The organism is Corynebacterium sp. HMSC078H07 (assembly GCF_001812805.1).
Lineage (GTDB): Bacteria > Actinomycetota > Actinomycetes > Mycobacteriales > Mycobacteriaceae > Corynebacterium.
Genome location: NZ_KV810454.1, coordinates 1 through 57,055, shown reverse-complemented (window position 1 = coordinate 57,055; position 57,055 = coordinate 1). Strand labels below are relative to the sequence as shown.

Sequence of the window (57,055 nt, the reverse complement as noted above, 5' to 3'; positions counted from 1 at the left end):
GCTCTTCAAGATCATGTGCAGCTTCGAAGGCGGCAATGGCCTTCTCCGCGGCTGCCTCGAGGGCCTCTTCGGTCAATTCGATCTGAGGTGTGTCGGACACGTGCCTAAATTACCTTCTTCTCGCACGAAAACTAACGGGAGCTATCTTACCGTGCAGCCTGTCACCTGTGCCCACCAGCCCTCGCGCGCCGACGGGGCTAGTTGGACTGCTGCTTAGCGGATTCGTAGAGGCAGATGCTGGCTGCCGTAGCGAGGTTCAAGGATTCAGCTCGGCCAAGGATGGGAATGCGCACGCGCATATCCGCCTCATCCTTAAGGTCGCCCAAGCCATGCGCTTCGTTGCCGAACAGCCACGCCGTAGGCTGTGACAGGTCTGCATCGGCTAGATCTAGCTCACCATCAGCAGCCGTAGCTAGCACCTGCATTCCTGAAGAACGCAACTTACCCAGCACGTCCTTGATGTTGGGGTCTCGTGCCACTGGAATGTGAAAGAGCGAACCTGCTGAAGCTCGCGCTACCTTGCAACCTAATGGATCTACGGTGTCACCGGCGAAGATAACTCCGTCAGCACCCATGGCATCGGACGTTCTAATCAGAGTTCCCGCGTTGCCGGGCTCAGAGGTCAGCACCGGAACAGACACGAGCTTTGGCTTTCCCGCCAAAATCTTGCCCGAAGTCCACAGTACTGGGCGGCATACAGCAAACAATCCAGTGCTCGTCGCCGTATCCGAGAGATGTTTCGCGGCCTTGTCAGTAATCGGGTGCACATACACGTCCATGTAGCTGCACGTGGTCACGATGTGTGCGAAGCGTTCTGCAGCCTTCTCCGTCACGAAGACATCCGTCGCCGCCCCTGTAGACACGGCTGCGTCCACAGCGTTTTCGCCTTCAATGATGAAGCGATCAGCCTTTCTCCGGTTGGCCGCGCGATGCAATTTGGCGGCGTTGACCACGCGTGGAGTGCGTTCAGTAAACGCCGACGAGAAATCTAGATCCATAGCTTTGACGGTACCCACCGACCTTGCCATTGAAAAGTTCTCCTCCACTCACGTTGACTGCGCGCTAGCTGCGGGTAACAGTGAGGGGGACGGCGCCAAGCACCGTCCCCCTCACTCACTCGTGTGTCTTAACGCAGTCCAACACGCTGTGCAAGGTCAGTCAATGCCTTCACGTTGACGTTAACCAGTCCTGCCTGCTGCGCAGACGCAGCGAGTACAGCTACAACAGCGGCAAGGATGCCCATACCCGTGGCAACACCGGCACCGAAGTTCTTGCTGCTTCCAGCGTCCTTCCCCGGCTTTGGTTCCTTGGAGGGCTCGGAGGGCTTGTCTTCTTCCGACGGTTTGTCTTCAGACGGCGCCGGCTGAGGAGAATTCTCAGTCGTAGAATCCTCGCTCGGTGAGGCGACGTCGTTGGTCCACCACTGATCAAAGACCAGATTGGCCACCGTGGTGTTGTCAATGAAGTCACCACGCACCGGGTCAGTTCCGGCCGCATGCGCCTTGATGTCCTCAGCACCCGCGCCCTTGAAGAAGAACGGGACGAGCTGGTTGGTGTGCTGACCGGAATACCAGCCGTGACGAGCGACTTCGTCTTTAGCACCCGCCATAGCATTGAACTTGTTTTCGGCCTCTGGATTGTTTTCCGTCGGCACCTCATTAGCACCAGAGAGGTAGCCGGTCTCATGGTCAGCGGTCACGATGAGCAAGGTGTCCTCCCAGGAGGAGTTCTTCTCTACCCACTCGATAGCGGCGTCGACAGCCTTGTTGAAGTCTTGCGTCTCTTCAATATCGCGGACCGGGTTGTTGCCGTGGCCGGCCCAGTCAATGGCGCCGCCCTCAATCATTACGGAGAAGCCATCCTCATCTTGGCCAAGGGCATTAAGGGCACCAGTGGTCATAGTTGGCAGATCAACGACATCGTTGAGCTCATCCGAATAGGGTGCCTCTGCCTCGCCAGTTCGGGAATTTTGGAGGGTGGAGCCTACCTGAGCGATGCCCCAGTACTTCTTATCTGGTTCGACGTTACCGTCAGCCATGCTCTTGAAGTCATCATTGGATTCGAAGTAATTCCAGCTCGTCTTGCCTTCGGAAAGCTTGGCGTAATCATCCTCGTAGATGAAGCTGTAGTCCGGAGTATCGACCTTCTCGTGATCGTTGTTGTAGAAAGGGTGGCCGGCCGCCATCACGAGGTCAAGGTCACTGTCCAGCATCTCCTTGGTGATGTCCTGCAACTTGTCGCGGTCCATGTTGTGTGCTGCCCATGCAGCGGGTGTCGCCTCAGAGTAGGCAACCGAGGAGACAACGCCAGCAGACTTCCCCTGCTTCTTAGCGCGCTCAGACATGTTTTCTTCCTTCATGCCGTAGTGCGACATACCAAGGATTCCATTGTTTGTCTTCACGCCAGTAGCCATCGCACTACCGGCCGCGGCTGAATCCGTAATCTTGCCTTCCATGACGTACTCGTGGGTCTTCCACGCCTGCTCCGGGTCATAGGAGCCACCCATCGGGAAGGTTGCCATAGACAAGCGGTTAAATTCCTCGTAGGACTGGACTGTGTCGCCATCCTTTTCCTTCAGATTCTTGTCACCAAAGGCGCCGTCAACGAGGTACTTGGATTGGCCAGTCTCATAGAGGTTGGTGAGTGCCAGGTGGCCGTAGCCCATACCATCACCAATCATGTAGATGATGTTCTTGGGGCCGTTGTGCGCACTTTCCGCAGCACAGGCAGGGCTAACGCCCAAGGAAACGACGGATGCCGTAGAAACAACAGCCACGGCGGTAGTGGCGAGACGCGAGAGTGTCATCAGTGAAAGATTCCTTGTGAAACATAGGAGGACAATGAACACACGACACAGTAGTTTTTATTCATGACCGCCCACCGTCGTGACTGTATATAAGAGATGAATAAATTGAAAACTGCAATCATTCCACAACGACCTTAAGCAGCCCTCTTCTCTTCATAAGACAAAAGCCCGCCGTCTCCCTTTATCTGGGAGACGGCGGGCTCGGTAACGCTTATTCGTCTGGTGCTTAGGCAGCCTTCGGAGCGTTGACGTCCTCCGGCAGTGCAGCCTTAGCAGCCTCACACAAAGCGGAGAATGCCTCGAAGTCGTTGACAGCAAGCTCAGCGAGGATCTTGCGGTCGACCTCGATCTCAGCCAGGCGCAGGCCGTGGATGAGACGGTTGTAGGTGATGTCGTTCATACGAGCAGCAGCATTGATGCGCTGGATCCACAGCTTGCGGAACTCGGACTTACGGGCGCGACGATCGCGGTAAGCGTAAGTCATGGAGTGCAGCCACTGCTCCTTAGCCTTGCGGTAGAGGCGGGAACGCTGGCCACGGTAGCCCTTGGCGGACTTCAGGATCGCGCGGCGCTTCTTCTTGGCGTTAACTGAGCGCTTTACTCGTGCCACAGTAATACTTCCTTATCTTGATTGTGAGTGTGTGGGGATGGGGAGTTCGGCGCTGACTTATGCGCGGCCGAGAAGGCGCTTGACGCGCTTGGTGTCTGCACGAGCGACGTCCTCGTCACCCTTCAGACGGCGGGTACGCTTGGACGGCTTGCCCTCGAGGAGGTGGCGGCGGTTTGCCTGCTCGCGGCGCAGCTTGCCGGAGCCGGTCACCTTGATGCGCTTGGCGGTGCCCTTGTGAGTCTTCTGCTTCATGAGAATTAAATCCTTAAATCCTAAGTGGAGCGTGGTCTACTTTTTGCCTTTGCGGACAGGTCCCAGGACCATGGTCATGTTGCGACCATCCTGCTTGGGGCGCGACTCCACGACGCCAACTTCAGCGACGTCGTCAGCCAAACGCTCCAACAGGCGGAAACCCAGTTCCGGACGCGATTGCTCACGACCGCGGAACATGATGGTCACCTTGACCTTGGAACCCTTCTCCAGGAAGCGCACCACGTTGCCCTTTTTGGTCTCGTAATCGTGATCATCAATCTTCGGACGGAACTTCTGTTCCTTCACCACAGTTTGCTGCTGGTTCTTACGGGACTCGCGGGCCTTCTGGGCCTGCTCGTACTTAAACTTGCCGTAATCCATAATTTTGGCTACGGGCGGCTTCGCATTCGGTGCAACCTCGACCAAGTCAAGGTCGGCTTCGTATGCGAGCTTGCGAGCATCGTCAGTGCGGACGATACCCACCTGTTCACCACCGGGGCCAACAAGACGGACCTCGGGTACTCGGATGCGCTCATTAATGCGAGCTTCAGCGCTGATTGTGGTTCTCCTCGATTGTGGGGGCTAGTAGTGCGCCTACCGTGACCACAAACGAATAAATCCCGGGTGCCACTGGCAACCGGGAGTCTCTAACAAGTACGCACCACTGACGTGGCGCCTACTCTTTTACCTTTATCCTGCGTTCGCGCTGAGCATAATCTCGTGAGCGACGCGGCTTCGGGTGGGAGAAACTCCGCTTGCGGCCCAAGTACCTCCTGGAGGAGGCGCTACGGGCGGTAGTGCCCACAACACTAACACCCACTGAGCTAGGAACCAAATCGCTGTGTCGAGGTGCGTGTCGCCGAGCTAGTAGCGGTGTCCCGTGTAGACGCCGAGCTGCTCACCGTCGCTGTGGCACTCGCCGTAGCGCTCGCGGAAGCCGTAGACTTCGGCTCACACTCCTTCACAGGCGTGAGCGCCCCGGCATCCAGGGCTTCTGTAACGGAACGATCCACCCCAGCAGCCAGCACGTTTAATGCAGGGATAGCCATTTCGGCGCTCTCACCGGGCATGGTGGCCTCGATGGCAAGGCCAATCGAGCCATCACTGCCGGCATCACGCACACCCACCTGGCGGTGTGTATAGCCGTTGTCCTCCTCAGACAGACCCCAACCACCTTTGGCACGAGTGTTGGGCAATTTATCTAAACCGTTGTCCTGCCACTCTACGATCTCATCCATGGCATCGTAGACGTACTCCGCTTCAGGTATGCACGGCAGGTGTGAGCCAAACACCGCTTGGTCCTTGAGCAACCAGCGCGAATACCCAAATGGTTCCTCCAGTTCACCAGTGGAGCCATAATCATCCAGAAGGTCTTTCAGTGCGCTGCTGGCATCGCCTTCGTTCCATTGCACATGGGACCACAAGGCGTAGGCGGCATCATTGTCTGACTCCTTGATGGCCAAGTCCACCAGGTCGGGACTTGCACCGTCGCGAAGCGCCGCGATGGCGATCGGAACCTTGACCGTGGACCACGTCGGCTCCTCTCCCGGCACACCCGCCTGCACGACTCCAGCGCTATCGGCCACAGCGATACCAGCCTTGATGTCGTACTCCTTGTACTCGCTCTCAACTTCGTTGATCACGTTGCGCAAAGCAACTTTCAGATCATAGTTGGAGGCTTGTTCAGATCCCTTAGCGTCTTGCTCGGAGGTCGCTTCAGCGCTTTGAGGGCCCTCGTCCGGCTTTGAGCAACCGCTGACAGTCGCACTAGTGGCAAGGCCCACAGCGAGCAGAACGGTGCCAAGGCGACCGCGTTCTTTTCTACTGAAGGTCACAAAACCTCCTTGAGGAAGCTGCCGGTGTAGGAACCTTCGACCTGGGCCACGTCTTCCGGGGTGCCTTGAGCCACGACGGTTCCGCCGCCGGAGCCACCCTCCGGCCCCATATCCACAATCCAGTCGGCAGCCTTGATGACATCGAGGTTGTGCTCGATGATGATGACCGAGTTGCCTTTATCCACGAGGCTCTGGATAACGAGCATGAGCTTGCGAATATCCTCAAAGTGCAGACCGGTGGTCGGCTCGTCGAGGATATAGACCGTGCGACCCTTCGTGCGCTTTTGCAGCTCGGAGGCCAGTTTCACGCGCTGGGCCTCGCCACCCGACAAGGTCGTAGCAGCCTGCCCCAAACGCACATAGCCCAATCCCACCTCGACCAAGGTATTGAGGTAGCGGTGGATAGATGTGATCGGTTCGAAGAACTCAGCTGCCTCTGTAATGGGCATGTCGAGGACCTCGGCGATGTTCTTGCCTTTATAGAGAACCTCGAGTGTCTCACGGTTGTAGCGCGCACCCTGGCATACCTCACACGGCACGTATACGTCCGGCAAGAAGTTCATCTCAATCTTGATGGTGCCGTCACCCTGGCACGCCTCGCAGCGCCCGCCCTTAACGTTGAAGGAGAAACGTCCCGGTTTATATCCGCGGACCTTCGCTTCTTGGGTCTCGGCGAAGAGGTTACGGATCTTGTCAAAGACACCCGTATACGTTGCCGGGTTGGAGCGCGGTGTGCGGCCAATGGGGCTCTGATCCACCTGCACCAGTTTGTCCAAGTGCTCAGTACCTTCCACGCGCTTGGCGCGGCCTGGTACCTGACGGGCACGGTTGAGCTTATTCGCCAGGGTCTTGGCCAGAATCTGGTTAACCACGGTGGACTTACCCGAACCGGACACACCCGTCACACACACGAGGACGCCCAGAGGGATCTCCACGTCAATCCCCTTCAGGTTATTCTCGCGCGCGCCGACCACCTTGAGCATACGGTCACGGTCAATCGCACGGCGCGAATCCGGCACGGCGAGTTCCTTGTGCCCAGAGAGATACTGTCCGGTGAGGGACTCCTCCACCTTCTCAATTCCGGCAGGTTCGCCTTGGTACACCACTTGGCCGCCGAATTCGCCAGCACGGGGTCCAACATCAACCAGCCAGTCAGCCTCCCGGATGGTGTCCTCATCGTGTTCAACCACGATGAGGGTGTTACCGATATCGCGCAGGCGTTTCAATGTTTTGATGAGACGCTGGTTATCGCGCTGGTGGAGGCCAATGGACGGCTCATCTAGCACATAGAGCACTCCCGCCAGGCCCGAGCCAATCTGAGTGGCGAGGCGAATACGCTGCGCCTCACCACCAGAAAGCGTCGAGGCACCTCGGTCCAAGGTGAGGTAGTTCAGGCCCACGTCGAGCAGGAATCGCAGACGTGCCTGAATCTCCTTGAGCACAGCACCGGCAATGATTTCTTCACGGTGGCCCAGAACCAACGAATCGAGGAACTCCGCGGCGTCCTCGATGGACAGCGAGCTCAAGCCAGCAATGGACTGCTCGCCATGCGCGGTCGAGGCCAAGCGCACGGCGAGAATCTCCGGCTTTAGGCGGGTACCACCACAGGTTGGGCACGGCACTCGGCGCGTGTATTGCAACAGGCGGTCCTTCTGCGATTCGGAATCCGTCTGTTCCAACTTGCGCTCAAGGAAGCCAATGGCACCTTCGAAAGGTGCGGACCAGTTGCGCTGGCGGCCGTAGCGGTTCTTGTAGCGCACCGTCACTTCGACGTCAGATCCGTAGATCAGTGCGTGGCGCTGTTCCTTAGTTAACTCTGAAACTGGAGTCTTCGGATCGAAACCTAGGGTCTTGCCCAGACCTTCCACCAGCTTGACAAAATAGCGTGAATTCGGGCTCGAGGTCCACGGTTGAATAGCCTCCACCGCTGGGGCATCCGGGTCCGGAATGAGCAGGTCCACGTCCACCTCAAGGCGCGTGCCTAGGCCATCACAGGCCGGGCAGGAACCGAAAGGTGCGTTAAAGGAAAAGGCACGCGGCTCGTATTCTTCCACTGTCAGCGTGTGGCCGTTCGGACAGGCGGCCTTCTCCGAGTAAGTGTGGGTCAGCTCTTCACGGTCAACGAAATCGAGGGTCACGAGGCCGTCGGCAAGCCGCAGCGCCGTCTCTACCGAGTCAGTAAGGCGCTGCTTCTGGGAAGCCTTGACTTGCAGACGGTCCACCACAACGTCGATATCGTGCTTGATTTGTTTCTTGAGCTGGGGCGGATCGCTGAGCTGATGCAGCTCACCATCGACGCGCACGCGGGAGTAGCCCTGCGCCGCCAAGTCCTTGAACAAATCCACAAACTCGCCCTTGCGACGCCGCACCACCGGTGCCAGAACCTGGAACTTTAGCTTTTCTTCTTGGCCCAGCACTTCGTCCACGATTTGTTGCGGAGTTTGGCGTTCAATAACCGCGTCACATTCCGGGCAGTGCGGGGTACCTGCACGAGAGAAGAGCAAGCGCAGGTAGTCGTAGATTTCCGTAATCGTACCGACGGTGGAGCGCGGGTTGTGATTGGTGGACTTCTGATCGATGGAGACAGCCGGGGACAGCCCGTCAATAAACTCCACGTCCGGTTTGTCCATCTGGCCCAAGAACATGCGCGCATAGGAGCTCAAGGACTCCACGTAGCGGCGCTGGCCTTCGGCAAAAATGGTGTCGAAGGCTAGGGAGGACTTGCCTGAGCCCGACAAGCCGGTAAACACCACGAGCTTGTCGCGCGGGATATCGATATCCACGCCTTTGAGGTTGTGCTCACGTGCGCCTCGTACGACCAAACGATCAGCCACTGATTGTTGCCTTCCTACGCAAGTAAATATTGGCTATGGGAGTTATGGATCAGAATCTACCCGTAAGGTGGGATACATGAACAACGCGGTTGAACTTCATAAAATTTCCGTTTCCGAGATGGACAACCAGTGTTACCTGCTCTGTGCAGGTAATGAGGCGTTGCTTGTCGACGCCTCAGCGGACGCCCCCGCTCTCCTCTCCCTCGCTGAAGACCATGGGGTCACCATCACCGCTGTGCTCACCACACACCGTCATTGGGACCACGTCCGCGCTCTCGAAGAGGTCTTGGACAAGACCGGGGCGACTCACTACGCATCCTTCCTCGACTCCCCCGCCCTCCCAGCGCCTGTCGACGTAGAACTGGAGCACGGAGATACTCTCCCCTTCGCCGGGCACGAGTTCCCCGTCCTTATCCTCAGGGGCCATACTCCCGGTGGCGCCGCAATAGCCGTCGAGATCGATGGTGTGACGAACCTATTCGTCGGCGATTCGCTCTTCCCTGGAGGCGTGGGAAAAACGACGTCGGAGGGAGACTTCATGCGCCTCTACAAGGATGTCACCCAAAAGATTTTTGATGTCTACCCGGACGAGGCAATCGTTCGCCCCGGACATGGAGACTCCACCACCGTGGGTGCTGAGCGCCCGCACTTGGAAGAGTGGTGGGAGCGCCGGTGGTAGCAGCGATTGTTGTTTAATCCGCGTACTATAGTGTGGCGAACGTCTTTATATATCTAATGAATGGAGCACGTCATGATTCGTAAGCTTGCCCGTCCTATGCTGGCCTCCGTGTTTGTCTGGGATGGTGTGGATACCCTCCGCAACACCTCGGAGCACGTCGCGGACACCGAGTCCGTGCTCAAGCGTCTTCGCAAGGTGCTGCCCCGAGAGTACGCAGGCTACATCCCCAATGATCCAGAGCTCGTTACCCGCGCGCTGGGCGGGGCTAAGACTGCTGCCGGCACCACCCTGGCTCTGGGTAAGGCTCCGCGCACATCGGCTGCTGTGCTGGCTTTGACCCACGTTCCGAACCTCGTGGGCAATGCATTTTGGTCCGCTGATTCCAAGGAGGAGAAGGAATCTCAGCGCACTAATTTCCTCACCAACACTGCTCTGCTGGGTGCCCTTGCCATCGTTACCCAGGACACCGAGGGCAAGCCTTCCTTGCGCTGGCGTACCGCTAAGGCTTCCGAGCGCGCCAATAAGAAGATTCAGGCTGCGCTGCCGGGTAAGTCTGAGCAGCAGAAGTTCGCGGAGGACGTGTCCAACCGCGCCAGCGACATCTCCTCTGAAGTCACTTCTAAGGCCAATGACTGGTTCGAGACCGCCAAGGATTACGTCGAGGACAACCGTGATGACTGGGAGTCCACCGGCCGTGACTTCCTCGATAGCGCCCGCTCCTTCGTCGAAGAAACTGCTGAGACCGCTCGCGAATTCTTCGACGACAACAAGGATGACTGGCTCAATGCTGCTCGTGACAACACCGAAACCGCTCGCAAGGGTCTGGTGAAGGCCGCTGGCAAGGCTCAGGATCGCGCTGATGCTGCCCTGGCGCAGGTCGACAACGTCGACAGCAAGCGTGCCCAGAAGAAGGCCCGCAAGCGTGCCGACAAGCTACAGAAGGAAGCCACCAAGAAGCTGGACAAGGCCTTCGAGAAGTTCGGTGACCGTTTCTAAACGCCACGCCTAAGCTGCGGATAGTCCCCCGCACAATCACTGCACTTCTCAGTGCGGTGGAGAGGACAACGGCTCAGCGAGTATGCTGGGCCGTTGTCTTTTTTCATGTCCCTCTCTGCGCCTCTGTTGCACGAGAAGCCGTCATACGCGTCCAAGGAGCCTTGTGTCTGAATCTTCAACTGCGACTCACACCGAGATTTCCGCCGAGCAGTCATACGTCGATGGCCTCTTTGCACGCCTCGACAACGAGGTGCAGACAGCGAATGAGCGCCTCAATGAGGTGCAGGCAGCCGTGGACCCGCATACGCCGGACGCGGATGCACTCGTGCGCCGTGAAACGGAGTACCACGGTTTGCAGGCGAAGCTTGACCGGCTCAATGTCGCCCAACTCGGCCTCGTCTTCGGCCGCATCGATATCGATGCCCCAGGTGATAACCCAACCCCAGAAGGTCTGGATCGCCGCTACATCGGCCGCATGGGCCTAGATGCCCGCGAAGAGGACTATCGCACGCTTCTTCTGGACTGGCGCGCACCAATGGCCCGCCCCTTCTACCTCGCTACCACCGCGCACCCGGAGGGCGTGCACGTGCGCCGCCATATCCGCACGACCGGCCGGACCGTCACCGGCATTAGTGATGAAGTTTTGGAAGGTGAAGCCAGCATTGAAAGCAGCGATGTGGCCAGCGAATCTGCCCTGCACCACGTCATGCACCGTGCCCGCACCGGGCACATGCCGTCCATCGTGGAGACCATCCAACGCGAACAGGATGAGATCATTCGCGATAGCACCCGTGGTGTCATGGTCGTCGAAGGCGGCCCTGGCACCGGCAAGACGGCGGTGGCGCTGCACCGAGTAGCGTACCTACTCTACGCCTACCGCGAACAGCTCTCCGCTACAGGTGTGCTCATCGTGGGGCCCAACTCCACATTTCTCGAGTACATCTCCCGAGTGCTGCCGGAGCTCGGTGAGACCGGTGTCGTCTTATCCACCATTGCCTCCCTTTTCCCTGGCATCGACGCTACCCACTCGGAGTCTTTACTGGCTCGCGAGATCAAGGGCTCTGACGCCATGGCGGAAATTCTGTCGAATGCTGTTAAGGACTACCAGCGTCTTCCGGACGAACCTCGCACCGTTGATATCGATGGCCTCGAGCTCATCGTCACCGCAGACATGGTCAAGGCGGCTCGTACCCGTGCCCGGCGCTCCCGCAAGCCCCATAACGATGCCCAGGCAGCGTTTGCTGAGCATCTCATCGAATCTTTAGCGCAACACATGGCGCAGCGCATCGGCGCGGATCCGCTGGGTGGGGAGAATCTGCTCTCCCGCGCGGACGTGGACCAGCTCCACGATGACTTGGCTGAAGAGCCACTCGTCACAGAACTCATCGAGGAGTTCTGGCCGCACCTGTCCCCCACGGAGGTGCTTGCGGAGCTGCTCAGCAGCACTGCACGTATCGACTCCGCTGCTAGCGCATATGATGATGAAACCCGTGAGGCCCTTTTCCGTGAGGACGGAACTGCGTGGACGCCGTCGGACGCAGCGCTTCTCGACGAACTCGCTGTACTCATCGGCATGCCGGATCCGGAGGCTGAGCGCGCCGCCGAGGATAAGCAGTGGCGTGAACAGGTGGCCGAGGCCGAGGATGCACTCGATATCTTGAGCTCCTCCGATTCGACAGATAACGATGACGACATGTTCGAGGCGGAAATTCTCTCCGCCCACGACGTTATCGATGCCGAGCATCTTGCGCGCCGTCAGGAGGTGCGTGATTCTCGTACGACTGCTCAGCGAGCCCGCGAGGACTACACGTGGGCCTATGGCCACGTCATTGTGGATGAAGCACAGGAGCTTACTCCGATGGAGTGGCGCATGATTTTCCGCCGCAGCCCATCGCGGTGGATGACGCTTGTGGGTGATACTTCTCAGACCGGCTCCCCAGCCGGCGTCGATGATTGGACAGAAACGCTTGAACCTTTTGTGGGCAATCGCTTCCGGCAGCACGGCCTCACGGTCAATTACCGCACGCCACGCCCCATCACGGAGCTGGCCAATCAACTTTTGGAAGAGATCAACCCGGGGGCCACGCCTAGTATTGCCGTACGCGATGGCGTCGACGTCATGTGGCGTAGCAGCCACATGAGCGAGGATACGGTACGGGACACACCAGGGACATTCACTGATTCTGAAGGCCGCCTACATGCGGTCATTACCGCGGACAATGTGGAGGAAATCAAAGGCCTCGAGTTTGACCACGTCGACGTAGTTCACCCCGATGACATCGTGGCAGCCTCGCCCCAAGGAATGCACAACCTTTATGTGGCCATTACCCGCGCGACGCAGTCATTGACCATCTCCGGCCGCTACTCGGAGGTTTTCCGATAATCTGGTGCGCATGGCACTTTCCGATATCGCCCGCAAGATAGAATTCTCCACCAATTCCTTCACGTTAAAGCGTTCGGCACGTCAAGGATGGCGGCCTTCCGTCACTGGCTATTCTGGGTACGGTAATGCCGACTTTGTGCACGTTTTGGGCCGCGTGCTGATGCACGATCCCGAATCGGAAAACTCTGGAACATGGGCGCAGCGCGGCTACCGCCAGTTCTTCACCATTCAGGTACCGCGCCATGAGGTGGAGGTCACCGTCGGTGGAAAGACAGTGACAGGTACGACCAACCATAACGGCTATATTGACGTCCTCGTCCACAATCACGGCCTCGTGCCCGGTTGGCACGAGGTCACCATCCGTGCGAAAGGCGCAGATGAAGTTACCGCGGATGTGCTCATCGTGGGGGAAGACACCGAGCTTGGTGTGGTGAGCGATATCGATGACACCATCATGGTGACGTGGCTACCGCGTGCCATGATCGCTGCGTGGAACTCGTGGGTCAAGCGCACCGATACGCGCACTCCCGTAGCGGGTATGGCCCGCTTTTATCGGAAGGTCGCTGAAGAGCACCCCGGAGTGCCGTTCATTTACCTCTCTACTGGTGCGTGGAACACGTATGACACCTTGGTGACCTTCATGGAGGAAAATGGCTTCCCGCGTGGCCCGCTCTTGCTTACGGACTGGGGCCCTACCCCTACAGGGCTCTTCCGCAACGGTCAGGAACACAAACGTGTGCAACTGCGCAATCTGTTCATTGCCTACCCGAAATTACGGTGGCTGCTCATTGGCGATGACGGCCAGCACGATCCCTTGACCTACGCCGATGCAGTAGCCGAACACCCAGACCGAGTGGCAGCAGTGGCGATTCGCAATCTTTCGCCGCAAGAGCAACTGCTCTCCCACGGCTCACTCGCACCGCTGGTCAAGGCAAACGAGACGGGGTCTTTTGACATCCCGCTCATTCAAGGTGCCGATGGTCATGTTCTCGCCCGTGCCTTCCGCACCCTCCGTCTGTAGGCTTGCCTTCCACAAAACAAAGTGCGCGGCTCCCCCCTAGCCGAAGGGAGGGGGAACCGCGCGCTCAACAATGCGTCTTAGCTGACGGTGTGGACGATCATCACGTCGCAGTCAGACTGGCGAGCCACATCAGCCGGAACGGAGCCCAGCAGGCGACCGGTCAGAGAGTTGATTCCGCGGTTACCCACGATGAGCAGGTCAGCCTTGTTGTCGTTGACGATGGACATCAGTGCCTGAACCGGGGTGCCCGGGCGAACAGCGGTCTCGACCTTTGTCGCACCGAACTGCTCCGCGTGCTCCTTGCCAGCGGTGAGGTTTGCCTGAGCCTTTTCATCACCAAGGATGGTTACGGAATCCTGACGCAGAGTCTTGGACGCCTGCTCCTGGTTCTCGTAGTATGCACAGCCGATGATGAGGGTGGCATCGAAGGCTGCAGCGATCTTGGCAGCGCGCTCCACTGCAAGCAGGGAGGACTTGGAACCGTCGGTACCGACCACGATCTTGTTGTAATCGCTCATGATGACCTTTCTTCGCGAGCCCTCACGCACACGGGGCTCGGTTGACAATCAAATAAAGTTTTCGCGCACCCGCTAGTCTAACAACGCGAGCGCCACGACGTCGATTAGATCCTAGTCCTCGGTGGTGTTAACCACAACGACGTCTGCATGCGCCTTGCGGGTCAATTCCGTCGCCACTGAACCGAAGACTCGGCCGCGCACCGAATGGATGCCTTTATTACCCACGACGAACAGGTCAACGTTGTAATCGCGGCCCACCTCGATGAGGGCGTTAACAGGGTCGCCCGACTTCGCGATGATGTCGATATGCTTCGCTCCCTCATTGTGCGCAATTTCAGCGGCGTTGTTGAGGTAGCTTTCGGACATCTCCTCGCTGACCACTGGCAAGCGAGCATCCTCCGAGTTCGGGGCGCCCAACATGGAACCGGAGTGGTTGTAGAACGCAGAAACGATGATCAGGGTGGCGTCGTAGGCACGGGCCATCGATGCGGCGGACTGTACCGCACGCAGGGACGTTTTCGAACCATCAGTGCCGACGGCGATAACGTTATAGCTCAGCATAATTCTCCTTATAAGTAGCGTTTAATCTGTTTCTAGTATGACACGCCAGCCCATAATGAGGGCGCTCATTTTCACCTAAATTCCCGCTTCCTTGAGGCCGCGCTGTTCCTTCTTCAAATCCGCGATCTCGTCGCGCAGTCGTCCCGCCAACTCGAACTTGAGCTCGCGTGCGGCGTCCCGCATTTGGGTCGTGAGGTCGTCGATAAGCGCCTGCACCTCATCGGCTGCCATAGTGGACACATCGCGCTTCTCGACGATTGCCGTCGGGTCCGCATCCGCACCATCCTCAGCACCGTCACCGTCCTCGTAGACTTGGTCGAGAATATCCGCGATCTTCTTGCGCAGTGGCTGAGGATCAATGCCGTGCTCGGTGTTATAGGCAATCTGCTTCTCGCGGCGTCGCTCGGTTTCCTCGATAGCCTCCTGCATCGAGTCCGTAATCTTGTCTGCATACATGATGACCTCACCGGAGACATTTCGGGCAGCGCGGCCGATGGTCTGAATGAGGGATGTTGTCGAGCGCAGGAATCCTTCCTTATCGGCATCGAGGATGGCCACGAGGGACACCTCAGGGAGGTCAAGGCCCTCACGCAGCAGGTTGATGCCGACGAGCACATCGAATTCTCCCAAGCGCAACTGCCGCAACAGCTCCACTCGCTGCAAGGTATCGATATCAGAGTGCAGGTAGCGGACCTTGATGCCGTGCTCCAGCAAATAGTCGGTCAAGTCCTCCGCCATGCGTTTGGTCAAGGTAGTAACAAGGACGCGCTCCTGCTTGGCGGTGCGGGCACGGACCTCGTCAATAAGATCGTCGATCTGCCCCTTTGTGGGTTTCACCGTCACCTTCGGATCCACCAGGCCGGTCGGGCGAATGACCTGCTCCACAAACTCGCCGCCGGAGGCCGTCATCTCAAAATCACCAGGCGTCGCCGACATGTAAACGGTTTGTCCCACGCGGTCCTCAAACTCATCGAAGGTCAACGGGCGGTTATCCACCGCCGAGGGCAGGCGGAAGCCAAACTCCACGAGGTTGCGCTTGCGGGCCATGTCGCCCTCAAACATGCCGCCAATCTGCGGCACGGTGACGTGGGACTCGTCGATGATGGTGAGGAAGTCTTCCGGGAAGTAATCCAACAGCGTCGCCGGTGCCGAGCCAGCTGGGCGGCCATCGACGTGGCGGGAGTAGTTCTCAATTCCGGAGCAGAAGCCAACTTGCTCGATCATTTCCAGGTCGTACTCGGTGCGCATGCGGAGGCGCTGTGCCTCAAGCAACTTGCCGCGGTTTTCCAAGTCCGCGAGTCTCTCCGCCAGCTCTTCCTTGATGTCCTCGATGGCGCGGGCCATGCGTTCTGGCCCGGCGACATAGTGCGTCGCTGGGAAGATACGGACTTCGTCGACGCGCTCAAGGACATCACCGGTCAACGGGTGAATGTAGTAGAGCTCATCCACGTCATCGCCGAAGAACTCGATACGCACCGCGCGTTCCTCGTAGGCGGGGATGATATCCACGGTGTCACCTTTGACGCGGAAGGTACCGCGGGTAAAGCCCACATCATTGCGCTCGTACTGAATATCAACGAGGAGGCGCAAGAAGCGGTCGCGGTCAATTTCCTCGCCTTCCTCAAGCACCACGGAACGGTCCAGGTAGGACTGCGGAGTACCGAGACCATAAATGCACGAGACGGAGGACACCACGACGACATCACGGCGCGAGAGCAGCGCCGAGGTGGCGGAGTGGCGCAGGCGCTCCACGTCCTCATTGATCGAGGAATCCTTCTCAATGTAGGTATCGGTTTGCGCGATGTAGGCCTCAGGTTGGTAGTAGTCGTAGTAGGACACGAAATACTCGACGGCATTGTGAGGCAGCAGCTGGCGCAGCTCGTTAGCCAGCTGCGCTGCCAGTGTCTTGTTCGGCGCCATGACCAAGGTGGGACGCTGCTGCTTCTCGATCAGCCACGCGGCAGTAGCGGACTTACCCGTGCCGGTAGCACCCATGAGGACAACGTCCCGCTCGCCGCGCGTGAGACGCTCATCTAGTTCTGCAATAGCTGCTGGCTGGTCACCAGCGGGTTGGTACTCTGATTCGACCTTGAACTCGCCGGAACGGCGCTCGACTTCACCGACGGGGCGGTGTTCAGAAACGGGCAGGATGGGATGTTCAGCAGCGAAAGCCATGCCGACCAGTCTAACGCGTCTTTAGGGCAAGGCGGCACGCGTCGAGCGCAGCCAGTCCTCCAGCTCACCCGTGGTCTCCCAGAGGGCATACACCGGAGAGGAATCAGGTTCCATCGCTCGATTCATTCGCTTGCGCAACCAAGCCTTCGTTTGCGGGGTACGCAGCTGGCGCACATCACCGAGGCACAAGCCGGCGGGAAGTTTATCGGGCGGCGTCGTGGCGAGCGCTCCGAGCGCAATGATGACTTCCGCATCATCAACATCGAGGGGTGTGTCTACACAGCTGCGTTTGAAGTTCTCGAGATCGAAGGAGCCATCACGAATGTCCGCGAGCACTGCGCACGCGGCGTGATTATCGAATGGTCCAACATCCCAGGTTCCCATGGAGGATGAGACTAAGCAGTGAATATGAACGACGCGGGAGCGAAAGGTAAATTTTGTCTACCAAGTCCTTTAAATGTTGCTGCGCTGCTTTAGAATCGGCAGGCATGAAGTTTCGTTCCCTTGCTAGTGCGGTAACCGTCACCGCTCTCCTCCCCGTTGCCCTCATTGCCCAAGCCCCACACGCCCTGGCTGCTCCCTGCACGCCATACTCCAAGTCCGGCAGTTTCACTTCGAAGCCGGCTGGCCCCGCGGGTGGTTCCTCATTGGGCGGACTAAGTGCGCTGTTCAATGGCTCGTCCAAGCCGTCGCAGTCCGAGCGCTCCACTAGTGGCCAGCGCAGCAACTATAACCAGCGTCAAATCACCGGCGGCCCTACCCAAATCATGCAGCTCATCACCGGCGCAGGCTCGCCCAACCGTACCGACCTGGACTTCGACGTCTCCGGTACGGACCTCGGCATTGCCTACGCTGATGGTGATGGGCGTTCCTACTATGTCTTTGGAGACACCATGGATTGTGTCAGCGAAGGCGATGGCTGGCGTTCCAATGTCATTCTGCGGACCACCGACCAGGATTACGGCGACGGGCTGCGTCTCGATGAAGCACTGACCAACAGCGGCTGGTCAGGCTCTGGACGCGCCAAGGAATTCATTCCCTCCCAAAAAGTCGGTGATGCTGACATGAACGGTGAGCGCACGACCATCCCAACTGCTGGCATTGCAGTCGACGGTGTGCACTACATCGACTACATGTCGGTGCGCTCCTGGCATGACCCGAAGACCGGCTGGTCCACCAACTATGCCGCAACGGTGAAGTCCACCGATGGCGGCGTTACCTGGCACGCAGTTCCGGAGGCTACCCGCACCAATGCCAGCCACGGCGCGAACGCGCCTATCCCCGGCGGGGCAAACTACCAGGACGGCTTTGAGAAACTCCAGCAGTCGGCCTACGTCGAACACGGCGACTACGTCTACCGCTTCACCACCGGGCAAGGCCGCCGCGGGCCGGCGTACCTCTCCCGCGCGCTTAAGTCTGAGTTCCCCAACGAAGATGCCTTCGCTTACTACGCTGACGGTTCCTGGGTGGAGGATCCATCCCAGGCGAGCGTCGTGCTGGACGGCAAGGTCTCTGAGCTCTCCGTAGCCTACAACGACTACCTAGGAAAGTTCGTCACGATGTACGGCGTCGAGGGCGAAGGAATTGTGATGCGCACAGCAGATTCCCCTGAGGGCCCGTGGTCCGCACGCCGCAAGCTTGTCGACGAATCCACGGCCAAGGTCATCAGTGGCGAGCCACTGAATGACACGTACGCGCCCTACGTTCTGCCTAACCAAGATGACCAGCACCTCTACTACACGCTGACCTCATGGCGTGATTACAACACCATGCTCATGCGCACCGACCTCGATTTCGTGGGCGAGGACATGGAGAACAACGACCACATTGCCGTCTCTGACGTCGTAGAAACGCGCTAGCTAAAGCGACGCTTCAGCTCCTCAACGGCCTCCGCAACCTGCGCATCCAGCGCTTCGCGGGGGCCGTTGTTGTCGATAAGCAGGTCGGCCGCAGCACGACGAACATCATCGGGAATCTGAGCCGCAATGCGGCGGCGTGCATCTTCCTCCTCAAGCCCCCGAAACTCCACGAGGCGGCGCACGCGTTCTTCCACGTCGACATCCACGACGATGGTGGCGTCCATGTCCTTATGCAATCCGTTGTCCACCAACAGAGGCATGTCGTAGACGACAAACTCCTCACCTGCGCGGCGGGCAGCGTCGAAACGAGCTTGAGTTTCCTCGTGGATACGTGGATGGGTAATGGAATTGAGGAGGTCGGTCTTCTCCCGGCTTGCAAAGGCACGGGAAGCGAGCAGGCCCCTATCGAGCGTGCCGTCTGCACGCAAAATGTCCTCCCCAAAAGCCTCCGCCAGCTCCGCTAGGGCGGGCTGACCAGGTTCGACGATGTCGCGGGCGATCCGGTCGGCGTCGACAAGCACCCAGCCCTGCTCCTCCAACAACTGTGCCACTGTGGATTTGCCGCTTCCGATTCCACCGGTGAGTCCAATGAGTTTCATACCGGCCCACGATACGCCAGTAGATGCACCAAGGCCGCCTCTCCCGCAGTGCGGGGAGAGACGGCCTTGTGAACTCAGACGCTCACGCGCACGAAACGTGGAGCGTCGACGAGTTGGGTTTAGTTGCCTGCGAGCTTGTCGCGCAGAGCAGCGAGCTGCTCGTCGGATGCGAGGGAACCGCCAACCTCTGCCTCAGTCTCGGATGCCGGAGCTGCATCCTGGGACTCGGAGGAGTAGTTGGAGTTGTCCGCAGCGGACTCAGCGGCCTCAGCAGCTGCGGCACGATTGCGCTCGATCTGAGCGGTGTGCAGGTTGAAGCGACGCTCGGACTCGGCGTAGCGAGCCTCCCAAGCCTGGCGCTGCTCGTCGAAGCCTTCCTTCCACTCGTTGGTCTCCGGATCGAAGCCCTCGGGGAAGACGTAGTTGCCCTGCTCATCGTAGGAGTCAGCCATGCCGTACTTGGACGGATCGAACTCGTCGGTGTAGTCCTCATCTGCCTGCTTAACGGACAGGGAGATACGACGACGCTCGAGGTCGATGTCGATGACCTTGACCATGACTTCCTGGCCAACGGTGACAACCTGGTCCGGAACCTCCACGTGGCGCTGAGCCAGCTCGGAGATGTGGACGAGGCCCTCGATGCCCTCCTCGACGCGTACGAAGGCGCCGAACGGTACGAGCTTGGTGACCTTGCCCGGGACGATCTGGCCCACAGCGTGGGTGCGGGCGAAGACGCGCCACGGATCTTCCTGGGTGGCCTTAAGGGACAGGGACACGCGCTCGCGGTCCAGGTCGACGTCGAGAACCTCGACGGTGACCTCGTCGCCCACGGTGACAACCTCGGACGGGTGGTCGATGTGCTTCCAGGACAGCTCGGAAACGTGAACCAGGCCGTCGACACCGCCGAGATCGACGAAGGCGCCGAAGTTGACGATGGAGGAAACAACGCCCTTGCGGACCTGGCCCTTCTGCAGCTGGTGCAGGAACTCGGAGCGGACCTCAGACTGGGTCTGCTCGAGGTAAGCACGGCGGGACAGAACGACGTTATTGCGCTGCTTGTCCAGCTCGATGATCTTGGCCTCGAGCTCCTGGCCGATGTACGGCTCCAGGTCGCGAACGCGGCGCATCTCAACGAGGGAAGCCGGAAGGAAGCCACGGAGGCCGATGTCGAGGATGAGACCACCCTTGACAACCTCGATGACGGTACCGGTAACCGGCTCTTCCTTGGCGTGCAGCTCTTCGACGGCGCCCCAAGCACGCTCGTACTGTGCGCGCTTCTTGGACAGGATCAGACGGCCTTCCTTGTCCTCCTTGGTGAGAACAAGTGCGTCGATCTCGTCGCCGACCTCGACAACCTCATCCGGGTTGACGTCGTGCTTGATGGAAAGCTCGCGGGACGGGATGACGCCCTCGGTCTTGTAACCGATGTCGAGCAGGACCTCGTCGTGGTCAACCTTGACCACGGTGCCCTCGACGATGTCACCATCGTTGAAGTACTTGATGGTGGCGTCGACAGCTGCGAGGAAGTCCTCTGCGGTTCCGATGTCGTTGATCGCAACCTGAGGGGTGTTAGAAGTTGGCATGTAGTTATGCTCCGAAGTGACGTAGGAGATCGTGATTGGACAGTTACGCGTCTCTTGAAAAGCGTCATTAAGCAGCGAAAATACGCAAGGCTTAAGATGGATTTCAATCCCGACTCGCGGTCCGGCTGAACTCTCCTACAGTAGCCCAGTTCGTCCCGAGTCATAGACACGCCCGTCCAACACTACATCCATGCAGCTACAAGGGCAAATGTGCCACGCGAAAGGACCTATGTTTTCTGCCTCAGCGGCCAACCGCGCCTTTTGGGACTCCGATGCTGACTCGTATCACGCTACCCACCCGGAGTATCTTTCATCCTTTTATTGGTGCCCGGAGATGCTGCATGAGGCTGAGGCGCAGTTGCTTGGCGACGTCTCCTCGGCCACCGTCCTCGAACTCGGATGCGGCTCCGCGCCCTGCACGCAGTGGCTGCAAGGACGTGCAGGTTTTGCGACGGGATTCGACCTCTCCGCCGGAATGCTCTCCCATGCCGAACCCGGGCTGCCACTTGTTCAAGCTGATGCCTTGGCACTTCCTTACCGCGAGGAGGCCTTTGACGTCGTCTTTTCGGCTTTCGGGGCGCTACCCTTCATTGCGGATCTGGATGCGGCGCTTGCTGAGGTACACCGCGTCCTTCGTGTCGGCGGCCGTTTCGTCTTCTCCGTGCCACACCCGATGCGCTGGGTCTTCCCCGACGACCCGTCTAGTCTGACGGCAGAGCTGTCCTATTTCGACCGTGCCTACCTCGAACAGAACTCTGACGGGGAGCTCACCTACGCCGAGTTTCACCGCACATTGGGTGATTGGCTGCGCGCTCTCCAGGTCCGTGGAGGCTTTCAGATTCTTAACCTGATAGAACCAGAGTGGCCAGAGGGCCTCGACATCACGTGGGGACAGTGGTCGCCGGAACGCGGCGCACTCTTTCCCGGAACCGCGATTTTCGTCTGCCAGGCCCTCGAAGCCCATCCATAACCCCCGCAGCAAAAGCCCAAGGACTAGGGAACGTAAGCTGGCAGCCATGCTTCTAGAACGACTCGGGATAGTGTTGCGCCGCGTGGTGGCCTGGTGGATCGATGCTTTCCTCGCCGCCGCAATCATCCTCGTCATCAAGTGGCTCACCAACCTCGCCACCGATGGCATACTGACTGGTCGCGCCGGCGAAATCTACGACATCGCGGCCCTTGCTGGAGTTTTCTATATCTACCGCGTGTGGGTCGAAACCACGAAGCAGACTTCGCTGGGCAAGTGGTCCCTCAAACTGGAGGTTATTGCGCAACGTCCCGGCATTGCCAGCGCCGCTATCCGCAACAGCTGGCTGTTGCTCACGCTGCTAGCGCTCACCGGGCTGCCCATGGTCGAGGGCATCATTCTCGCCATTTTGGGCCTTAGCGTGGTGCTGATCGGCCAAACGCCCTTTGATCTGTTGGCGGGCTGCCTCGTGGAGCGCCGCACGCCCACTGAGGATGAACGTGCGGTGGGATTGACCTAAATCCTAGTGTGCAAACCCTAGTGTGCGGCCGCATCCCAGTTCTTGCCCTGGCCAACGGAAACCTCCAACGGCACCGTCAACTCGATAGCCTTGTCCATCTCGCGTTCCAAGATGGTGTGCACCTTTTCTGCCTCATCGGCTGCGACCTCCACGACCAGTTCATCGTGGACCTGGAGCAATACGCGTGACTCCATGCCCTCAAGCGCCTTGTCCACCCGGATCATGGCCACCTTGATGATGTCAGCCGCCGTGCCCTGAATCGGGGCATTGAGTGCAGCGCGCTCGGCATTCTCGCGAGCCACACGGTTGTCGGAGTTGAGCTCCGGCAGGTAGCGACGGCGACCAAAGACTGTTGAGGTATAGCCGTCCTTGCGGGCTTGGACCACCACCTCGTCGAGGTAGCGTTTCACGCCACCAAAGCGCTCGAAGTAGCTCTCCATAATCTGCTTGGCCTCACCAGCCGGAATTCCCAGCTGCTGCGATAGGCCATAGGCCGACAGACCATATACCAAGCCATAGGACATGGCCTTGACGCGGCGGCGCAGCTCTGGCGTGACCTCATCGACTGGCACGTCGAAGACCCTCGAACCTACAAAGTTGTGAAGGTCCTCTCCCTTTCGATAGGCCTCAATGAGCCCCGGATCCGCTGAGAGGTGCGCCATCACACGCATCTCAATTTGGGAATAGTCAGCGGTAATTAGCGTGTCAAAGCCCTCGCCCACCACAAAGGCAGAACGAATCTGGCGGCCAGCTTCCGTACGGACCGGGATGTTCTGCAGATTGGGCTCCGTCGAGGACAAACGGCCGGTGGAAGCCACCGTCTGGTTAAAGGTGGTGTGAATGCGGCCATCCGGCTGAATCGTCTTGATGAGGCCTTCCAGCGTGGTCTTCATCTTCTGGTACTCGCGGTGCGCCAGGAGATGATCCAGGAAAGGATGCGGGTGGCTAGCAGCCAGCTGCTCAATTTCCTTGGCGGCGGTGGAATAGCCGGTCTTGGTCTTCTTCGTCTTCGGCATATCGAAAGTCTCGAAAAGCACTGCCTGCAGCTGCTTCGGCGAGTTCAGGTTGAGGGAGTCATCCCCCGCCAGCTCACGTGCAGCGCGCTCCTGTTCGTTGACCTGCTCAATGAAAGCATCACGCTGGGTTTCCAGGATGTCCTTGTCCACGGCGATGCCGGCAGCCTCCATACGGGCCAGGATGGGCACCAGCGGTAGCTCGAGGTCGGTATACAGCTCGAAGGAATCGATCTCTTGCAGTTGGGTCGTGAGCTCCGCGGCGAGCTCCATAATCGCCCCTGCTTGGTCTACCAGTGGATTGTCATCAAGGATAGAGAGCTGCTCACTCGCCTGCCCCAAAGACTTCTTCAGGTGACGTTGGTAGACGTCACTCAGCTCGTACGTGCGCTGGCCTGGCCGCAAGAGGTATGCAGCGAGGGCAGTGTCATGTGCGATGCCGCGCAGCTCGATGCCACGTCCGGCCAACATGTGGAAGGCTGCCTTGGCCTCATGGAAGTACTTCGGCGCATCCGAGGACAGCCACTCGGCAAGCGCTGCGTCGTCCTCCGCGCTGAGATCAGCAAGTTCGAGCTGGAGGCCTTCAAAGGATTCGTCGACAAGCGCTAGCGCTGCCGCATCACCAGCGCCCGGAGTTCCATCGCCCTGCACAAAGACCGCGACGTGCTTGCGCAAACTGTCGCCGTCCTTGAGCCATTCTGCGAGAGGCTGGTCAGTAATGGACACTGCAACCTCGGGCGATTCTTCTGCCGCTGCGGCCTCAGCATCAGCGTCGTGCGGAATGGCACTCAACACACGCTCGCGCAGATTAGTGCCGAACTCCAACTCATCAAAACGCGCGGCGACTTCACTAGCTACTGCCCCTTTGAAAGCCAGGTCTGCTGGCCCCACCTCAAGGTCCATGTCCGTCACCATCTGTGTGAGCTGTCGGTTGAGCTTGACTTGCTCGATGCGGTCACGGAAGTTCTGTCCGGCCACGCCTTTGATGTCCTCTGCATGGGCAATGAGTTCGTCGAGGGACCCATACTGCGTAATCCACTTCGTAGCGGTCTTCTCCCCCACCTTCGGCACACTAGGCAGGTTGTCAGACGGGTCTCCACGCAGGGCCGCAAAATCCGGGTATTGCTGCGGGGTCAAGCCGTATTTTTCTTCCACCGCTGCCGGAGTAAAGCGATGCAGGGTAGATACGCCGCGCATCGGGTACAGAACCGTCGTGGACTCATCAACCAACTGCAAGTAATCGCGGTCACCCGTCACCAGCAGGGTCGCATAGTCAGATCCTGCCTGCGTAGACAACGTGGCCACGATATCGTCAGCCTCAAAGTTCTCACGCGACAACGTCGTGATGCCTAGCGTGCCCAAGACCTCGCGGATGAGCTCGACTTGGCCGCGAAACTCCTCAGGAGCTGCTTCTCGTTGAGCCTTGTAGTCCGGGAACATCTCGGTGCGGAATGTCTTGCGGCCGACATCAAAAGCCACTGCAACGAAATCGGGCTTCTCCTCGTTGAGAATATTGGCCAGCATGGACAAGAAGCCATACACCGCGTTGGTGTGCTGACCTCCCGAGGTGGAGAAATTCTCCGCTGGTAGTGCATAAAATGCGCGGAAGGCCATGGAGTGGCCGTCGATAAGCAAAAGTCGGGGCTGAGAAGTAGTCACCCAGCCCATCCTAACGTGTTGCGTGGCGCGCCACCGCTCGCCCTCATTCGGCACTCCAAGGCCTACTCATACCGCCCTCAAACCGCGTGCGGGCAGGCAATTAGGTCTGTGTTAGTCGGCTGCGCTAATATCTTTGCCAGTGCGCCCCTGTAGCCCAATTGGCAGAGGCAACGGATTCAAAACCCGTGTAGTGTGAGTTCGAGTCTCACCAGGGGCACCACTCCACCCCACGACAGAGTATGTTGTGGGGTGTTAGCGTTTTCCCTATCGAAAGGTCTCCCTCCCTATGCGTCGCACTATCATCGCTCTCAGCACCGCAGTTGCACTTACCTTTTCTGGCACCGCCGCAGCCACTGCTGCGGAGTCGAGCGTGAAGTCCACTATCTCTTCCAAGGCTGAGGACTCTTCCTACTACCAGAAGCTTCGTGAAACAGCAGCGTCCTCCAACGACCCAGATCTCAACCGCTTCTACGTTGTCCTGTTGGACGGCCTCATCGGCCTTGCCGCCTTCGCTGTCATTGGATCCCTGTACGGCGAGCTGGCCAAGCGCCTGCCCTTCTAAGCCGGGAGCGCATATCCTTCCTTTGAGTGAATAATTTGCATAAGCCTGGCGTTCAGTGAAAGAATAGGGCGTCATCTGCTCACCTCCTCTCCCCACGGCACGGCATTCCCACCGCGGGGGTGGTCAACGATAATTTCGGTTTATGCACTTTATTCTCAACGCCATTCGCGGCGCCCTCATTGGCATGGCCGAGCTGGTTCCCGGGATCTCCGGTGGAACCGTCGCGCTCATCGTCGGTATTTATGAACGCGCCCTGCACAACGCCAATGACCTCATTTCCGGCCGTTTCAAAAAGGTCGAGTGGGGATTCCTTCTGTCCGTCGCCGTCGGCATGTTCGCCGCTGTCTTCGGTTTCTCCACACTGCTCCACAACTTCGTAGAGGGCCAAGTGTCCCTCTCCCACGCTCTGTTTCTCGGCATGGTTGCCGTATCCATCATCGTGCCGCTGAGCATGATGTCGCGCTTTTCGCCGGGATCCATCGTCGCGTTTGTCATCGCCACCGTCGCGATCTTTTTTGTCACAGGTTTTACCTCCACCCCCGTGGAGGATCCCAACCTCATCGTGGTCTTTTTCGCCGCAATGATTGCTGTCTGCGCACTCGTTCTGCCTGGCGTGTCGGGTTCCCTCATCCTTTTAACCATGGGCCTTTACGAGCCGGTCATCGGTGCAGTGTCGGACCGTGACATGGTCACCGTCGGTGTCTTCGCGCTGGGTGCGGTGTGCGGCCTTGCGGCATTTGTCAAGGTTCTCAACTACCTTCTGGATAATCACCGTAATCCCACCCTCGCAGCCATGGCAGGTTTCATGCTTGGCTCCTTGCGCGCGCTGTGGCCGTGGGGTGCTGAGCAAGACGCATCCACGCCAATGATTCTGCTCATGCTCGTCATCGGCGCTGTTATCGTGTCCATTTTCATCGTTGTGGATAGGCGCAAGGCCGCAACTTATCAAGAGAGTTAAACCATGAAGAAGACCGCAGCCATCGTGGGCGCTGCCGGGCTGGCGGTGACAGCCATGCTCTCCGGCTGCGTCACCAATGAGGAACCCGCACTTCCGGAGGGGTGGTCCGCGCCCAACGTCGACGAAGTACCTGAAATCGCTGCCATGTATGAAGACGCCGACGGTGTCCTCACCGTAGGAACAAACCCACCCTTCGCACCTTTTGAGTTCAAAGACTCGGATGGCTCTATCATCGGGCTCGAAATGGATCTGGCGCATGCAGTAGCTCAGGTATTGGGCTTGGAGTTTCAGCCGGTCGAGCAAGACTTTTCCATGATTCTGCCGGCCGTCCAGGCAGGTCAGGTCGACCTCGGTGGCTCTGGTTTTACAGACACTGCCGAGCGCCGAGAAAACTTCGACTTCGTCGATATTCTCTACGCAGGTATCCAGTGGGCCGCCCTCACCGATGGGCCCCGCGATGTCGACCCCTCCAACCCTTGCGGACTCACGGTCGCGGTACAGCGCACCACTGTGTCGGAGACAGATGACCTTCGACCTAAGCAGGAAGCGTGCGACGGTGACCTCACCATTTTGCCGTATGACACGAGCGATAACGCCGCCCTCGCCGTGCTTATGGGCCGCGCCGATGCACTTTCCGCCGACTCCCCTGTTTCTGCATGGTCGGTGAACCGCTCGGATGGCCGCATGGAGATGGTCGGCGAGATGTTTGATGCCGCCCCTTACGGCTTTGCCGTGCCTAAAGACTCCGACTTAGGTCCAGCTGTGGCCGCGGCATTCCAGCACCTCATCGATACCGGCGTTTATGCAGAGATACTTCAACAATGGGGCGTCGACGACGGCCTCGTCGAGCACGCCATGATTAATGAAAGGCCGATCAATGACTAATTCTTCCTCTCCGGCATCCCCTACACCCCCACCTAAAATCGAGGCCCGCCCGCTCCGCCACCCATGGCGCTGGGTTTTCGCTGGTGTTCTTATCCTCTTGGCCGTCTGGTTCATCATTGCCTCGGCCCGCAATGAGGCCTTTGGATGGGGCACGTATGCGCAGTATCTCTTCGATACCCGCATCGCCACTGCGGCCCTGCACACCATCGCCATTACTATCTTGGCCATGATCATTGGCGTTGTGGGTGGCGCCGCCCTCGCCGTTATGCGCATGTCCCCTAACCCGGTGCTGAGGGGCGTGTCCTGGGTCTTCCTGTGGCTCTTCCGTGGCACTCCTATTTATGTCCAGCTGGTGTTCTGGGGCTTGCTGTCTGCCCTTTACCAATCCATCAACTTGGGCTTTACGGAGATTTCTCTTACCGCCGTGCTCACCAACGCTTTCCTGCTCGCGGTGCTGGGTTTAGGCCTCAATGAGGCTGCCTACATGGCTGAGATTGTGCGCTCCGGTATTTCCTCGGTTCCGGAGGGCCAGAAGGAGGCATCCAAGGCGCTGGGAATGGGCTGGTGGATGACCATGCGCCGCACGGTTTTGCCGCAGGCCATGCGCATCATTATTCCGCCGACCGGCAATGAGTTCATTTCCTTGCTCAAGACCTCCTCTTTGGTTGTGGCCATTCCCTACACGGCAGAAATCTTTGGCCGTGCCACGGATATCTCGGCCGCTCTCTTCGAGCCCATTCCGCTCCTCATGGTCGCTGCCACGTGGTACCTCGTCATCACTTCCCTGCTCATGGTGGGCCAATACTTCCTCGAGCACCGCTTTGAGCGCGGAGCCACGCGCGAACTTACTGGCCGCCAGCTCGCCGCGCTTGCCGACGCCGAAGGTACCATCCCCCGCAACGTGTCCGTCATCCCGGAGGTTAAGAAGTAATGACGACTCCCATGATTTCTGCGCAAAACGTATGCAAGTCCTTCGGCCAGCTGGAGGTGCTCAAAGGAATTGACATCACCGTCATGCCCGGTGAGGTTGCCTGTCTGCTGGGCCCGTCTGGTTCGGGTAAGTCCACCTTTTTGCGCTGCTGCAACCACTTGGAAAAGGTGACGGCTGGACGTCTCTACATTGACGGAGAAATTATCGGCTACCGCGAGCGCGATGGCGTGCTTTATGAGATCTCCGAAAAGGAAGCTGCCGCTCAGCGTCAAGACATCGGGATGGTCTTCCAGCAGTTCAACCTGTTTAGTCACCGCACGGTACTGGAAAACATCATTGAAGCGCCCGTCCAGGTCAAGAAGCAGAATCCCCAGCAGGCCAAGGAACGTGCCATGGAGCTGCTGGACAAGGTCGGACTTGCTCACAAGGCAGACGCCTACCCGGTACAGCTGTCCGGTGGCCAGCAACAGCGCGTCGCCATCGCCCGTGCTGTGGCCATGGAGCCCAAGCTCATGCTTTTCGACGAGCCAACCTCCGCCCTTGACCCCGAGCTCGTGGGCGAGGTTCTGCGCGTCATGAAGGAGCTTGCCGCCGATGGCATGACCATGCTCGTGGTTACCCACGAGATGGGCTTCGCACGTGAGGTTGCCGACAAGATCTTCTTCATGGACGGCGGCACCGTCGTCGAGTCTGGCACTCCAGAGCAGGTCTTGGACAACCCGCAACACCAGCGCACTAAGGATTTCCTGTCCTCGCTGCTCTAAGTGGCATACAACGACTAAAGTCCGGCTAGATCCTCATGATCTGGCCGGACTTTTGCTTTTAAGAATCGGAAGAATCTGACGACTCTTCGGCAAGGTCTTCTGTCGGGTCCGCAGGTTCTTCTGCGTCCTCATCCTCGACTTGTTCAGTGTGGGACGTCATCGGGTTATCAGCAGACTGTGCTTGGATAACATCATCCAACACCGCGTGGATATAAGGCGCGGCCTGATTGTTGGAGTACTCCGAAGCAAGCTCCACGCCTTCGACGAGTGCCGTGGCGTTCGGTACGTCCTCGTTGAAGAGGATCTCCCACACGGCTACGCGCATAATCGCACGGTCGACTGCGGGAATACGCTCCAGTGACCACTCATCGGAGAGGTAACGGGCGATGGCCTCGTCGATGGCGTCGAGCTCCTCAGCAGCACCCGTCACAATGATGCGAGTGTAATCAGCGATGGGAGCAACACCGTTTTCTGGGTCGCGGGCTAGGACCACGCGGTCATCGACGATGGCCACTGGGTCAACGTCACGCGACTCGGCTTCGAAGAGGATGTCGGCAGCACGACGGCGCGCACGGTAGCGCGCCGTGTGGCGCTTATAGTTCGGCTCAGGCTGGGTCATCTTAGTTGTTGACGCGGGAGAGGTACTCGCCAGTACGGGTATCGATCTTCAGGATGTTGCCGATTTCAATGAACAACGGAACCTGGATCTCAGCACCAGTCTCCAGAGTGGCCGGCTTGGTGCCGCCGTTGGAACGGTCGCCCTGCAGGCCGGGCTCGGTGTGCTCAACCTTGAGATCAACGGAAATCGGCAGCTCGCCGAAAAGTGCCTCGCCGTCGTGGAAGGACACCTGGACGCGCATGTTCTCCAGCAGGAACTTGCCAGCGTCACCGAACTTGTCAAACGGCAGTTCAAACTGCTCGTAGGTCTTGTCATCCATGACCACGTAGTTCTGGCCATCGTTGTACAGGTAGGTCATGTCGCGGCGGTCGACGTTAGCGGTCTCCACCTTGACACCAGCGTTAAAGGTCTTATCCGTTACCTTGCCGGAGACCACATCCTTGAGCTTGGTACGCACGAAGGCAGGGCCCTTGCCCGGCTTCACGTGCTGGAACTCAACGATCTGCTGCAGCTTGTTGTCGATCTTCAGAACGAGGCCGTTCTTGAAGTCAGTGGTATCTGCCATGAAATGACTCTCCTGAATACATTGAAGTAGAAACTATGAAAACAGTGTCTAAGCATACCGTACGGCATATGAACACTGTAGGTAGGGCCGCTGGAATGTCCCTGCCGCCCCATTGCGGCTGGGACTAGAGGACCTGCAGGTCCTTCGGGTAGGCGGTAATAATCTTCGGCGCACCGGAGGTGATGATGAGGCTGTCTTCGATGCGTACTCCACCTTTACCTGGGACATAGATGCCCGGCTCGATGGTCAGCGTCATCCCCTCGGCCAGTTCGCCCTTACCAGTTTTCGCGGCCGATGGCCCCTCGTGTACATCGAGGCCAATACCGTGGCCAGTAGAGTGAACGAAATACTCGCCATAGCCTGCCTCAGTGATGATGTCGCGGCATGCCGCGTCGACGTCGACAAGCGCGGCTCCCGGTACCGACGCCTTGACGCCCGCCTCCTGGGCGCGCAGGACGATGTCATAGATCTCCTGCGCGAAGTCAGACACCTCGCCGATAACGAAGGTACGGGTGCAATCTGAATTGAAACCACGCAGGTGAGCGCCGAAATCTATGGTGACAAGGTCGCCATTGCGTAGCTCGCGGTCATCAGCACCGTGGTGGGGTTTTGCGGAGTTTTCACCAGAAGCCACGATGGTATCGAAACTAACGCGCTCCGAGCCGAGCATGCGCATGCGGTACTCCAGGTCCGCGGCAACCTGGCGCTCAGTGCGGCCAGCGGCAACCTCGCCTGCCTCGATGAGCTCGGTAAGAGCCTGATTAGCCAAAGCAGCAATTTCTTCGAGCTTTTGCAGCTCAAGGTGGTCCTTAACCAGGCGAATATCTTCGATAACCCCGCTTACCGGCACCAGCGTCACGCCTTCCGGCGCCGCCTCTTCCATGCGCTTGAGCTGTGAGACGCTCACATAATCTGCCTCATAACCCACACGCATCTCACCGTCCAGTTGGCTAAGAAGGTGTGGTCCTACGTCGCGGCCCAGCACTGCCTCGATATCGGGGACCTCATCTGCAATCTGGGTAGTGTAGCGGCCGTCAGTAGCCATCAGGGCGGAGAGATCCTTACGCAGCAGCAGCCCACCATTGGAGCCGGAGAAGCCCGTCAGGTAGCGCACGTGTGTCAAGTGTGTAATCACTACGCCATCAATGCGCTGACCAGCCAGCGTTGAGGCCAGCTTACGGCGGCGGTTGCTAAAGCGAGTATCGGCAAGTGCCATGAGAGAACCACTCCAATCTTCCTAAAGGCGATACTCCATGATAGCTAATCCGCCACGAAGTACCTCAGAGCCGCGATGTAACCATAGGAACCCAGACCGGCGATAACGCCACGGGCGATGGGGCTGAGGTACGAATGCTGGCGGAAGGCTTCACGTGCATGCACATTGGATAGGTGCACCTCAACGAAGCCGGCGCCGTCGGCAACCTCCGCCAATGCGTCCCGCAGTGCAACAGAGGTGTGGGTAAAGCCGCCAGGGTTAATAATGACCGGCCAGCCCTCATCCGCCGCGCGGTGCACGTGGTCGATGAGTTCACCTTCATGGTTGGACTGGAAGAATATAATCTCCTCCTGCCCTGCTGCCTCGCGCATACTCTTCTCGATGTCCTCGAGGGTTTCGCTGCCGTAGATTTCCGGCTGGCGCTTTCCTAGGCGGTTGAGGTTGGGGCCGTTGAGAACGAGGATGGTCATGGCATTCTCCTGCAGGTGCGGTGGGCTAGGTTTTTAACTCGGTTTAGACGTTGAGTTGAGCGTAAGCGGCACGCAACTCATCGTCGGATGTGTCTTCGATGCGGGTAGTCTCCCCGATACCAGTCAAGGCTACAAAGCGAATCTGGCCGCCGCGGTTCTTCTTGTCATGGCTCATTGCTTCTAGCAATTCCTCGAAGTGTCCTTGCTCATAAGACGTGGGCAGACCTACGGAAGTGAGGATATCGCGATGAGTCTGAACCAGCTCAGCGCTCATGAGACCGCGAGCATGCGATAGGTGGGCGATGAACATCATGCCCACTGCGACCGCGCGTCCGTGGCGCCAGATGTATTTCTCGCGCCGCTCTACGGCATGGCCGAAGGTATGGCCGTAATTGAGGGTTTCCCGCAGGCCAGACTCCTTGAGATCTTGGCCCACAACGTGCGCCTTCACAGCGATAGAACGTTCAATAAGTTCCGGCAGGAAACCATCTGGATCAAGACAGGACACTGGATTATCGAGGTACCGCTCGATAATCACGGGATCGTGAATGAAGCCGGTCTTAATGATTTCAGCTGACCCCGCCACGATTTCATCCTCCGGCAGGGTGCGCAGGCGGTCCAGATCCACAAACACAGAGTCCGGCTCGTGGAAGGCACCTACGAGGTTCTTTCCGGCGGAGGTATTAATACCTGTCTTACCACCCACTGCCGCATCCACCATGGCCAAGAGTGTCGTCGGTGCTTGAATGACGGGGATACCGCGCATCCATGTCGCTGCTGCGAAACCGGCGAGGTCTGTCACGGCTCCACCGCCAAGACCAACGACGACATCGCGGCGGCTAAATCCGGCCGTACCCAACTCATCCCAGAGGCGCGCCAAGACGTCGAGTTGTTTAGCTGCCTCAGCGTCAGGTACCTCCACCAGAGTGGCCGCTAGCCCACGCCCGGCTGCAGCAGCAGCTAGTGCTTCGGCTGCAGCAGCGAGTGGCGGCTGATGGATGATAGCTACCTTAGCCGCACCAATGGACGCGGCGCGCTCCACGATGCTCTGGCTCAAATCCGTGCCGATGGTGACCTCGTAGGGCGAGGGTCCGTTGACCGGGATGGTGTGCATGATGGGAACGCTCCTTGGTGAGTGCGGGCGCGGGGAGAAGATTACAGCGATTCGAGGAAGCTCAAAATATCGCCCACCACCTGCTGCGGGGAGCGCACGCCGGTGCGAACCTTGAGGTCAGCGACCTCCGTATAGAGCGGACGGCGGGTTTCGAGCAGCTGGGCATAATGAGCGAGGGGATCTGCGGAGTCGAGAACTGGGCGGTTGCTATCGCCCAAGGTGCGTGCCACGCCTTCTTCCGGCGTGACATCGAGGAAAACCACGTTGAGGTTATCCAGCAACGTGCGTGTGGACTCAGTAAGCACTGCACCGCCGCCGAGGCTGACCACGCCTTTGGTGGTCAATGCCTCACGAACAACCTCAGCTTCTTCCTCCCGAAAAGCAGGTTCACCCAGCTCAGAGAAGACCGCACCGCAAGGCTTGCCGAAGCGAGCTTCAATGAGCTCATCTGAATCCACGAGCTCGCAATTCAACGCCCGGGCAAGGCGGCGGCCGACGGTGGACTTCCCGGAACCCGGTGGGCCAACGAGGACAACCTGCGGAGAACTCATGCTTTACCCCACTCTAGGCGGCGGGCTACATACTCCTGGTATGAAGCGATGTTGCGCTTGGTCTCTTCCAAGGAGTCACCGCCGAATTTCTCCAGCACAGCCCGCGCCAGTACGAGCGCCACCATGGCTTCAGCTACTACACCGGCTGCCGGCACGGCACACACGTCTGAGCGTTGGTGGATAGCTGTCGCGGCGTCGCCCGTAGTCATATCGACAGTTTTGAGGGCACGCGGCACAGTGGAAATCGGCTTCATCGCCGCCCGCAGGCGCAAAGTCTGACCATTGGTCATTCCACCTTCCAGGCCGCCAGCACGGTTGGTTTCGCGCTCCACGCCACCATCCGCGCGCACCATTTCGTCGTGGGCTTCGCTGCCGCGGCGACGGGCTTCTTCAAAACCATCACCAACCTCGACACCTTTGATGGCCTGGATACCCATAAGAGCAGCCGCAAGCTGCGCATCGAGGCGGTCCTCACCGGAAGTGTGGGAACCCAAGCCGATGGGGAGGCCCTCAACGATGACCTCCACGATGCCGCCGAGGGTATCGCCTTGCGTTTTGGCAGATTCAATCTCAGAAATCATGGACTCCTCGGCTGCCTTATCGAAGGCACGAACCGGAGAGGCATCGATATCCTCCAAGGCATCAAAGCTGGGGTGCGGTCCCTCGTATGGTTCAGAGGCGCCAATAGAAATCACATGGGAGAGAACTTCAACGCCGAGGGTCTCGCGCAAGAAACTACGTGCCACGGCCGCAGCCGCCACTCGGGCAGCAGTCTCACGAGCAGAGGAACGCTCCAGGATAGGGCGAGCCTCGTCGTGCCCGAATTTCACCATTCCGGCGAAGTCAGCGTGGCCTGGACGCGGGCGCGTCAAGGGGGCGCCACGGCCCGAGTCCATGGCCTTGACTACCTCCGGATTTTCCATGTCAAGGGCATCCGGAGACATAATGGTGGTCCACTTCGGCCATTCGGTATTACCAATCATGATGGCAATGGGACTGCCCAGGGTACGTCCGTGGCGGATGCCGCTAAGCAGGGTGAGATCGTCAGCCTCAAATTTCATACGGGCGCCACGACCATAGCCAAGGCGACGACGAGAGAGCTGGAGAGCGATGTCATTCTGAGAGACAGGCACCCCCGCCGGCATGTGCTCCATCAAGGCGATGAGCGCTTGGCCGTGGGATTCACCTGCGGTAGTCCAACGAAGCATGCGCAACATTATCGCACGCCAGGTATGTATTTGATGCCACTGGGCTGCGTATCACACCGTGTCGGGGCTAAAAATCATGACAAGCGCTGCGGCGATGAGCATGCCAGGCCCGTGTGCAGGTGCGCGATCCCGCATCACAAGGCCCCACAGCACCGTGCTTATCGACGCCCCCATCATCGCCCCCACAACCCCTATCACTCCCCCAACGTGGGCTGTCGCCATGCCGAGCGGGATCGCCAGCTTCAGATCCCCGCCTCCAATACTGCCGCGTCGTGTGGCCAGCGCCAGCACGAGATAGAGCCCGGGCCATATCAACCCGGCTGGACTAAACCACCACAGCGATACCAACGCTGCAGGAAGTGTGAGGTAATTGGGCAGCCGCTTGAAACGGATGTCATAAATGATTAAGGCGCACCCCCACGCCAGGAATATCAGAACCCCCATGCCAGCGAGCGTACCCGGTGTGGATTCCGCATGCTCGCCAGAAGGCGAGTGCTTGAAAGCTAGAGCCAGAAGACTAGGCCAACGCGGCGTTGAGAGCCGCAAGCATCTCCGTGCGCGGAGCGGTATGGCCAGTAAACTGCTCGAACTGCGAGAAGGCCTGATGCGCCAACATGATGTGCCCGCCTACGGTAGCAAAACCGTCTGCTGCCGCATACACAGTGAGCGGCGTGGGCCAGGGATCATAAATGACGTCAAAGACAGGGGCCTTTGCCAGCTGCGTGAGGTGGCTGTCGAGCGCCGCCGAGGGAACGGTAGACACAATGAGATCGACCGAACGTGCTACGCCCACGAGGTCCTCGGTGAAGGTGACGGCGCGGAGGGTGAGCCCGAGGGCGTCGGCAAGCGGGCGCAACTCCGCGAGGCGATCCGAGCGGTTGAGCACCGTGACGTCCGTGACGCCGCGCTCGGCCAACCCCCACAGGACTGGGCGAGCGGTACCACCAGCGCCAATGAGCAGGGCGTTCGTTGGTTCCGATTCTCCGAGCAGTTCCGCAAGTGCACCAAGCACACCTTCGGTATCTGTGTTGTCCGCACGCCACCCGTCAGCACTACGCACGAGGGTATTTGCTGAGCCAATGAGCTCAGCACGCTCACTCACAATGTCCGCACACTTCAGGGCATCGAATTTGAGCGGCATCGTCACCGAAAAGCCGCGGTATTCCTCCCCCACCGTCTCCAAGAAGGCCGGCAAGTCAGTGACGTCGAATTTCGTGTAGTCCCAGTCCTCAAGCTGCAACGCGGCATAGCCCGCGTTGTGGAGAACCGGGGACAGCGAGTGGGCAATGGGGCTGCCCAGGACTGCGACGCGCGGCATTGGGTGTTACTGGCCTTCTGCTGGGGTGTCGGCAGGTGCCGCACCAGCGCCCTCTGCCTCGCGCTGGCTATCGAGGATGCCGGAGCGTACCGCGTCATCGACGTTAGCTAGGTGCTCATCGTAGTTATCGGTAAACACCGTGGTGCCCTCACTGTCAACGGTGACGAAGAAGAGCCAATTGCCCTCCGCCGGGTTCTCCATTGCCTCAATAGCCTCATTGGAGGGCGAGGCAATCGGAGTATCCGGAAGACCATCCTTAGCGTAGGTATTCCATGGCGTCTCGCGGTGGCGGTCATCATCGGTGGTAGCCAGCTCCACGTCTTCAAGGCCGTAGTTCACCGTGGAGTCCATCTCAAGCCGCATTGGTTCATCCAGGCGGTTGAGGATGACTCGAGCAACCTTGTCGAATTCCCCTGCCGGGGATTCGCGCTCCACCAGGGAAGCAGAGGACAACAACTCATAGGGAGTCAAACCGATGGCCTTAGCGCGCTCGACAATGTTGGTGTCGTTGTACTTCTTAGTCGAGCGAGTAACGAGGTCAGTGAGGATCTCCTGGGCATCCATGTTCGGATCGAGAACGTACTGGCCAGGGGCAATAAGTCCCTCGAGGCGCTTCGGGTCCTCGCCGCGGGCACGAACAGCATCCAAGGCCCACTCCGGGGCTCCTAGCTCTGCCGGATCCACGGTTGCGGCGATCTTCTCCAAATCTTCAGCGGAAACGCATTCGCCCTCCTTGCAGGAAACTTGGGAAATCAGCGAGTAGATACCAAAGCGGACATCGCCGCCGACCACGTTGACGTCGAGAAGCGTGGCTCCTCCTTGGACGTCGAGCAGGTCGACCATGTTGGCATCATCCAACAGCGCTTCCACCGCAGACTTCGCGCTCATCTCTTCCTGAAGGCGGTAAAAGCCCGGCTTGATCTGGCCAGCGCGCGGATTGCTATTGGCAGCTGACGAGAAGGCTTCCGGGGTCTTGACCACGTTTCTTTCCGCGAGTTCTGGGGCAAGCTCGCTCATTGACGATCCTTCCGGAACCTCAACGAGCTGAACCACACCATTGCCTTGGCCTTCATAATCCAAGCTGCTACCTCCTCCTAAAAGGCGGAATCCGATGTAGCCAAGAGCGCCGATAATAAGAACCAGGCTGGCAATGAGCACAGCCATACCGCGTTGACGGCGTTTGACGTGGTGGGGCTCCATCGAGCGTCCGATGCGTGAAGGGTTACGGCTCACGTACTTCGTCTCCTAGATGTGAAGGCTGGTGGCCGTTCAACGCGACGTCGCGCGCATCCAGCCAGGATTGCAAAATTTCCACCGCAGCTGCTTGGTCAATAACCGAGCGGCCACGTTTCTCTGATACACCAGAGGCCCGCAGCGCAGAAGTGGCTACCACCGTGGTGAGGCGTTCATCCACCATGCGCACGGGCGGAGGTGTCTTCATGGTGTCATCTTTTGCCAAGCGGCGGCGGATACGAAACGCGATTTCCTTGGCATGTTTCACACTTTTAGAGCCATGGCCCTTGAGATCGCGCGGCAAGCCAACGGCCACCTCCACAACGTCGTACTCCCGGATGAGCTGAAGGAGGCGATCAATATCGCCTTGATCACGGTCCTTAAAACCGGTTTCGCGCCGCACGGTTTCCACTGGCATGGCCAAGCGGGCTTCGCGGTCTGAGACAGCAACGCCGATACGCACAGTACCGACGTCGAGACCCAGTCGGCGGCCTGGGCCTGGGTCCTCTACTCCAGGTTTGTCCGGCTCAACGGCCATGCAGTTCCTCCTCAGGGCTGGGGCGGCGATTACAGGGCAGACAGCTCGTCGCGCACAGCGTTGAAGGCCGCGTCAAGACCCGCGGCGTCGGCACCGGAGCCCTGGGCCATGTCAGGCTTGCCGCCGCCCTTGCCGTCGACATAGCCAGAGATGGTCTTCACCAGGTCCCCAGCCTTGACACCGCGCTCATTGGCTGCCTTGGTAGCGCCGACGATGAACGGCATCTTGCCACCCTCGTTCTCAGAGGCGAGGACCACGATGCCGGCAGTGTCACCCAGGCGGTTCTTGATATCGGATGCCAAGGTGCGCAAATCGCCACCGTTAACGCCATTGGGAAGCTTGACAGAAATGACGGAGAAACCATTAATGTCCGTAGCTCCTGCAATCATGTCCGCGGTCTGAGACATGAGTTGGGCCTTGTGCAGCTCTGCAATTTGCTTCTCGGCTGCCTTGAGCTTTTCGGTGAGCTGAGCGATACGCTCTGGGAGGTCCTCCGTCTGAACCTTAAGCTCGCGGGATACGCCTTCCACCAAAGCGGTTTCTTTGGAGTAGTACCGGAAAGCATCCAGGCCAGAGTAGGCCTCGATGCGGCGCGCACCAGAGCCCACGGAAGACTCACCCAATACGGAGACTGGGCCGATTTCGGACGTGTTGGTCACGTGGGTACCACCACAGAGTTCGATGGAGAACGGGCCGCCCATCTCCACAACGCGGACCTCGGAGCCATAGTTCTCACCAAAGAGCGCCATCGCGCCCATGTCCTTAGCCTTATCCAAGGTGGTCTCGATGGTGTGGACCGGGAAGTGCTGGTCTACGGCCTGGTTCGTCACTAGGGCAATCTCCTCCAGCTGTTCCGCGGTGAGTTGCTCGGTGTAGTTGAAGTCAAAGCGCAGGTAACCCGGCCGGTTCAAGGAGCCAGCCTGGACTGCGGTGGGGCCCAGCACCTGACGCAGGGCAGCGTGGATGAGGTGCGTTGCGGAGTGCGCTTGGACAGCTCCGTGGCGCCATTGCTCATCCACCTCAGCGGTAACACCGCTACCCAGTTCGAGTCCGCCGGCGGTCACAGTGGCCTTGTGTACCCACAGCTTCTTGCCCACCTTCTGGACGTCGCTGACCTCAAGCAGGGTCTCCCCCGCGAGGATGCGGCCACGGTCAGCGGTCTGACCACCGGCTTCGGCGTAGAGCGGCGACTGATCCAAAATCACCTCAACGGTATCCCCCGCCTGGACTTCGGAGACCTTTTCGCCATCGCGAACGAGACCAATGACCTTGGCATCAGACTCAAGGGTCTCGTAGCCGGTGAAGACAGTCGGATTGTTATCCACCCAGTCGCGGTAGAGCGAGAGGTCTGCGTGGCCGTGCTTCTTAGCTTGGCTGTCGGCCTTAGCGCGGCGGCGCTGCTCTCCCATGGCGGCGTCAAAGCCGTCCATGTCTACGCTGAGGCCGGCTTCCTGGGCCATCTCAAGCGTCAGGTCGATGGGGAAACCATAGGTATCGTGCAGCTCAAAGGCCTTTTCTCCGGACAGCACCTTCGGGGTGGCCGCGCGGGAGGTGTTTTTGAGCTCATCCACGGCTTCGTCGAAAAGCTTGGTGCCGGACTCCAGGGTCTTAAGGAAGGCCTTTTCCTCTGCCACGGCCACGCGCAGGATGCGCTCGCGGTTGTCTGCGATCTCGGGGTAGGACGGAGTCATGGTGTCCATGATGGTGTTCATCAGGCGTTCCATGGTTTCGCCCTGAGCTCCCAGCAACTTGGCGGAACGGATAATACGGCGCAGTAGGCGGCGCAGAATGTAGCCGCGGCCCTCATTGCCTGGGGTCACTCCATCGAGGATCAGCATCATGCCGGTACGCGAATGGTCAGCCACCACGCGGAAGCGGATGAGGTCCTCCTTAGGCGCATCCGGAACGTACTTCGCGCCGGTAAGTTCTTCAGCTACGTCGATGACTGGGCGCAGCAGGTCCGTCTCGTAGACGTTGTCCACGCCTTGGAGGATGCAGGCGACGCGTTCGATTCCCATACCGGTATCGATGTTCTTCTTGGGCAGCTCACCGACGATTTCAAAGTTGCCCTTACCAATGCCCTCGCCGCGCTCGTTCTGCATGAAGACGAGGTTCCAGATCTCCATGTAGCGGTTATCGTCCTCGATAGGGCCGCCGTCCTTGCCGTACTCCGGGCCGCGGTCATAGTAAATCTCCGAACATGGACCGCACGGTCCAGGGATACCCATGGACCAGTAGTTATCTTCCATGCCGAGGCGTTGAATACGCTCGCATGGAACACCAATCTTGTTGTGCCAGATATCGGCTGCCTCATCATCGTCGAGATAGACGGTGACCCACAGACGCTCCGGGTCAAGGCCCAGACCGCCATCTTCGACTGAGTTTGTCAGTAGCGTCCAGGCGTGGGTAATTGCACCTTCCTTGAAGTACTGCCCAAAGGAGAAGTTACCCGCCATCTGGAAGAACGTGTTGTGACGGGTGGTAATACCAACCTCTTCGATGTCCAAGGTGCGCACACACTTCTGAATTGAAGTGGCAGTGCCGTTGGCAAAAGGCGGGTTCTGCTGGCCCAGGAAGTAGGGCTTGAAGGGAACCATGCCGGCGTTGACGAAGAGCAGGTTCGGGTCATCCAGGATCAGCGACGCGCTGGGCACGGCTTCGTGGCCGGCCTTGACGAAGTGCTGGGTAAAACGTTCCCGGATCTCATGAGTCTTCACGAGCAAAAGTCCTTCACTGTTGAGTCGTTTCTAGTCAGCGCTCAACTTTACCCGTCGTGGGGCGTGCTTATCGACGCCGCCCCCGAATGATGTCCCGCAATCTTCCCAAATAGTCATGCACGCGCTTTTCCGCGCCGTGGTCGGTGGGGTGATAATACGTGGCGTCACCAAGCGCATCCGGCAAATACTGCTGCGCGACGACTCCCCGGGGATCATCGTGTGGGTAGATGTAGCCCACCGCATTGCCTAGGCGCTTAGCCCCTTCGTAGTGGCCATCGCGCAGATGGGCTGGTACATGACCAATCTTGCCGGCTTGAACATCGGCCTGCGCCGCATTGATGGCATTGACAACGGAATTAGACTTTGGCGCGGTAGCCAGGTGGATGGTGGCTTGGGCCAGCGGTATGCGGGCCTCTGGCAGGCCGATGAGCGCTGCGGCCTCCGCGGCAGCCACCGCAGTCGGAAGGGCTGTGGGATCCGCCATGCCGATGTCCTCAGAAGCATGGATGATAAGCCTGCGAGCAATAAAACGCGGGTCTTCGCCTGCCTCCACCATCCGGGCAAGGTAGTGCAAAGCTGCATCGACATCTGAGCCGCGGATGGACTTGATGAAGGCGGACAACACGTCATAGTGCTGGTCACCGTCGCGGTCATAACGCACGACTGCGCGATTAACGTTTGCGGTGAGAATCTCGCTGGTAAGCTCCCCGCCATCCGGCACTGCCTCCGCCGCGGCTTCCAAGTAGGTCAACGTGCGGCGTGCGTCTCCCCCAGCCAGCAACACGAGCTGATCTAAAGCTTCGTCGCTTGCGGTAATACGCCCGCCTAATCCCCGTTCGCTGGTAAGTGCGCGCTCGGCGAGGGTACGAAGAGCAGCATCATCAAGCGGCTGCAAATGACAGAGCAAGGAGCGCGACAGCAAGGGTGCTACGACAGAAAAAGACGGGTTCTCCGTGGTAGCAGCCACGAGGAGAACTGTGCGGTTCTCGACGGCAGCAAGAAGCGCATCCTGCTGAGTTTTGGAGAAACGGTGAACCTCGTCGATGAAGAGGACGGTGCGGCGGCCCTCAATTAACTCACGCCGAGCATGGGTAATAACCTCACGGACCTGCTTGACACCAGAATCCAACGCTGAAAGGCCAATGAAGTTATCACCCAGGGATGACGCGATGAGGGACGCCAGGGTGGTTTTACCTGTGCCAGGAGGGCCATAGAGAATAACGGAGGCCTCGCCAGAGCCCTCCACGAGGCGGCGCAAAGGTGTGCCCGGTTCTAGGAGGTGTTCTTGTCCCACTACCTCTTCAAGGCTCTGTGGTCGCATACGGGCGGCGAGGGGTGAGCCGGAGTGCGTAGCAAACATGTCCGCGCCAGCAGCGGCAGGTCGGTGCGTAGCGGCATCATCGCCGAAGAGGGAGCCTTGACCCATTAGGAATCCTGTAAACGCTGAGCAACGCGGCCGCTAAACTCTGCAACGTCGGCACACACGTCATTGGGGCACAGTGCGGCAAAACGTGACAGTGCCTCAAAGGTCTCGTACAGGTCGCGCCGAATAAGGTGTTCATCCTCGGTGAATGGGCCGCGATCTGACGGTCGCAGCAGTGAGCGCTGCGGGTCATGATTGATATCTGCATTGCCTTCCGACAACGCCACCACCCCTTCAATGCCGCCAGCGTACATCGTGGTCACGCTAGAGAAAGCCCAGCCGATAAGGCAGGCAACAAGCAGCTCATGCAGTGTTTGCTCATCCGCCAATTGCGGCCAGACATCGACGATGCGACGTTGCCACGCGTGGATAAAAACCTCTGCCTCGTCGTCGCTAATAGGGCGTGTGAAAAGGAACTGCGGGAAGCCCGCCACCACGCAAGCCACGTCAAAGCCAACGTTGCGGAAACCTGCCCACTCGTAATCCAAGAAGGTCAGAGTTTGCCCGACAATGATGTTGTCCGGGGACAGGTCGAAGGGGGTAAAGGCACGGATTCGTCCCGAGCTAAGGTTCCCGGTAGCCGTGCGGGCCAACTCAAGCACATGTTCCGGGAGTTCTAGACCAGCTTCGGTGAGGATATCGGCGCCGATGAGAATCGAGCTTTGCAAGGAGTCATCACGCAGTGCCTGGTGTTCTGCATACTCCGGGTGCTTGCGCAGTTGACGATTGAGCAGCGCGTCATAATCCTCTTTGCGGCTTGCTGTTCCCGCATGCATCTTGCCAAGCGCGCTGCCGAGCCCGCGGAGCAGATCGCGGCGCTCGTCCTCGCCGCTTCGCGTGAGGGTATCGGCAAGAGTATCGCCATCGCCAGCATCAGACAGCACGAGAATGCGCTTGTCGACGTCATGTGCCAACAGCACCGGCCCCGGGCGCACCTCCTCCGACAGTGAGGTGGTGAACTGATACGCCACTACCTCGCGCAAGAGTGCGGCGTCATCGATGGTGTGGCCGGTCACTGGGTTGTATTTGATGACAACCGAGCGGTGAGGGAAGAAGGCACTCGGCGTGGTTCGTGCGCGCAGCACAACGGCGTTGCCGGAGCCGCTGAGGGTTTCGATATCGCTCAGTTCCGGTTCACCGCCGAAGCGGCGGGACAGCATCTGCGATGCTTCCTCGACCACGCTGCTTTCGACTGATTCCTGCTCCACAGCATTCACTGGCTTGTCTGCCTCCACTCGTCATTGGCCCAACCATGATACTCGCCTTGCAGCCACGAAGCACGGCGAGCACCATCAGCAAGGATGCACCCCTCGCTGCGAACGTGGCCTTAGGACTTCCACGTGATTGTCAGGGAGGGCTGCGCTCACAGCCCTCCCTCGATAGCGGCCTATTCTGCCTTGGTCTCAGCCTGTGCAGCCTTATCAGCCTTGGCGGCCTTCTCCGGCTTGAAATCGACACCGGTTTCCTTGCGCTGCGCAGCCGGGATGGTACCGGGGGCGTCGGTCAGCGGGTCAACGCCACCGCCGGACTTCGGGAAGGCAATGACGTCACGGATAGAGTCAAAGCCGCCCAGCAGGGAGACAATACGGTCCCAGCCGAAGGCAATGCCGCCGTGCGGCGGTGCACCGAACTGGAATGCGTCGAGCAGGAAGCCGAACTTCTCCTGGGCTTCTTCCTCACCAATACCCATCACGTCGAAGACTCGCTTCTGCACGTCCTGGTTATGGATACGGATGGAACCGCCGCCAATCTCGTTGCCGTTGCAGACAATGTCGTAGGCATACGCCAGGGCCTCGCCCGGCTCCTTGTCGAAGGTATCGAGGTACTCCGGCTTCGGGGAGGTGAAGGCGTGGTGAACAGCGGTCCACTTGGAGTGGCCCAGAGCGACATCGCCGGACGCGGTGGCGTCAGCGGAAGGCTCAAAGAGCGGCGCATCAACAACCCAAGTAAAGGCCCAGTCGCCGTCCTTGATGAGATCGAGCTTCTTAGCGATCTCTCCACGTGCCGCTCCCAGCAGCGCACGGGAAGACTTGGTGTCTCCGGCTGCGAAGAAAACTGCGTCACCCGGCTTTGCGCCTACGTGCTCTGCGATGCCCTCGCGCTCGGCATCAGTGATGTTCTTGGCCACCGGACCACCCAAGGTGCCGTCCTCCGCGATGGTGATATAGGCAAGGCCCTTGGCTCCGCGCTGCTTAGCCCATTCTTGCCAGGCATCGAACTGACGGCGCGGCTGAGAGGCACCGCCTTCCATGACGACAGCGCCGACGTACTCGTTCTGGAACACGCGGAAAGTAGTGTCCTTGAAGAAGTCGGTGCACTCCACAATCTTGATGTCAAAACGAAGATCCGGCTTGTCAGAGCCGTAGTATTTCATGGCATCGGCATAGGTCATGCGCGGAATCGGGGTCTTAATCTCATAGCCGATGAGCTTCCACAGAGCGGAAACAATCTCTTCTGCCAAGGCGATGACATCGTCCTGGTCAACGAAGGACATCTCCACATCGAGCTGAGTGAACTCGGGCTGGCGGTCAGCACGGAAGTCCTCATCGCGGTAGCAGCGAGCGATTTGGTAGTAGCGCTCCATGCCGGAGACCATGAGCAGCTGCTTGAACAGCTGCGGGGACTGCGGCAGGGCGTACCAGCTGCCCGGCTTGAGACGCGCCGGAACCAGGAAGTCACGTGCGCCTTCCGGGGTGGAGCGGGTCAGCGTCGGGGTTTCAATCTCGGTGAAGTCGTGGCTATCCAGCACCTGGCGGGCAGCACGGTTGGCTGCAGAACGCAGTCGCAAGGCGTTAGCCTGGCGCTCACGACGCAAATCCAGGTAACGGTACTTCAGGCGGGTTTCCTCGCCGACCTCGCCGGAGGAAGACGGATCATCAATTTGGAACGGAAGCGCTGCAGACTTGTTGAGCACCTCGAGGTCGGTGACGTTAACTTCGATCTCACCAGACGCAAGGTTCGGGTTTGCGGAGCCTTCTGGGCGGGGCTCAACTACACCCGTGACTTTCACGCAGTACTCAGAGCGCAGGTCGTGAGCGCGTTCCGCCACCTCGGTCTCGCGGAAGACGACCTGGGCAACGCCGGAGCGGTCACGCAGGTCGATGAAGATAACACCGCCATGGTCGCGGCGGCGGGCCACCCAACCAGTCAGTGTGACGGTCTCCCCCGCCATCTCCTTGCGCAGTTCGCCTGCCAAATGTGTACGCAACACGTTCGTTCAATCCCTTCTTATTGTTGACGCTCGTGCCCACCCACGCCACGCGTAAACAGCACGCGCCGAGGAGCACAAGAATTTGAACAGCCCAAGTCTACCGCTCCTAGCGGACGGGCTCAGCGCTGGGGGCACAGGCTCCGTTATGACGCAGCTCCCCATGAAGCACAGCCGAGCTCCGTCGCGTGTGGCAAAATCTGTTCCATGACTTTCAAATCTGGCGCAAGTTTCGACGGCAAGCGAGCCAGCTCAGGCGGTGGCGGCCGTGGCGGAATGATTGCTACCGGCGGTGGCGTCGGCTCCCTCCTCCTTATTGGTCTGTACCTCCTGCTTGGCGGCGACCCGGGAGTACTCACCACTGATCAAACACAGCCCGACCAGACACAGGTGGGCCCCGAAGAAGGCGGCGAGGATGACTTCGCACACTGCCAGACCGCAGAGGACGGCAACAAGTACGACGATTGTCGTGTCATGTTTGCGGCACAATCCGTGGATAAGGTCTGGGCACAGCAGCTTCCGGAACAGGCTGGCTTGAAATATTCCGAGCCAGGCCGCGTCATTTTCAACAACACGACGGTCTCTGGATGTGGCCAGGCTTCCGGTGCCACTGGCCCTTTCTACTGCCCTGCCGATGAGTCTGCCTATTTCGACACCGCGTTCTTTGATCAGCTTCGCAACTTCGGAGGCGAGAATGCGCCGCTGGCACAGATGTACATCGTCGCCCACGAATTTGGCCATCACATTCAGAAGCTAGAGGGAACGCTCAGCCTCTCGAACTACAACGACCCCGGTGAGGATTCCAACGCGGTCAAGATCGAGCTGCAGGCAGATTGCTACGCAGGCCTGTGGGCACACTACGCCGACGAGGGTGATGATGCCCTCCTGGAAACCATCACTGAACAACAGGTCACCGATGCTGTTAACACTGCTCGCGCGGTGGGCGATGACAACATTCAGCGTCGTTCCGGCGGCGAGGTACGCCCGGATACGTGGACGCATGGCTCCTCCGAGGACCGTGCCAAGTACTTCCTGGCAGGCTACGAGTCCGGCAAGATGGAGCAGTGCGACACGTTGGAACGTGGAGTATACAAGTCCTAAAAGGTAACGAGCCACACCTCATGTGGCATCGCTGATGGGGCCGCGCGACAGCGCATGCCCACCGCTCCCCACACTGTGCACACCCCTGTTAATGCAGGGCTGTGCACATTTTTGCGTAAAAGAGGCTTCCCAACGCGTACGCTGAGCCGCACGCAGGGGCTTGGTCATTGACTCTATAAGATTTAGGACTGCAGTCATAAGTCGTTCACCTTTCGGCCACCTGGGTTTCTTACGCTATCCAGGTTCCCGCCCGTTCGTGGTGGGTACCGCTCTATCTTTTAATGCTTCATTGAGCCTGCGGATTACCTCGCTAGGCTCTGTTTTTCAGAAAGGACCGACGTTTTGAGCACCGCCACACCGACGATGCCGGACCTCGAGACCGTGAACGGAAAGAACAGAGATTGGATTTGGCACCTGTTCTTCGGCGTTCTCACCGCCGTAACTCTCATCTTCTTTATCATTTGGGGCAACGGCGAGGTTGCCGAAGGCGCCAACCGCATCCTTTTGGTCACTGCCATTATCTTCGCCCTTTTCATGGCCTTCAACATCGGTGGCAATGACGTCGCCAACTCCTTCGGCACCTCCGTGGGTGCCGGCACGTTGTCCATGAAACAGGCCCTTGCTGTTGCGGCCGTCTTCGAGGTCTCCGGCGCCATTCTCGCCGGTGGCGAGGTGACGGATACCGTGCGCTCCGGCATCGTTGACCTGGATGCCATCGACGGTTTGGACCCGATGGAGTTCGTATACATCATGATGTCCTCGCTCCTCGGTGCCGCCATCTGGCTTCTCGTCGCTACCCGCATGGGCTGGCCGGTTTCGACGACCCACTCCATCGTTGGCGGCATCGTCGGCGCTGCACTGACCGTCGGCTTCATCACCGGCAAGGGCGGAATGGACATGGTGCAGTGGGGCGGTATCGGCACCATTGCCTTCTCGTGGGTTCTCTCCCCAGTTCTCGGCGGCATCGCGGCCTACCTGCTGTTCAAGTGGATTAAGAGCTCCATCCTCGTCTACAACGAGGCTGCTGATGGGCGTCTGCGTGAGATTAAGACCCGCCGCGCGGAGCTGCGTAAGGAGCACAAGACCCGCTTCGAGCGCATGAACGAGCTGCAGCAGATTTCCTACACCAACGCCATGGCTCGTGACGCAGCACTGACGTCCGAGGATGATTACGATCCCGAGGCTCTGGAGTCCGAATACTACCGCGACCTGCACGAAATCAACAAGGACTTGGATGACGTTCACGCGCACAAGGCCTTGGAAAACTGGGTGCCACTGCTCGCCGCTCTGGGCGCCATCATCATTTCCGCGATGGTGCTGTTCAAGGGACTTAAGCACACCGGCGTGGACTTCTCCACCCTGCAGAACCTCCTCGTCATGGGCATGGTCGGTGCGGCGGTCTGGATGGCCGTGTTCATTTTCGCTCGTTCCCTGAAGAACAAGTCCCTATCTCGTTCGACCTTCCTTCTCTTCTCTTGGATGCAGGTCTTTACTGCGTCTGCCTTCGCGTTCTCCCACGGTTCGAACGATATCGCTAACGCTATTGGCCCATTTGCCGCAGTCTTTGACGTGATGCAAACCAACCAAATTTCGGACGAGGTGTCCGTGCCGCTACCAGTCATGATTGCCATGGGCATTGCCTTGGTGTCCGGTTTGTGGTTCATTGGCCGCTTCGTTATCCAGACCGTTGGCTCTGGCCTGACCAAGATGCACCCGTCCTCCGGTTTCGCTGCTGAGCTGGCAGCTGCCGCCGTGGTCATGGCCGCGTCTTTGCTGGGTCTGCCGGTCTCCTCCACGCACATCCTCATTGGTGCTGTGTTGGGCGTGGGCATTGTCAACCGTGCCGCCAACTGGAATCTGATGAAGCCCATCGCCCTGGCGTGGGTCATCACCCTGCCGGCCGCCGCGGCTATCGCCGCCGTGACCGTCTCCATCCTGCGCGTAGTCTTCTAAGCTACCGCTCCTTCCTGCACACCGCCGCGAATCCGCACCGGTTCTCGCGGCGGTGTCGCCGTTTTCGGGACATGCCACCTGCACCGCTATCCGTACACTGGGTCTCTATGAGCGAGAACCCCGTGGCGCGCTTCTTCGCCGCCTTCAACGACATTGAACAGTTCCTGCGCCAGGCCATAGGCGCGAAGAATTCAGATTCCTTCTGGTGGATGGTCGATCGTGCCCACGACAAACACCTGCTCAGCAAGCGCCAAGCGGAGCAGCTCAAGGATATTTCCAACCTGCGCAACGCCATCGCGCATGGCCGCTACTACGACGACGAGCCCATCGCTACCCCGCACCCGCAAGTCGTCAACCAATTAGAAAACCTTCAGCGCCTGCTCACAGACCCGCCCAGTGCGCTGTCGCTTTTGCCGCACAACGAGGTGACGATTCTCGAGCCTGACGCAGATATCCTCGACGCCCTCTCCCTCATCAACAAGACCGGATACTCCCAAATCCCCATTTATGACTCCGGCACGTTTACTGCACTGCTGACCACCAATGCCATCGCGCGGTGGGTAGCGGCAGATTTAGGAGATGATGGGGCGATTGGTGAGGCGTCGGTAAGCACAGTGCTCGCCATGACGGAGCGCAAGGACCGCGCTGAATTCCTGCCTCGCAACGCCACGGCGCAGGAGGTCGTCGATGCCCTCACCGAACCGGCCAAGGACGGCACACACCCCAGCGCCGTTCTCCTCACTGAACACGGCAAACCTTCGCAGCGCCCGGTAGCCATCGCTACACCGGCGGATCTTGCCATGCTTGTCGACGCCCTCGAGTGGGAATAATCCCTCACCCCACTCTTGTTGTCATGTCATAGAAAGGAGCTTGGCATGCAATTCGGAATCTTTACCGTGGGTGACGTCACGCAGGACCCCACACAAGGCACCACCCCCACCGAGGCAGAGCGCATCCGCGCCATTACTGAGCTCGCACTCAAGGCGGAAGAAGTAGGTCTCGACGTTTTCGCCACGGGTGAGCACCACAATCCGCCTTTCGTGCCCTCCGCGCCCACGACCCATCTGGCCTACGTCGCGGCCAAGACTACGCGCCTGCAGCTGTCGACGTCCACGACGCTCATCACCACCAACGACCCCGTCCGCCTCGCCGAGGATTACGCCTTCCTCCAGCACCTGGCTGACGGGCGTATCGACCTAATGCTCGGCCGCGGTAATACCGGGCCGGTCTACCCGTGGTTTGGCAAGGACATCCGCGAGGGCATTCCGCTCGCGGTGGAAAACTATCATTTGCTGCGCCGCCTCTGGCGCGAGCACAACGTGTCCTGGGAAGGAAAGTTCCGCACTCCGCTCCAAGGGTTTACCGCCACGCCAGCACCTCTCGACGGCATCCCGCCCTTCGTGTGGCACGGCTCCATCCGCTCCCCGCAGATTGCGGAGCAGGCCGCTTTTTACGGCGACGGCTTTTTCCATAACAACATCTTCTGGAACAAGGAACACACCGCAAAAATGGTGAAACTGTACCGCAACCGCTATGAATCCTATGGCCACGGTCGGGCAGACCAGGCGATCGTGGGCTTGGGCGGGCAGGTCTTCATCGGCTCCACGGAGCAGGAAGCCAAGGACTGTTTCCGCCCTTACTTCGATAACGCCCCGGTCTACGGCCACGGCCCCTCGCTGGAGGAGTTCACCACGCAGACCCCGCTGACGGTGGGAACGGTGGAGCAGGTGGTGGAGCGTACACTGCAGTTTGCTGACTGGGTCGGCGATTATCAGCGCCAGCTCTTCCTCATCGATCATGCTGGATTGCCCCAGGAGGTGGTGCTGAAACAGATTGAGATTCTGGGGACGCAGGTGGTACCCGAGATTCGCCGCCGCTTTGAGCTGCGCCGCCCGGATCATGTACCTTCTGACCCGCCGACGCACGCTACGCTCGCCGCATACGCCCCGCATGCATTGGTCAACCCAGGAGAGGAGAAATAATTGCGTTCACTTGTGGTCGTCACGGCAGGTCTATCCTCACCTTCCACGACGCGTGCGCTTGCCGACGCCCTCTCCGCCGCCACCTCCTCCCAGATCACCGCCCGGGGCGAAGACGTGGATGTGACGGTGGTGGAGCTGCGTGAGCTCGCCGGAGAGCTAGCTGACGCGATGACCAGCTGGGCCTCGCCCACCCCACACCTTGAGGAGGCGAAATCCGCCGTGATGCAGGCAGATGGCCTCATCGCCGTGAGTCCAGTCTTCCAGGGCAGCTATTCAGGCCTGTTCAAGATGTTCTTCGATACTCTGGAGCCACACGCTCTCAACGGTCTGCCTACCCTCATCGCCGCGACCGGCGGCTCCAGCCGGCACGCGTTGGTGTTGGACTATGCGCTGCGCCCGCTCCTTAATTATCTGCATGCCACCGTGGTGCCGACTGGGGTTTTCCACGCAACGGAAGACTATGGCGCTGCGGAAGGCGCGCGCAATGAACAACGCATCGAGCGCGCCGCGCGCGAGTTAGCTGACTTGATGGTTCGTCCCCTCGACCGCGTCGCCGGTCTGGCAGGTCCACTGGACAAGAAATCCCCGGCAGAAACAGGCATCGACGCAGCGTCCGACACTGGTTCCGACCCCACGGGATTCCGTGCGCTCCTTGCTGACCACAACGGCCAACCGGGCTAAGCAGCCGGCAATGGTACTCGGTACTATCGTGAATCGATACTTATTGAATGCCACCTAAGGAGGTCTTAATGACTATTAGCGTGACCGATATTTTCTCCATTGGAATCGGCCCGTCCTCCTCACACACTGTGGGCCCTATGCGCGCCGCGAAAGCCTTTATCGAAACGCTCGACCAGCACCCGACAAAGGTCCACACCGAGCTGCGTGGTTCCCTATCCGCTACCGGCCGTGGCCACGCCACCGACCGTGCCGTCATCCTCGGCCTAGCTGGATGGGATCCGCTCAGCGTACCGCTCGACGCCGAACCGCGCGCCGACGCCTTCATCCCCTCGGAAGGCACCATCTCTGGCCCCGCAGGTGAGGTAAAGTACGGCATCGAATTCAATAACGAGCCGGTACCGGAGCACCCGAATTGCCTGATCTTTACAGCGTGGGACGAGAACGGCTCTCTTCTCGCCGAGAATGCGGAGTACTTTTCGGTCGGCGGTGGCTTTATCCTGTCCCGCGCGGAATTCGATGCCGAACTCCAGACCGACACCGGTGTTCCAGCAGGCGTCGCTGCGGCGACCGCCGAGGATACGGTTCCTTATGAGTTCCAATCCGGCGAACACCTGCTGCATCTGTGCGAAGCCCATGACAAGGCCATTTGGGAAATCGTTGCTGCCAACGAGGCTGTTCTCCACCGCGACGAAGGCGGGCTGGACTACGTGTACAAGCACCTCGACCTCGTCTGGGACATCATGCGTGAATGCGTGACTGAGGGAATTTCCACTAAGGGAATCTTGCCTGGCGGCCTGCGTGTGAACCGCCGTGCGCCCGGTATGTATCAGCAACTTTTGGCCAAACAAGACGATGAGTCCTGCGGTTTTTCCGCAATGGAATGGGTTAACCTCTACGCACTAGCTGTCAACGAGCAAAACGCCGCCGGCGGCCGCGTCATCACCGCTCCCACCAACGGCGCATGCGGCATTATCCCCGCCGTGTTGCACTACGCCCGCGACTTCCAATGTGACTTTACCCGCGCTGATGCCCGCCGCTACCTGCTCACCGCAGGTGCTATCGGCATCATCATTAAGTCCAATGCCTCTATCTCAGGCGCAGAAGTCGGCTGTCAGGGCGAGGTCGGTTCCGCGTCCTCCATGGCGGCGGCCGGCATGGCCGAGCTCCTCGGTGCGACCCCCGCACAGGTGGAAAATGCCGCCGAAATCGCGCTCGAGCATAACCTCGGCTTGACCTGCGACCCAGTCGGCGGCCTCGTGCAGATTCCCTGTATCGAGCGCAACGCCATCGGCGCGGTCAAGGCCATCAACGCCGCGCGCCTAGCCCGCATGGGCGAGGGCACGCACCACGTCACCCTCGACAACGCCGTACAAACAATGGCCGAGACCGGACGCGATATGCTCTCCAAGTACAAGGAGACTTCACTCGGCGGCCTGGCCAAGACGATGGGCTTCAGCGTCTCCCAGGTGGAGTGCTAAACCAGTTCGCGCAGTTGCTTGACGACGTCCCCAACCGGGACGTCGTGCTGCTCATGCGCGGCCAGGTCCTTGAGGGCCACGGTGCCGGCCTCGAGCTCCTGATCACCGAGGACTAGGGCGAAGCGCGCATTGGCGCGGTCCGCCCCCTTCATCGCACCCTTGAGGCCGCGATCACCGAAGGACATGTCCGCAGAGATGCCAGCCTTGCGCAGTTCATTGATGATAACTGCCATCTTCTTTTTAGCAGCCGCACCCATGGCCACGCCGAAGACTGCGACGCGCTCGTCGACACCGTCGAGGGACACACCCTCTGCCTCAAGCGCGAGCACCGTGCGGTCCACGCCCAGGCCATAGCCAATGCCGGACAGCTCCTGACCGCCCAACTGGGCCATGAGCCCGTCGTAACGGCCACCGCCGCCGATGCCAGACTGCGCACCCAAACCATCGTGTACGAACTCGAAGCACGTCTTGGTGTAGTAATCCAGGCCGCGCACCATCCGCGGATTAATGGTGTAGGCAACGCCCATATCATCGAGCAGGCCCGTCACCGTCTCAAAGTGCTCACGGCACTCGGAATTGAGGTGGTCGAGCATGAGGGGGGCGTCGACAAGCTGCTCTTGGACCTCGGGCCGCTTGTCATCGAGCACGCGCAGCGGGTTGAGCTCCGCCCGCGCCTTGGTTTCTTCATCTAGGTCCAGCTTGAACAGGAAGTCCTGCAGTTTCTCGCGGTAAGCCGGGCGGCACTCGTGGTCACCCAAGCTGGTCAGCTCCAAGCGGAACTGGCTCAAGCCCAAGCTGCGGTAGGACCGATCCGCCAGCGCAATAATTTCCGCGTCCAAGGTGGGATCATCCACGCCGATAGCCTCCACACCCACCTGCTGTAGCTGGCGGTAGCGGCCGGCCTGCGGACGCTCATAGCGAAAGAAGGGACCAAAGTAATTGAGCTTCACCGGCAGCTGGCCACGGTCCAGGTTGTGCTCAATGACCGCGCGCATGACACCTGCCGTACCTTCTGGGCGCAGGGTGACGGAACGGTCTCCGCGGTCAGCAAAGGTGTACATCTCCTTCGAGACCACGTCCGTGGATTCGCCCACGCCACGGGCAAACAACGACGTGTCCTCGAAGACGGGGAGCTCGATGTGCTGGAAGCCGGACAGGTGTGCCTGATGCACGAAAGTCTCACGCACCTTGGCAAACGTGGCCGATTGCGGCGGGACGTAGTCCGGCACGCCCTTGGGCGCGGACAGGGCTTTGAACTGCTTCTTATCACTCACGCCCTTTAGAGTACATCCCCCGCTGCGATGAGAAACGGATTGGTCGCTCGCTCGCGACGCATCGTCGATGTCGGACCATGGCCAGGCAGAATCGCCACCGAATCATCAAGTTCCCACACCGGCCCGCGCAGCGAACGTTGCATCGCGGCGTGATCTGAATGCGGCAAATCCGTGCGGCCAATGGAACCTTTGAACAACACATCACCCGTCAGCGCAACCTCGTCGCTCACCAGCATGACGCAGCCAGGCGAATGTCCCGGTGCATGGACAAGGTTGAAATCTAGGCCGGCCAAGGACAGTGTCTCACCGCCGATGAGGTCGCGGCGCTCGGCGACCTGCTTCATCGAGGCGCAATCGAACAGTACTTGGGACTGGGGGGATACCCCGGAGCCGTCGACAAGCATGAAGGCGTCATCCGGGTGGATATACACCGGCAGATCGAATTCTGCCGCATCCCTCGTGTGGTCGATGTGACCATGCGTGAGCACGACCGCTTCATACTCCAGATCCTTCTCCCCTGCGAGCTGCACGAGGCGCTCGTGGGTATGCATCCCGGGGTCCACGATAAAGGCCCGAGCGCCGTGAGACACAACGTACGTGTTGGTCTTGTATGGGCCCGCGGCGAAGCCGAAAATCTCCGGAGTGGTCATTTACTTCAGAGCAGCCAGCGCAGCGTCATAGTCCGGTTCGGTGGTGACCTCCGGAACGAGCTCGGTGTAGACCACGTTGTGGTCCTCATCGGTCACGATGACCGCGCGAGCAAACAAGCCCTTGAGCGGGGAGCCTTCCAAAACCAGACCAAGCTTGTCAGCAAAGTCCGAACGGAAATCCGAAGCGCTCACCACGTTCTCGATTCCCTCTGCCGCGCAGAAACGCTCCTGAGCGAAGGGCAGGTCGCGAGAGACCGACAGGACGACGGTGTTGTCCAAACCGGCAGCCTTCTCGTTGAAGGTACGCAGCTGCGCCGCGCACACACCCGTGTCCAGGGACGGGAAGCACGAGACCACCAAGCGTTTGCCAGCGAAGTCGGCCTTGGAGACCTCTTCCAGGTCAGTGCCAACGAGGGTGAAACCTGGGAGGGCCTCTCCGACCTTCGGCAACTCTCCATTGGTCTGAGTAGGTTCGTTCTTAAAATTAACAGTAGCCATGTCACCCAAGGGTACTGACGGGCGGGGCGGCGCGCCATGAAGAACCCTCGTGCGGTTAAGATGATTAAGTCGAAAAATCAGACCCCTGTGGAGGAAACAAAGGTGCCTACCAACAGTCAGCGCATGGACGATGCGCTCAACCAGCTCGATCGCGAGCTGAAGTCCCGCGACCGCAAGCAGAAGACCCGTCCGCTGGGCGTTGTATTTGCTGCAGCCGTTGTCATTATTGCTCTCGTCGGCGGAATCTGGTTCCTCGCCACGCGTTCAGGTGATGAGGAAGAGATTCAAGCGCAGGAGACCTCAGCAGCTGAAACCACGTCTGAGGCCCCGACCGCTGAGGCGCTAAGCGGCAAGCGTGAAAAGCCCCTCGGCAAAACCGTGACCTGTGAATACACAGAGACCGGTGACGCCGCCCGTGACGTCGCCACCCCTAAAGGCAAGGACATTCCGGCCGAAGGTGAAGTAACCGTTAACTTCGCTACCAAGCAGGGCGACATCGAGATGACCCTCGATCGTTCCCTGGCTCCCTGCACGGTCAACGCTATTACGGACATGATTTCGGCTGAATACTACGACGACACCGTGTGCCACCGCATGACCGATGGCGGAATCTTTGTCCTGCAGTGTGGCGACCCGACCGGCCAGGGTGCTGGCGGTCCGGGTTTCCAGTTCGCCAACGAGTACCCAACTGATGAGGCTGACGACGCTGCTCTCAGCCAGAATGTCCTTTACCCGAAGGGCTCCCTCGCCATGGCTAACGCTGGGCCAGATACCAACGGCTCCCAGTTCTTCATCAATTACAAGGACTCTGAGCTGCCACCGGCCTACACGTACTTCGGAAACCTCACCGACAAGGGCCAGAAGTCTATCGACGCCATTGCTGAAAAGGGTGTCAAGGATGGCGCCGGGGATGGCGAACCCGCTGAAGAGGTTCGCATCACCAAGGCCACCATCGAAAGCTAGCGTTTACCCCCAATACGGTGGTTAACCCCCGCTCCCAAGTGTGAGCGGGGGTTCTTCTTTGTTAAAGCCAGTATCATTTCTCTTCTGAGAATTTCTTAGCCTTGAGCTGTTCCTTTACCTCGCATTAACCTAAGCTGTTCCGAGCTCAATTGGAAAGCCCAGCTCACATCATGCGGGCAGTTGATTCACAGAGTGAAGAACTTTTTGACAAATCTCTTGCATATCAACTCTAGTCTCAGTAGCATCTGTGAGGTCTTTGAAATTCCCGAGATATAAAAGGAACGAGAATGAAGTTCTTCTCCCGTAAGGCACTCGTAGCCGCTGCAACTGCAGCAACCGTTTCCCTGACCGGCGTGTCCGTTGCTTCCGCTGAGACCACCACCAAGGAGACCAACTCCACCGCTACCGAGAACACCACCACCTCCGAGGACGACACGATCACCATCTCCGACAAGGAGACCAACGAGTCCAACAACAAGAAGAAGGACGAGTCCGAGTCCAACGAGAACGATTCAAACAACAAGAAGAAGGACGAGTCCTCCTCTTCCTCCGAGGATGAAGGTTCCTCCATCACCGATATGGAGCCGAAGGAAATCCGCGACTGGATCGCCGTCTTCACCGCCATCATCGGCGCCCTCGGCACCGTCTTCGCCTTCTACACCAAGTACTTCGGCCCGAAGGCCAAGTAGTTTCTTCCTCCCGCTCGATAAAGATAGGACACTCCATCATGAAGTTCTTCTCCCGTAAGTCCATCGTTGCTGCTGCTACCGCTGCAACCATCGCTTTCTCCGGCACCGCTGTTGCCACCGCTGCTCCGGCTGAGCAGGACGGTTCCTCCGCAGCTTTCTTCGCTCTTTCCTCCGACGACGAGGGCAACGTAAGCCCGAAGGAGATCCGCGAGTGGATCAAGGTCCTCACCTCCATCATTGGCGCCATGGATGATGCAATGCGTCTCGGCGACAAGCTGGCTGGCAAGTAAGGCCTTAAGCCTTTTAATCCCCCGCTGCGCGCGGGGGATTTTTTCGTTTTCGAGTTGCGGGGTTGGTGGGTCTGTTTTAAGCTTCGTGGCCATGGGGGTATTAAAAACCTACTTCCACTACCGCAACTCGGGGATCGCGCTAGTGGAACAAGCATCCAGCTCACCCGATGAGCTTCGCACGCTCGGCGCCGACCCAGCCGATGCCACAGAACTTGCCCACCTTCACCGCACCTACTTCGGGCAAACCCGCTTCACCGGCAAACAACGCAAAGCCCGTGCTGCCGCGGTGGCACAACAACATAGCCTTAGCATTCTCACCCTGATTGAGTCCTACACCGCCAAAGTC

General features: G+C 59.2%; 54 protein-coding genes, 1 tRNA gene and 1 pseudogene (1 of these 56 cut by a window edge). 23 read left to right on the top strand and 33 right to left on the bottom strand.

Annotation, left to right across the window (positions count from 1 at the left end; translation table 11 throughout):
• The 8 genes from pheS to uvrA all read right to left on the bottom strand — a co-directional run.
• A protein-coding gene (gene pheS, locus HMPREF2875_RS02950) for a phenylalanine--tRNA ligase subunit alpha (RefSeq protein ID WP_070670080.1) crosses the window boundary here: on the bottom strand, positions 1–100 show its start. 947 nt of this gene lie to the left of the window's left edge; the window shows 100 of its 1,047 coding nt (coding positions 1–100); its start codon is at positions 98–100; its stop codon lies off the left edge, out of view.
• Positions 101–197: 97 nt separating this feature from the next.
• A complete protein-coding gene (locus tag HMPREF2875_RS02945; RefSeq protein WP_070670120.1) occupies positions 198–998 on the bottom strand; it encodes a TrmH family RNA methyltransferase in 801 nt (266 codons plus the stop codon).
• Positions 999–1,126: 128 nt separating this feature from the next.
• A complete protein-coding gene (locus HMPREF2875_RS13160; protein ID WP_083311827.1) occupies positions 1,127–2,806 on the bottom strand; it encodes an alkaline phosphatase in 1,680 nt (559 codons plus the stop codon).
• A gap of 226 nt (positions 2,807–3,032) precedes the next feature.
• The gene (rplT, locus tag HMPREF2875_RS02935; RefSeq protein WP_005323264.1) at positions 3,033–3,416 is read right to left on the bottom strand and encodes a 50S ribosomal protein L20; all 384 of its coding nucleotides are present in this window, start codon (positions 3,414–3,416) and stop codon (positions 3,033–3,035) included.
• A 57-nt stretch (positions 3,417–3,473) separates the two neighbouring features.
• Entirely contained in the window at positions 3,474–3,668 is a 195-nt protein-coding gene (gene rpmI / locus HMPREF2875_RS02930; protein WP_070670078.1) for a 50S ribosomal protein L35, read from the bottom strand.
• A 36-nt stretch (positions 3,669–3,704) separates the two neighbouring features.
• On the bottom strand, positions 3,705–4,226 hold the full coding sequence (gene infC, locus HMPREF2875_RS02925; RefSeq protein ID WP_080550383.1) for a translation initiation factor IF-3: 522 nt from the start codon (positions 4,224–4,226) through the stop codon (positions 3,705–3,707).
• Between the two features lie 266 nt (positions 4,227–4,492).
• Positions 4,493–5,503: an S-adenosylmethionine synthetase gene (locus tag HMPREF2875_RS02920; protein WP_141754553.1), complete on the bottom strand. Its 1,011-nt coding sequence runs from the start codon at positions 5,501–5,503 to the stop codon at positions 4,493–4,495.
• Positions 5,500–8,337 carry an excinuclease ABC subunit UvrA gene (gene uvrA / locus HMPREF2875_RS02915; protein ID WP_070670076.1) on the bottom strand — a complete coding sequence of 946 codons (2,838 nt, stop codon included), beginning with the start codon at positions 8,335–8,337 and terminating at the stop codon, positions 5,500–5,502. The genes HMPREF2875_RS02920 and uvrA overlap by 4 nt, the downstream gene beginning before the upstream one ends.
• 76 nt (positions 8,338–8,413) lie before the next feature.
• Between uvrA and HMPREF2875_RS02910 the strand changes: the two genes are divergently transcribed.
• From HMPREF2875_RS02910 to HMPREF2875_RS02895, 4 genes are all read left to right on the top strand, one after another.
• Positions 8,414–9,016 (top strand): MBL fold metallo-hydrolase, encoded by a 603-nt coding sequence (locus tag HMPREF2875_RS02910; protein WP_070670074.1) that lies wholly within the window; start codon positions 8,414–8,416, stop codon positions 9,014–9,016.
• Positions 9,017–9,088: 72 nt separating this feature from the next.
• Complete coding sequence (locus HMPREF2875_RS02905; RefSeq protein WP_070670072.1) at positions 9,089–10,012, top strand: DoxX family protein; 924 nt, start codon at positions 9,089–9,091, stop codon at positions 10,010–10,012.
• A gap of 163 nt (positions 10,013–10,175) precedes the next feature.
• A complete protein-coding gene (locus HMPREF2875_RS02900; RefSeq protein ID WP_070670070.1) occupies positions 10,176–12,395 on the top strand; it encodes a HelD family protein in 2,220 nt (739 codons plus the stop codon).
• A 10-nt stretch (positions 12,396–12,405) separates the two neighbouring features.
• On the top strand, positions 12,406–13,416 hold the full coding sequence (locus HMPREF2875_RS02895; RefSeq protein WP_070670068.1) for an App1 family protein: 1,011 nt from the start codon (positions 12,406–12,408) through the stop codon (positions 13,414–13,416).
• A gap of 77 nt (positions 13,417–13,493) precedes the next feature.
• Here the strand turns inward: HMPREF2875_RS02895 and HMPREF2875_RS02890 are convergent, their stop codons facing one another.
• From HMPREF2875_RS02890 to HMPREF2875_RS02875, 4 genes are all read right to left on the bottom strand, one after another.
• Positions 13,494–13,934, bottom strand: a complete 441-nt coding sequence (locus HMPREF2875_RS02890) for a universal stress protein (RefSeq protein WP_070670066.1) — start codon at positions 13,932–13,934, stop codon at positions 13,494–13,496.
• 111 nt (positions 13,935–14,045) lie between these two features.
• Complete coding sequence (locus HMPREF2875_RS02885; protein WP_070670064.1) at positions 14,046–14,495, bottom strand: universal stress protein; 450 nt, start codon at positions 14,493–14,495, stop codon at positions 14,046–14,048.
• Between the two features lie 75 nt (positions 14,496–14,570).
• A complete protein-coding gene (gene uvrB, locus HMPREF2875_RS02880; protein WP_070670062.1) occupies positions 14,571–16,670 on the bottom strand; it encodes an excinuclease ABC subunit UvrB in 2,100 nt (699 codons plus the stop codon).
• A 21-nt stretch (positions 16,671–16,691) separates the two neighbouring features.
• The gene (locus HMPREF2875_RS02875; protein WP_070670060.1) at positions 16,692–17,054 is read right to left on the bottom strand and encodes a DUF4259 domain-containing protein; all 363 of its coding nucleotides are present in this window, start codon (positions 17,052–17,054) and stop codon (positions 16,692–16,694) included.
• 104 nt (positions 17,055–17,158) lie between these two features.
• Between HMPREF2875_RS02875 and HMPREF2875_RS02870 the strand changes: the two genes are divergently transcribed.
• Positions 17,159–18,529 carry a DUF4185 domain-containing protein gene (locus HMPREF2875_RS02870; RefSeq protein WP_070670058.1) on the top strand — a complete coding sequence of 457 codons (1,371 nt, stop codon included), beginning with the start codon at positions 17,159–17,161 and terminating at the stop codon, positions 18,527–18,529.
• Here HMPREF2875_RS02870 and coaE read toward each other — a convergent pair.
• Both coaE and rpsA read right to left on the bottom strand, forming a co-directional pair.
• A complete protein-coding gene (coaE, locus tag HMPREF2875_RS02865; protein ID WP_070670056.1) occupies positions 18,526–19,128 on the bottom strand; it encodes a dephospho-CoA kinase in 603 nt (200 codons plus the stop codon). The two genes, HMPREF2875_RS02870 and coaE, sit on opposite strands and share 4 nt — an antisense overlap.
• A gap of 119 nt (positions 19,129–19,247) precedes the next feature.
• Positions 19,248–20,711 carry a 30S ribosomal protein S1 gene (gene rpsA / locus HMPREF2875_RS02860; protein WP_070670054.1) on the bottom strand — a complete coding sequence of 488 codons (1,464 nt, stop codon included), beginning with the start codon at positions 20,709–20,711 and terminating at the stop codon, positions 19,248–19,250.
• 229 nt (positions 20,712–20,940) lie between these two features.
• Between rpsA and HMPREF2875_RS02855 the strand changes: the two genes are divergently transcribed.
• Positions 20,941–21,681 carry a class I SAM-dependent DNA methyltransferase gene (locus HMPREF2875_RS02855; RefSeq protein ID WP_070670052.1) on the top strand — a complete coding sequence of 247 codons (741 nt, stop codon included), beginning with the start codon at positions 20,941–20,943 and terminating at the stop codon, positions 21,679–21,681.
• Between the two features lie 46 nt (positions 21,682–21,727).
• Positions 21,728–22,198, top strand: coding sequence for an RDD family protein (locus tag HMPREF2875_RS02850; protein ID WP_070670050.1), 471 nt, complete (start codon positions 21,728–21,730; stop codon positions 22,196–22,198).
• A gap of 17 nt (positions 22,199–22,215) precedes the next feature.
• Here HMPREF2875_RS02850 and polA read toward each other — a convergent pair whose 3' ends face one another.
• Positions 22,216–24,879, bottom strand: coding sequence for a DNA polymerase I (gene polA / locus HMPREF2875_RS02845; protein ID WP_070670048.1), 2,664 nt, complete (start codon positions 24,877–24,879; stop codon positions 22,216–22,218).
• 134 nt (positions 24,880–25,013) lie between these two features.
• Here polA and HMPREF2875_RS02840 point away from each other — a divergent pair.
• The 6 genes from HMPREF2875_RS02840 (at position 25,014) to HMPREF2875_RS02815 (ending at position 28,970) form a co-directional block, all read left to right on the top strand.
• A tRNA-Leu gene (locus HMPREF2875_RS02840) sits at positions 25,014–25,090 on the top strand.
• A 66-nt stretch (positions 25,091–25,156) separates the two neighbouring features.
• Positions 25,157–25,432, top strand: coding sequence for a hypothetical protein (locus tag HMPREF2875_RS02835; protein WP_070670046.1), 276 nt, complete (start codon positions 25,157–25,159; stop codon positions 25,430–25,432).
• A 142-nt stretch (positions 25,433–25,574) separates the two neighbouring features.
• Complete coding sequence (locus HMPREF2875_RS02830) at positions 25,575–26,390, top strand: DUF368 domain-containing protein (RefSeq protein ID WP_070670044.1); 816 nt, start codon at positions 25,575–25,577, stop codon at positions 26,388–26,390.
• 3 nt (positions 26,391–26,393) lie between these two features.
• Entirely contained in the window at positions 26,394–27,275 is an 882-nt protein-coding gene (locus HMPREF2875_RS02825; protein ID WP_070670043.1) for an ABC transporter substrate-binding protein, read from the top strand.
• The gene (locus HMPREF2875_RS02820; RefSeq protein WP_070670041.1) at positions 27,268–28,206 is read left to right on the top strand and encodes an amino acid ABC transporter permease; all 939 of its coding nucleotides are present in this window, start codon (positions 27,268–27,270) and stop codon (positions 28,204–28,206) included. Before HMPREF2875_RS02825 ends, HMPREF2875_RS02820 begins: the two co-directional genes overlap by 8 nt.
• On the top strand, positions 28,206–28,970 hold the full coding sequence (locus HMPREF2875_RS02815; protein ID WP_070670039.1) for an amino acid ABC transporter ATP-binding protein: 765 nt from the start codon (positions 28,206–28,208) through the stop codon (positions 28,968–28,970). The genes HMPREF2875_RS02820 and HMPREF2875_RS02815 overlap by 1 nt, the downstream gene beginning before the upstream one ends.
• A 58-nt stretch (positions 28,971–29,028) precedes the next feature.
• Here the strand turns inward: HMPREF2875_RS02815 and nusB are convergent, their stop codons facing one another.
• From nusB to aspS, 15 genes are all read right to left on the bottom strand, one after another.
• On the bottom strand, positions 29,029–29,589 hold the full coding sequence (gene nusB / locus HMPREF2875_RS02810; protein WP_070670037.1) for a transcription antitermination factor NusB: 561 nt from the start codon (positions 29,587–29,589) through the stop codon (positions 29,029–29,031).
• Between the two features lies 1 nt (position 29,590).
• Positions 29,591–30,154, bottom strand: coding sequence for an elongation factor P (gene efp / locus HMPREF2875_RS02805; RefSeq protein WP_039675637.1), 564 nt, complete (start codon positions 30,152–30,154; stop codon positions 29,591–29,593).
• A 124-nt stretch (positions 30,155–30,278) separates the two neighbouring features.
• The gene (locus tag HMPREF2875_RS02800; RefSeq protein WP_070670035.1) at positions 30,279–31,370 is read right to left on the bottom strand and encodes a M24 family metallopeptidase; all 1,092 of its coding nucleotides are present in this window, start codon (positions 31,368–31,370) and stop codon (positions 30,279–30,281) included.
• A gap of 44 nt (positions 31,371–31,414) precedes the next feature.
• Positions 31,415–31,840, bottom strand: a complete 426-nt coding sequence (gene aroQ, locus HMPREF2875_RS02795; protein WP_070670032.1) for a type II 3-dehydroquinate dehydratase — start codon at positions 31,838–31,840, stop codon at positions 31,415–31,417.
• A gap of 43 nt (positions 31,841–31,883) precedes the next feature.
• The gene (gene aroB, locus HMPREF2875_RS02790) at positions 31,884–32,954 is read right to left on the bottom strand and encodes a 3-dehydroquinate synthase (protein WP_070670030.1); all 1,071 of its coding nucleotides are present in this window, start codon (positions 32,952–32,954) and stop codon (positions 31,884–31,886) included.
• Positions 32,955–32,995: 41 nt separating this feature from the next.
• Entirely contained in the window at positions 32,996–33,505 is a 510-nt protein-coding gene (locus HMPREF2875_RS02785) for a shikimate kinase (protein WP_070670028.1), read from the bottom strand.
• Positions 33,502–34,713, bottom strand: a complete 1,212-nt coding sequence (aroC, locus tag HMPREF2875_RS02780) for a chorismate synthase (protein ID WP_070670114.1) — start codon at positions 34,711–34,713, stop codon at positions 33,502–33,504. The genes HMPREF2875_RS02785 and aroC overlap by 4 nt, the downstream gene beginning before the upstream one ends.
• A gap of 51 nt (positions 34,714–34,764) precedes the next feature.
• On the bottom strand, positions 34,765–35,157 hold the full coding sequence (locus HMPREF2875_RS02775) for a prepilin peptidase (RefSeq protein ID WP_070670026.1): 393 nt from the start codon (positions 35,155–35,157) through the stop codon (positions 34,765–34,767).
• 73 nt (positions 35,158–35,230) lie between these two features.
• Positions 35,231–36,031 carry a shikimate dehydrogenase gene (locus HMPREF2875_RS02770; protein ID WP_070670024.1) on the bottom strand — a complete coding sequence of 267 codons (801 nt, stop codon included), beginning with the start codon at positions 36,029–36,031 and terminating at the stop codon, positions 35,231–35,233.
• 6 nt (positions 36,032–36,037) lie between these two features.
• Positions 36,038–37,231, bottom strand: coding sequence for an endolytic transglycosylase MltG (gene mltG, locus HMPREF2875_RS02765; RefSeq protein WP_070670022.1), 1,194 nt, complete (start codon positions 37,229–37,231; stop codon positions 36,038–36,040).
• A 22-nt stretch (positions 37,232–37,253) separates the two neighbouring features.
• Entirely contained in the window at positions 37,254–37,802 is a 549-nt protein-coding gene (gene ruvX, locus HMPREF2875_RS02760; RefSeq protein WP_070670019.1) for a Holliday junction resolvase RuvX, read from the bottom strand.
• A gap of 29 nt (positions 37,803–37,831) precedes the next feature.
• Positions 37,832–40,519: an alanine--tRNA ligase gene (alaS, locus tag HMPREF2875_RS02755; protein WP_070670017.1), complete on the bottom strand. Its 2,688-nt coding sequence runs from the start codon at positions 40,517–40,519 to the stop codon at positions 37,832–37,834.
• Between the two features lie 67 nt (positions 40,520–40,586).
• Entirely contained in the window at positions 40,587–41,945 is a 1,359-nt protein-coding gene (locus HMPREF2875_RS02750) for a replication-associated recombination protein A (RefSeq protein ID WP_070670015.1), read from the bottom strand.
• Positions 41,945–43,102 (bottom strand): phosphotransferase family protein, encoded by a 1,158-nt coding sequence (locus HMPREF2875_RS02745; RefSeq protein WP_070670112.1) that lies wholly within the window; start codon positions 43,100–43,102, stop codon positions 41,945–41,947. The genes HMPREF2875_RS02750 and HMPREF2875_RS02745 overlap by 1 nt, the downstream gene beginning before the upstream one ends.
• Before the next feature lie 227 nt (positions 43,103–43,329).
• Positions 43,330–45,153: an aspartate--tRNA ligase gene (aspS, locus tag HMPREF2875_RS02740; RefSeq protein WP_070670013.1), complete on the bottom strand. Its 1,824-nt coding sequence runs from the start codon at positions 45,151–45,153 to the stop codon at positions 43,330–43,332.
• Between the two features lie 204 nt (positions 45,154–45,357).
• Between aspS and HMPREF2875_RS02735 the strand changes: the two genes are divergently transcribed.
• The 6 genes from HMPREF2875_RS02735 (at position 45,358) to HMPREF2875_RS02710 (ending at position 52,345) form a co-directional block, all read left to right on the top strand.
• On the top strand, positions 45,358–46,251 hold the full coding sequence (locus HMPREF2875_RS02735; protein ID WP_070670011.1) for a KPN_02809 family neutral zinc metallopeptidase: 894 nt from the start codon (positions 45,358–45,360) through the stop codon (positions 46,249–46,251).
• Between the two features lie 363 nt (positions 46,252–46,614).
• Positions 46,615–48,204: an inorganic phosphate transporter gene (locus tag HMPREF2875_RS02730; protein ID WP_210388144.1), complete on the top strand. Its 1,590-nt coding sequence runs from the start codon at positions 46,615–46,617 to the stop codon at positions 48,202–48,204.
• A gap of 107 nt (positions 48,205–48,311) precedes the next feature.
• A complete protein-coding gene (locus tag HMPREF2875_RS02725) occupies positions 48,312–49,034 on the top strand; it encodes a CBS domain-containing protein (RefSeq protein ID WP_070670006.1) in 723 nt (240 codons plus the stop codon).
• A gap of 45 nt (positions 49,035–49,079) precedes the next feature.
• On the top strand, positions 49,080–50,186 hold the full coding sequence (locus HMPREF2875_RS02720; protein ID WP_070670004.1) for an LLM class flavin-dependent oxidoreductase: 1,107 nt from the start codon (positions 49,080–49,082) through the stop codon (positions 50,184–50,186).
• Positions 50,187–50,867 carry an FMN reductase gene (locus HMPREF2875_RS02715; protein WP_070670002.1) on the top strand — a complete coding sequence of 227 codons (681 nt, stop codon included), beginning with the start codon at positions 50,187–50,189 and terminating at the stop codon, positions 50,865–50,867.
• 68 nt (positions 50,868–50,935) lie between these two features.
• Positions 50,936–52,345, top strand: a complete 1,410-nt coding sequence (locus tag HMPREF2875_RS02710; RefSeq protein WP_070670000.1) for an L-serine ammonia-lyase — start codon at positions 50,936–50,938, stop codon at positions 52,343–52,345.
• On the opposite strand, the gene hisS is transcribed toward HMPREF2875_RS02710, so the two are convergent.
• Genes hisS through tpx form a run of 3 tightly spaced genes read right to left on the bottom strand, consistent with a single transcriptional unit; the run spans position 52,342 to position 54,767 of the window.
• Entirely contained in the window at positions 52,342–53,619 is a 1,278-nt protein-coding gene (gene hisS, locus HMPREF2875_RS02705; RefSeq protein WP_070669998.1) for a histidine--tRNA ligase, read from the bottom strand. The two genes, HMPREF2875_RS02710 and hisS, sit on opposite strands and share 4 nt — an antisense overlap.
• A 5-nt stretch (positions 53,620–53,624) precedes the next feature.
• Positions 53,625–54,269, bottom strand: coding sequence for an MBL fold metallo-hydrolase (locus tag HMPREF2875_RS02700; RefSeq protein WP_070669996.1), 645 nt, complete (start codon positions 54,267–54,269; stop codon positions 53,625–53,627).
• Positions 54,270–54,767, bottom strand: coding sequence for a thiol peroxidase (gene tpx, locus HMPREF2875_RS02695; protein ID WP_070669995.1), 498 nt, complete (start codon positions 54,765–54,767; stop codon positions 54,270–54,272).
• A 102-nt stretch (positions 54,768–54,869) separates the two neighbouring features.
• Between tpx and HMPREF2875_RS02690 the strand changes: the two genes are divergently transcribed.
• The 4 genes and pseudogenes from HMPREF2875_RS02690 to HMPREF2875_RS13420 form a co-directional block, all read left to right on the top strand.
• Positions 54,870–55,730 carry a peptidylprolyl isomerase gene (locus HMPREF2875_RS02690; protein ID WP_070670110.1) on the top strand — a complete coding sequence of 287 codons (861 nt, stop codon included), beginning with the start codon at positions 54,870–54,872 and terminating at the stop codon, positions 55,728–55,730.
• 287 nt (positions 55,731–56,017) lie between these two features.
• Positions 56,018–56,419: a hypothetical protein gene (locus tag HMPREF2875_RS02685; protein WP_070669993.1), complete on the top strand. Its 402-nt coding sequence runs from the start codon at positions 56,018–56,020 to the stop codon at positions 56,417–56,419.
• Between the two features lie 38 nt (positions 56,420–56,457).
• On the top strand, positions 56,458–56,709 hold the full coding sequence (locus tag HMPREF2875_RS02680) for a hypothetical protein (RefSeq protein ID WP_039675689.1): 252 nt from the start codon (positions 56,458–56,460) through the stop codon (positions 56,707–56,709).
• A 91-nt stretch (positions 56,710–56,800) separates the two neighbouring features.
• A pseudogene (locus tag HMPREF2875_RS13420) lies at positions 56,801–57,055 on the top strand (HNH endonuclease); the annotation flags it as partial.

Excerpts from the sequence above, each read along its gene's own strand:
- HMPREF2875_RS02945 (WP_070670120.1), bottom strand. The coding sequence starts at position 998 with ATGGATCTAGATTTCTCGTCGGCGTTTACTGAACGCACTCCACGCGTG.
- HMPREF2875_RS13160 (WP_083311827.1), bottom strand. The coding sequence starts at position 2,806 with ATGACACTCTCGCGTCTCGCCACTACCGCCGTGGCTGTTGTTTCTACG.
- rpmI (WP_070670078.1), bottom strand. The coding sequence starts at position 3,668 with ATGAAGCAGAAGACTCACAAGGGCACCGCCAAGCGCATCAAGGTGACC.
- HMPREF2875_RS02910 (WP_070670074.1), top strand. The coding sequence starts at position 8,414 with ATGAACAACGCGGTTGAACTTCATAAAATTTCCGTTTCCGAGATGGAC.
- HMPREF2875_RS02905 (WP_070670072.1), top strand. The coding sequence starts at position 9,089 with ATGATTCGTAAGCTTGCCCGTCCTATGCTGGCCTCCGTGTTTGTCTGG.
- HMPREF2875_RS02895 (WP_070670068.1), top strand. The coding sequence starts at position 12,406 with ATGGCACTTTCCGATATCGCCCGCAAGATAGAATTCTCCACCAATTCC.
- HMPREF2875_RS02890 (WP_070670066.1), bottom strand. The coding sequence starts at position 13,934 with ATGAGCGATTACAACAAGATCGTGGTCGGTACCGACGGTTCCAAGTCC.
- HMPREF2875_RS02885 (WP_070670064.1), bottom strand. The coding sequence starts at position 14,495 with ATGCTGAGCTATAACGTTATCGCCGTCGGCACTGATGGTTCGAAAACG.
- uvrB (WP_070670062.1), bottom strand. The coding sequence starts at position 16,670 with ATGGCTTTCGCTGCTGAACATCCCATCCTGCCCGTTTCTGAACACCGC.
- HMPREF2875_RS02875 (WP_070670060.1), bottom strand. The coding sequence starts at position 17,054 with ATGGGAACCTGGGATGTTGGACCATTCGATAATCACGCCGCGTGCGCA.
- HMPREF2875_RS02870 (WP_070670058.1), top strand. The coding sequence starts at position 17,159 with ATGAAGTTTCGTTCCCTTGCTAGTGCGGTAACCGTCACCGCTCTCCTC.
- coaE (WP_070670056.1), bottom strand. The coding sequence starts at position 19,128 with ATGAAACTCATTGGACTCACCGGTGGAATCGGAAGCGGCAAATCCACA.
- rpsA (WP_070670054.1), bottom strand. The coding sequence starts at position 20,711 with ATGCCAACTTCTAACACCCCTCAGGTTGCGATCAACGACATCGGAACC.
- HMPREF2875_RS02855 (WP_070670052.1), top strand. The coding sequence starts at position 20,941 with ATGTTTTCTGCCTCAGCGGCCAACCGCGCCTTTTGGGACTCCGATGCT.
- HMPREF2875_RS02850 (WP_070670050.1), top strand. The coding sequence starts at position 21,728 with ATGCTTCTAGAACGACTCGGGATAGTGTTGCGCCGCGTGGTGGCCTGG.
- polA (WP_070670048.1), bottom strand. The coding sequence starts at position 24,879 with ATGGGCTGGGTGACTACTTCTCAGCCCCGACTTTTGCTTATCGACGGC.
- HMPREF2875_RS02835 (WP_070670046.1), top strand. The coding sequence starts at position 25,157 with ATGCGTCGCACTATCATCGCTCTCAGCACCGCAGTTGCACTTACCTTT.
- HMPREF2875_RS02830 (WP_070670044.1), top strand. The coding sequence starts at position 25,575 with ATGCACTTTATTCTCAACGCCATTCGCGGCGCCCTCATTGGCATGGCC.
- HMPREF2875_RS02825 (WP_070670043.1), top strand. The coding sequence starts at position 26,394 with ATGAAGAAGACCGCAGCCATCGTGGGCGCTGCCGGGCTGGCGGTGACA.
- HMPREF2875_RS02820 (WP_070670041.1), top strand. The coding sequence starts at position 27,268 with ATGACTAATTCTTCCTCTCCGGCATCCCCTACACCCCCACCTAAAATC.
- HMPREF2875_RS02815 (WP_070670039.1), top strand. The coding sequence starts at position 28,206 with ATGACGACTCCCATGATTTCTGCGCAAAACGTATGCAAGTCCTTCGGC.
- nusB (WP_070670037.1), bottom strand. The coding sequence starts at position 29,589 with ATGACCCAGCCTGAGCCGAACTATAAGCGCCACACGGCGCGCTACCGT.
- efp (WP_039675637.1), bottom strand. The coding sequence starts at position 30,154 with ATGGCAGATACCACTGACTTCAAGAACGGCCTCGTTCTGAAGATCGAC.
- HMPREF2875_RS02800 (WP_070670035.1), bottom strand. The coding sequence starts at position 31,370 with ATGGCACTTGCCGATACTCGCTTTAGCAACCGCCGCCGTAAGCTGGCC.
- aroQ (WP_070670032.1), bottom strand. The coding sequence starts at position 31,840 with ATGACCATCCTCGTTCTCAACGGCCCCAACCTCAACCGCCTAGGAAAG.
- aroB (WP_070670030.1), bottom strand. The coding sequence starts at position 32,954 with ATGCACACCATCCCGGTCAACGGACCCTCGCCCTACGAGGTCACCATC.
- HMPREF2875_RS02785 (WP_070670028.1), bottom strand. The coding sequence starts at position 33,505 with ATGAGTTCTCCGCAGGTTGTCCTCGTTGGCCCACCGGGTTCCGGGAAG.
- aroC (WP_070670114.1), bottom strand. The coding sequence starts at position 34,713 with ATGCTTCGTTGGACTACCGCAGGTGAATCCCACGGCCAAGCGCTCATC.
- HMPREF2875_RS02775 (WP_070670026.1), bottom strand. The coding sequence starts at position 35,157 with ATGGGGGTTCTGATATTCCTGGCGTGGGGGTGCGCCTTAATCATTTAT.
- HMPREF2875_RS02770 (WP_070670024.1), bottom strand. The coding sequence starts at position 36,031 with ATGCCGCGCGTCGCAGTCCTGGGCAGCCCCATTGCCCACTCGCTGTCC.
- mltG (WP_070670022.1), bottom strand. The coding sequence starts at position 37,231 with ATGGAGCCCCACCACGTCAAACGCCGTCAACGCGGTATGGCTGTGCTC.
- ruvX (WP_070670019.1), bottom strand. The coding sequence starts at position 37,802 with ATGGCCGTTGAGCCGGACAAACCTGGAGTAGAGGACCCAGGCCCAGGC.
- HMPREF2875_RS02750 (WP_070670015.1), bottom strand. The coding sequence starts at position 41,945 with ATGGGTCAAGGCTCCCTCTTCGGCGATGATGCCGCTACGCACCGACCT.
- HMPREF2875_RS02745 (WP_070670112.1), bottom strand. The coding sequence starts at position 43,102 with ATGCTGTCCCGCCGCTTCGGCGGTGAACCGGAACTGAGCGATATCGAA.
- HMPREF2875_RS02735 (WP_070670011.1), top strand. The coding sequence starts at position 45,358 with ATGACTTTCAAATCTGGCGCAAGTTTCGACGGCAAGCGAGCCAGCTCA.
- HMPREF2875_RS02730 (WP_210388144.1), top strand. The coding sequence starts at position 46,615 with ATGCCGGACCTCGAGACCGTGAACGGAAAGAACAGAGATTGGATTTGG.
- HMPREF2875_RS02725 (WP_070670006.1), top strand. The coding sequence starts at position 48,312 with ATGAGCGAGAACCCCGTGGCGCGCTTCTTCGCCGCCTTCAACGACATT.
- HMPREF2875_RS02720 (WP_070670004.1), top strand. The coding sequence starts at position 49,080 with ATGCAATTCGGAATCTTTACCGTGGGTGACGTCACGCAGGACCCCACA.
- HMPREF2875_RS02710 (WP_070670000.1), top strand. The coding sequence starts at position 50,936 with ATGACTATTAGCGTGACCGATATTTTCTCCATTGGAATCGGCCCGTCC.
- HMPREF2875_RS02700 (WP_070669996.1), bottom strand. The coding sequence starts at position 54,269 with ATGACCACTCCGGAGATTTTCGGCTTCGCCGCGGGCCCATACAAGACC.
- tpx (WP_070669995.1), bottom strand. The coding sequence starts at position 54,767 with ATGGCTACTGTTAATTTTAAGAACGAACCTACTCAGACCAATGGAGAG.
- HMPREF2875_RS02685 (WP_070669993.1), top strand. The coding sequence starts at position 56,018 with ATGAAGTTCTTCTCCCGTAAGGCACTCGTAGCCGCTGCAACTGCAGCA.
- HMPREF2875_RS02680 (WP_039675689.1), top strand. The coding sequence starts at position 56,458 with ATGAAGTTCTTCTCCCGTAAGTCCATCGTTGCTGCTGCTACCGCTGCA.